General features: G+C 63.4%; 56 protein-coding genes and 1 tRNA gene (1 of these 57 only partly in view). 27 read left to right on the top strand and 30 right to left on the bottom strand.

Annotated features, from left to right (window positions below):
- Window positions 1–58 precede the first annotated feature (58 nt).
- On the bottom strand, window positions 59–1,357 hold the full coding sequence (gene murA / locus ACFWXH_RS21915; RefSeq protein WP_054310236.1) for a UDP-N-acetylglucosamine 1-carboxyvinyltransferase: 1,299 nt from the start codon (window positions 1,355–1,357) through the stop codon (window positions 59–61).
- Between the two features lie 217 nt (window positions 1,358–1,574).
- The gene (locus ACFWXH_RS21910) at window positions 1,575–1,751 is read right to left on the bottom strand and encodes a hypothetical protein (RefSeq protein WP_379123466.1); all 177 of its coding nucleotides are present in this window, start codon (window positions 1,749–1,751) and stop codon (window positions 1,575–1,577) included.
- 131 nt (window positions 1,752–1,882) lie between these two features.
- Between ACFWXH_RS21910 and ACFWXH_RS21905 the strand changes: the two genes are divergently transcribed.
- The 3 genes from ACFWXH_RS21905 to ACFWXH_RS21895 all read left to right on the top strand — a co-directional run bounded on the left by ACFWXH_RS21905 (window position 1,883) and on the right by ACFWXH_RS21895 (window position 3,183).
- Window positions 1,883–1,957 (top strand) — tRNA-Thr (locus tag ACFWXH_RS21905).
- A gap of 387 nt (window positions 1,958–2,344) precedes the next feature.
- Entirely contained in the window at window positions 2,345–2,695 is a 351-nt protein-coding gene (locus ACFWXH_RS21900; protein ID WP_379123465.1) for a hypothetical protein, read from the top strand.
- A 5-nt stretch (window positions 2,696–2,700) separates the two neighbouring features.
- A complete protein-coding gene (locus ACFWXH_RS21895; protein ID WP_379123464.1) occupies window positions 2,701–3,183 on the top strand; it encodes a GNAT family N-acetyltransferase in 483 nt (160 codons plus the stop codon).
- A 20-nt stretch (window positions 3,184–3,203) separates the two neighbouring features.
- Here the strand turns inward: ACFWXH_RS21895 and ACFWXH_RS21890 are convergent, their stop codons facing one another.
- Window positions 3,204–4,124, bottom strand: coding sequence for a LysR substrate-binding domain-containing protein (locus tag ACFWXH_RS21890; RefSeq protein WP_379123463.1), 921 nt, complete (start codon window positions 4,122–4,124; stop codon window positions 3,204–3,206).
- A gap of 102 nt (window positions 4,125–4,226) precedes the next feature.
- On the opposite strand from ACFWXH_RS21890, the gene ACFWXH_RS21885 reads away from it, so the two are divergent.
- The 4 genes from ACFWXH_RS21885 to ACFWXH_RS21870 all read left to right on the top strand — a co-directional run bounded on the left by ACFWXH_RS21885 (window position 4,227) and on the right by ACFWXH_RS21870 (window position 8,344).
- Window positions 4,227–5,015, top strand: a complete 789-nt coding sequence (locus tag ACFWXH_RS21885) for a 2OG-Fe(II) oxygenase (RefSeq protein WP_379123462.1) — start codon at window positions 4,227–4,229, stop codon at window positions 5,013–5,015.
- A gap of 52 nt (window positions 5,016–5,067) precedes the next feature.
- Complete coding sequence (locus tag ACFWXH_RS21880) at window positions 5,068–6,720, top strand: ABC transporter substrate-binding protein (RefSeq protein WP_379123461.1); 1,653 nt, start codon at window positions 5,068–5,070, stop codon at window positions 6,718–6,720.
- Window positions 6,721–6,947: 227 nt separating this feature from the next.
- Window positions 6,948–7,379: a nuclear transport factor 2 family protein gene (locus ACFWXH_RS21875; protein WP_379123819.1), complete on the top strand. Its 432-nt coding sequence runs from the start codon at window positions 6,948–6,950 to the stop codon at window positions 7,377–7,379.
- A gap of 74 nt (window positions 7,380–7,453) precedes the next feature.
- A complete protein-coding gene (locus tag ACFWXH_RS21870) occupies window positions 7,454–8,344 on the top strand; it encodes an alpha/beta fold hydrolase (protein ID WP_379123460.1) in 891 nt (296 codons plus the stop codon).
- Window positions 8,345–8,380: 36 nt separating this feature from the next.
- Here the strand turns inward: ACFWXH_RS21870 and ACFWXH_RS21865 are convergent, their stop codons facing one another.
- The 11 genes from ACFWXH_RS21865 to ACFWXH_RS21815 all read right to left on the bottom strand — a co-directional run bounded on the left by ACFWXH_RS21865 (window position 8,381) and on the right by ACFWXH_RS21815 (window position 19,010).
- Complete coding sequence (locus tag ACFWXH_RS21865) at window positions 8,381–9,241, bottom strand: MipA/OmpV family protein (RefSeq protein WP_379123459.1); 861 nt, start codon at window positions 9,239–9,241, stop codon at window positions 8,381–8,383.
- Window positions 9,238–10,617, bottom strand: a complete 1,380-nt coding sequence (locus ACFWXH_RS21860) for a sigma-54-dependent transcriptional regulator (RefSeq protein WP_379123457.1) — start codon at window positions 10,615–10,617, stop codon at window positions 9,238–9,240. The genes ACFWXH_RS21865 and ACFWXH_RS21860 overlap by 4 nt, the downstream gene beginning before the upstream one ends.
- Before the next feature lie 259 nt (window positions 10,618–10,876).
- Window positions 10,877–12,622 (bottom strand): ATP-binding protein, encoded by a 1,746-nt coding sequence (locus tag ACFWXH_RS21855; RefSeq protein WP_379123456.1) that lies wholly within the window; start codon window positions 12,620–12,622, stop codon window positions 10,877–10,879.
- 25 nt (window positions 12,623–12,647) lie between these two features.
- Window positions 12,648–13,142: a DUF2147 domain-containing protein gene (locus ACFWXH_RS21850; protein WP_379123455.1), complete on the bottom strand. Its 495-nt coding sequence runs from the start codon at window positions 13,140–13,142 to the stop codon at window positions 12,648–12,650.
- The gene (locus tag ACFWXH_RS21845) at window positions 13,139–13,525 is read right to left on the bottom strand and encodes an EamA family transporter (protein ID WP_379123454.1); all 387 of its coding nucleotides are present in this window, start codon (window positions 13,523–13,525) and stop codon (window positions 13,139–13,141) included. Before ACFWXH_RS21845 ends, ACFWXH_RS21850 begins: the two co-directional genes overlap by 4 nt.
- Window positions 13,522–14,715: a GNAT family N-acetyltransferase gene (locus tag ACFWXH_RS21840; RefSeq protein WP_379123453.1), complete on the bottom strand. Its 1,194-nt coding sequence runs from the start codon at window positions 14,713–14,715 to the stop codon at window positions 13,522–13,524. Before ACFWXH_RS21840 ends, ACFWXH_RS21845 begins: the two co-directional genes overlap by 4 nt.
- Window positions 14,684–15,559, bottom strand: a complete 876-nt coding sequence (locus ACFWXH_RS21835) for an alpha/beta hydrolase (RefSeq protein ID WP_379123452.1) — start codon at window positions 15,557–15,559, stop codon at window positions 14,684–14,686. Before ACFWXH_RS21835 ends, ACFWXH_RS21840 begins: the two co-directional genes overlap by 32 nt.
- Entirely contained in the window at window positions 15,559–15,927 is a 369-nt protein-coding gene (locus tag ACFWXH_RS21830; protein ID WP_379123451.1) for a hypothetical protein, read from the bottom strand. The genes ACFWXH_RS21835 and ACFWXH_RS21830 overlap by 1 nt, the downstream gene beginning before the upstream one ends.
- Window positions 15,924–16,847 carry a hypothetical protein gene (locus ACFWXH_RS21825; protein ID WP_379123450.1) on the bottom strand — a complete coding sequence of 308 codons (924 nt, stop codon included), beginning with the start codon at window positions 16,845–16,847 and terminating at the stop codon, window positions 15,924–15,926. The genes ACFWXH_RS21830 and ACFWXH_RS21825 overlap by 4 nt, the downstream gene beginning before the upstream one ends.
- 4 nt (window positions 16,848–16,851) lie before the next feature.
- Complete coding sequence (locus tag ACFWXH_RS21820) at window positions 16,852–18,294, bottom strand: aspartate aminotransferase family protein (RefSeq protein ID WP_379123449.1); 1,443 nt, start codon at window positions 18,292–18,294, stop codon at window positions 16,852–16,854.
- A 14-nt stretch (window positions 18,295–18,308) separates the two neighbouring features.
- Window positions 18,309–19,010: an HAD-IB family phosphatase gene (locus tag ACFWXH_RS21815; protein WP_379123448.1), complete on the bottom strand. Its 702-nt coding sequence runs from the start codon at window positions 19,008–19,010 to the stop codon at window positions 18,309–18,311.
- A gap of 507 nt (window positions 19,011–19,517) precedes the next feature.
- On the opposite strand from ACFWXH_RS21815, the gene ACFWXH_RS21810 reads away from it, so the two are divergent.
- The 10 genes from ACFWXH_RS21810 to ACFWXH_RS21765 all read left to right on the top strand — a co-directional run bounded on the left by ACFWXH_RS21810 (window position 19,518) and on the right by ACFWXH_RS21765 (window position 30,419).
- Window positions 19,518–20,480 carry a sugar-binding transcriptional regulator gene (locus tag ACFWXH_RS21810; protein ID WP_379123447.1) on the top strand — a complete coding sequence of 321 codons (963 nt, stop codon included), beginning with the start codon at window positions 19,518–19,520 and terminating at the stop codon, window positions 20,478–20,480.
- 327 nt (window positions 20,481–20,807) lie between these two features.
- On the top strand, window positions 20,808–22,118 hold the full coding sequence (locus ACFWXH_RS21805; protein ID WP_379123446.1) for an ABC transporter substrate-binding protein: 1,311 nt from the start codon (window positions 20,808–20,810) through the stop codon (window positions 22,116–22,118).
- Between the two features lie 263 nt (window positions 22,119–22,381).
- Window positions 22,382–23,254: a carbohydrate ABC transporter permease gene (locus tag ACFWXH_RS21800; RefSeq protein WP_054310218.1), complete on the top strand. Its 873-nt coding sequence runs from the start codon at window positions 22,382–22,384 to the stop codon at window positions 23,252–23,254.
- A gap of 9 nt (window positions 23,255–23,263) precedes the next feature.
- Complete coding sequence (locus ACFWXH_RS21795; protein ID WP_054310217.1) at window positions 23,264–24,088, top strand: carbohydrate ABC transporter permease; 825 nt, start codon at window positions 23,264–23,266, stop codon at window positions 24,086–24,088.
- A 42-nt stretch (window positions 24,089–24,130) separates the two neighbouring features.
- Entirely contained in the window at window positions 24,131–25,129 is a 999-nt protein-coding gene (locus ACFWXH_RS21790) for an ABC transporter ATP-binding protein (protein WP_379123445.1), read from the top strand.
- 2 nt (window positions 25,130–25,131) lie between these two features.
- Window positions 25,132–25,902, top strand: coding sequence for an L-iditol 2-dehydrogenase (locus ACFWXH_RS21785; RefSeq protein ID WP_379123444.1), 771 nt, complete (start codon window positions 25,132–25,134; stop codon window positions 25,900–25,902).
- 161 nt (window positions 25,903–26,063) lie between these two features.
- Window positions 26,064–27,542, top strand: coding sequence for a mannitol dehydrogenase family protein (locus ACFWXH_RS21780; RefSeq protein ID WP_379123443.1), 1,479 nt, complete (start codon window positions 26,064–26,066; stop codon window positions 27,540–27,542).
- Window positions 27,543–27,714: 172 nt separating this feature from the next.
- On the top strand, window positions 27,715–29,280 hold the full coding sequence (locus tag ACFWXH_RS21775; protein WP_379123442.1) for an FGGY-family carbohydrate kinase: 1,566 nt from the start codon (window positions 27,715–27,717) through the stop codon (window positions 29,278–29,280).
- A 1-nt stretch (window position 29,281) separates the two neighbouring features.
- Window positions 29,282–29,824 carry a GNAT family N-acetyltransferase gene (locus ACFWXH_RS21770; RefSeq protein WP_379123441.1) on the top strand — a complete coding sequence of 181 codons (543 nt, stop codon included), beginning with the start codon at window positions 29,282–29,284 and terminating at the stop codon, window positions 29,822–29,824.
- Between the two features lie 22 nt (window positions 29,825–29,846).
- Window positions 29,847–30,419, top strand: coding sequence for an AAA family ATPase (locus ACFWXH_RS21765; protein ID WP_379123440.1), 573 nt, complete (start codon window positions 29,847–29,849; stop codon window positions 30,417–30,419).
- A 9-nt stretch (window positions 30,420–30,428) separates the two neighbouring features.
- Here the strand turns inward: ACFWXH_RS21765 and ACFWXH_RS21760 are convergent, their stop codons facing one another.
- On the bottom strand, window positions 30,429–30,947 hold the full coding sequence (locus ACFWXH_RS21760) for a DinB family protein (RefSeq protein WP_379123439.1): 519 nt from the start codon (window positions 30,945–30,947) through the stop codon (window positions 30,429–30,431).
- 98 nt (window positions 30,948–31,045) lie between these two features.
- Here ACFWXH_RS21760 and ACFWXH_RS21755 point away from each other — a divergent pair, with 98 nt between their 5' ends.
- Complete coding sequence (locus ACFWXH_RS21755; RefSeq protein ID WP_379123438.1) at window positions 31,046–31,624, top strand: TetR/AcrR family transcriptional regulator; 579 nt, start codon at window positions 31,046–31,048, stop codon at window positions 31,622–31,624.
- A gap of 25 nt (window positions 31,625–31,649) precedes the next feature.
- On the opposite strand, the gene ACFWXH_RS21750 is transcribed toward ACFWXH_RS21755, so the two are convergent.
- Together ACFWXH_RS21750 and ACFWXH_RS21745 are read right to left on the bottom strand one after the other, a co-directional pair.
- Window positions 31,650–32,573, bottom strand: coding sequence for a DMT family transporter (locus tag ACFWXH_RS21750; protein WP_379123437.1), 924 nt, complete (start codon window positions 32,571–32,573; stop codon window positions 31,650–31,652).
- Between the two features lie 40 nt (window positions 32,574–32,613).
- On the bottom strand, window positions 32,614–33,246 hold the full coding sequence (locus ACFWXH_RS21745; RefSeq protein WP_379123436.1) for a glutathione S-transferase family protein: 633 nt from the start codon (window positions 33,244–33,246) through the stop codon (window positions 32,614–32,616).
- 243 nt (window positions 33,247–33,489) lie between these two features.
- Between ACFWXH_RS21745 and ACFWXH_RS21740 the strand changes: the two genes are divergently transcribed.
- The gene (locus tag ACFWXH_RS21740) at window positions 33,490–34,407 is read left to right on the top strand and encodes a LysR family transcriptional regulator (RefSeq protein WP_379123435.1); all 918 of its coding nucleotides are present in this window, start codon (window positions 33,490–33,492) and stop codon (window positions 34,405–34,407) included.
- Window positions 34,408–34,559: 152 nt separating this feature from the next.
- On the opposite strand, the gene ACFWXH_RS21735 is transcribed toward ACFWXH_RS21740, so the two are convergent.
- The 5 genes from ACFWXH_RS21735 to ACFWXH_RS21715 form a co-directional block, all read right to left on the bottom strand.
- Complete coding sequence (locus tag ACFWXH_RS21735) at window positions 34,560–34,916, bottom strand: cupin domain-containing protein (RefSeq protein WP_379123434.1); 357 nt, start codon at window positions 34,914–34,916, stop codon at window positions 34,560–34,562.
- A gap of 369 nt (window positions 34,917–35,285) precedes the next feature.
- Window positions 35,286–36,212, bottom strand: coding sequence for a 4-hydroxy-tetrahydrodipicolinate synthase (gene dapA, locus ACFWXH_RS21730; RefSeq protein ID WP_379123433.1), 927 nt, complete (start codon window positions 36,210–36,212; stop codon window positions 35,286–35,288).
- An 83-nt stretch (window positions 36,213–36,295) separates the two neighbouring features.
- On the bottom strand, window positions 36,296–36,517 hold the full coding sequence (locus ACFWXH_RS21725) for a hypothetical protein (protein WP_379123432.1): 222 nt from the start codon (window positions 36,515–36,517) through the stop codon (window positions 36,296–36,298).
- 6 nt (window positions 36,518–36,523) lie between these two features.
- Window positions 36,524–36,685 (bottom strand): hypothetical protein, encoded by a 162-nt coding sequence (locus ACFWXH_RS21720; RefSeq protein WP_379123431.1) that lies wholly within the window; start codon window positions 36,683–36,685, stop codon window positions 36,524–36,526.
- A 157-nt stretch (window positions 36,686–36,842) separates the two neighbouring features.
- Window positions 36,843–37,562, bottom strand: a complete 720-nt coding sequence (locus tag ACFWXH_RS21715) for a type 1 glutamine amidotransferase (RefSeq protein ID WP_379123430.1) — start codon at window positions 37,560–37,562, stop codon at window positions 36,843–36,845.
- A gap of 279 nt (window positions 37,563–37,841) precedes the next feature.
- On the opposite strand from ACFWXH_RS21715, the gene ACFWXH_RS21710 reads away from it, so the two are divergent.
- Complete coding sequence (locus tag ACFWXH_RS21710) at window positions 37,842–39,152, top strand: NAD(P)H-dependent oxidoreductase (protein WP_379123429.1); 1,311 nt, start codon at window positions 37,842–37,844, stop codon at window positions 39,150–39,152.
- 7 nt (window positions 39,153–39,159) lie between these two features.
- Here ACFWXH_RS21710 and ACFWXH_RS21705 read toward each other — a convergent pair whose 3' ends face one another.
- Together ACFWXH_RS21705 and proC are read right to left on the bottom strand one after the other, a co-directional pair.
- Complete coding sequence (locus ACFWXH_RS21705; protein ID WP_379123428.1) at window positions 39,160–39,492, bottom strand: hypothetical protein; 333 nt, start codon at window positions 39,490–39,492, stop codon at window positions 39,160–39,162.
- Between the two features lie 13 nt (window positions 39,493–39,505).
- Window positions 39,506–40,321, bottom strand: a complete 816-nt coding sequence (gene proC, locus ACFWXH_RS21700) for a pyrroline-5-carboxylate reductase (protein WP_379123427.1) — start codon at window positions 40,319–40,321, stop codon at window positions 39,506–39,508.
- A gap of 251 nt (window positions 40,322–40,572) precedes the next feature.
- On the opposite strand from proC, the gene ACFWXH_RS21695 reads away from it, so the two are divergent.
- Window positions 40,573–41,382: a WecB/TagA/CpsF family glycosyltransferase gene (locus tag ACFWXH_RS21695; RefSeq protein WP_379123818.1), complete on the top strand. Its 810-nt coding sequence runs from the start codon at window positions 40,573–40,575 to the stop codon at window positions 41,380–41,382.
- Window positions 41,383–41,442: 60 nt separating this feature from the next.
- Here the strand turns inward: ACFWXH_RS21695 and ACFWXH_RS21690 are convergent, their stop codons facing one another.
- Window positions 41,443–41,709 carry a hypothetical protein gene (locus ACFWXH_RS21690; protein ID WP_379123426.1) on the bottom strand — a complete coding sequence of 89 codons (267 nt, stop codon included), beginning with the start codon at window positions 41,707–41,709 and terminating at the stop codon, window positions 41,443–41,445.
- A 397-nt stretch (window positions 41,710–42,106) separates the two neighbouring features.
- Between ACFWXH_RS21690 and folD the strand changes: the two genes are divergently transcribed.
- Window positions 42,107–42,997 (top strand): bifunctional methylenetetrahydrofolate dehydrogenase/methenyltetrahydrofolate cyclohydrolase FolD, encoded by an 891-nt coding sequence (gene folD / locus ACFWXH_RS21685; protein ID WP_379123425.1) that lies wholly within the window; start codon window positions 42,107–42,109, stop codon window positions 42,995–42,997.
- 61 nt (window positions 42,998–43,058) lie between these two features.
- Entirely contained in the window at window positions 43,059–44,021 is a 963-nt protein-coding gene (locus ACFWXH_RS21680) for a GlxA family transcriptional regulator (protein WP_152979812.1), read from the top strand.
- 12 nt (window positions 44,022–44,033) lie between these two features.
- Here the strand turns inward: ACFWXH_RS21680 and ACFWXH_RS21675 are convergent, their stop codons facing one another.
- The gene (locus tag ACFWXH_RS21675) at window positions 44,034–44,834 is read right to left on the bottom strand and encodes an SDR family NAD(P)-dependent oxidoreductase (protein ID WP_379123424.1); all 801 of its coding nucleotides are present in this window, start codon (window positions 44,832–44,834) and stop codon (window positions 44,034–44,036) included.
- Between the two features lie 78 nt (window positions 44,835–44,912).
- Here ACFWXH_RS21675 and ACFWXH_RS21670 point away from each other — a divergent pair, with 78 nt between their 5' ends.
- On the top strand, window positions 44,913–45,365 hold the full coding sequence (locus tag ACFWXH_RS21670; RefSeq protein WP_379123423.1) for a MarR family winged helix-turn-helix transcriptional regulator: 453 nt from the start codon (window positions 44,913–44,915) through the stop codon (window positions 45,363–45,365).
- A 110-nt stretch (window positions 45,366–45,475) separates the two neighbouring features.
- A complete protein-coding gene (locus ACFWXH_RS21665; protein WP_379123422.1) occupies window positions 45,476–47,128 on the top strand; it encodes a VWA domain-containing protein in 1,653 nt (550 codons plus the stop codon).
- Window positions 47,129–47,320: 192 nt separating this feature from the next.
- On the opposite strand, the gene edd is transcribed toward ACFWXH_RS21665, so the two are convergent.
- From edd to zwf, 3 genes are read right to left on the bottom strand one after another with little or no spacing between them, the layout of a single operon-like run.
- Complete coding sequence (gene edd / locus ACFWXH_RS21660; RefSeq protein ID WP_379123421.1) at window positions 47,321–49,138, bottom strand: phosphogluconate dehydratase; 1,818 nt, start codon at window positions 49,136–49,138, stop codon at window positions 47,321–47,323.
- Between the two features lie 53 nt (window positions 49,139–49,191).
- Window positions 49,192–49,887 carry a 6-phosphogluconolactonase gene (gene pgl, locus ACFWXH_RS21655; RefSeq protein WP_379123419.1) on the bottom strand — a complete coding sequence of 232 codons (696 nt, stop codon included), beginning with the start codon at window positions 49,885–49,887 and terminating at the stop codon, window positions 49,192–49,194.
- Between the two features lie 2 nt (window positions 49,888–49,889).
- Window positions 49,890–51,362 carry a glucose-6-phosphate dehydrogenase gene (zwf, locus tag ACFWXH_RS21650; RefSeq protein WP_054310197.1) on the bottom strand — a complete coding sequence of 491 codons (1,473 nt, stop codon included), beginning with the start codon at window positions 51,360–51,362 and terminating at the stop codon, window positions 49,890–49,892.
- Between the two features lie 351 nt (window positions 51,363–51,713).
- On the opposite strand from zwf, the gene ACFWXH_RS21645 reads away from it, so the two are divergent.
- Window positions 51,714–53,189, top strand: a complete 1,476-nt coding sequence (locus ACFWXH_RS21645) for an aldehyde dehydrogenase family protein (protein ID WP_379123417.1) — start codon at window positions 51,714–51,716, stop codon at window positions 53,187–53,189.
- A gap of 183 nt (window positions 53,190–53,372) precedes the next feature.
- Window positions 53,373–54,119 carry an SDR family oxidoreductase gene (locus ACFWXH_RS21640; protein WP_379123416.1) on the top strand — a complete coding sequence of 249 codons (747 nt, stop codon included), beginning with the start codon at window positions 53,373–53,375 and terminating at the stop codon, window positions 54,117–54,119.
- Window positions 54,120–54,160: 41 nt separating this feature from the next.
- Here ACFWXH_RS21640 and ACFWXH_RS21635 read toward each other — a convergent pair whose 3' ends face one another.
- On the bottom strand, window positions 54,161–54,770 hold the 3' portion of the coding sequence (locus ACFWXH_RS21635) for an SH3 domain-containing protein (RefSeq protein ID WP_379123415.1). Its footprint extends 227 nt past the window's final position; the window shows 610 of its 837 coding nt (coding positions 228–837); the start codon falls outside the window, past its right edge; it ends in the stop codon at window positions 54,161–54,163.

Below are 54,770 nucleotides of genomic sequence, written 5' to 3'. Positions count from 1 at the left end.
GCTGGCTTTCTTTTGCCTTACTGCCCTATTCCCCTACTGACGACTGCCTACTGCCTACTTAGCCGCTGATCCGCTCAATCACCGCGCCGCAGCCCGACAGCTTGTCTTCCAGCCGCTCGAAGCCGCGGTCGAGATGGTAGATGCGGTTGACGGTGGTCTCGCCTTCGGCGGCGAGGCCGGCGATGACCAGCGAGACCGAGGCGCGCAGGTCGGTCGCCATCACGGGCGCGCCCTTCAGCTTCGAGACGCCCTCGACGATCGCCGTCTGACCGGAAAGCGTGATGTGCGCGCCGAGACGGGCCAGTTCCTGCACATGCATGAAGCGGTTTTCGAAGATCGTCTCGGTGATGCGCGACTTGCCCTTGGCCTTGGTCATCAGGCCCATGAACTGCGCCTGCAGGTCGGTCGGGAAGCCAGGGAACGGCTCGGTGGTGACGTCGACCGGCGAGATGCCGGCGCCGTTGCGCTTGACGCGGATGCCTTCGTTGGTCGGTGTGATCTCGGCGCCCGTCTGGGCGATCACGTCGAGCGCGTTCTGCAGCAGATCAGGCTGGGCGTCCTTCAGGAGCACATCGCCGCCGGCCATGGCGACAGCCATCGCATAGGTGCCGGTTTCGATGCGGTCGGGTATGACCCGCACGCTGGCACCGGAAAGCTGGTCTACGCCATCGATGGTGATGGTCGAGGTGCCGGCGCCGTGGATCTTGGCGCCCATGGCGTTCAGGCATTCGGCGAGGTTGACGACTTCCGGCTCGCGGGCGGCGTTTTCCAGTACGGTCTCGCCGCGCGCCAGAGACGCCGCCATCATCAGCACATGGGTGGCGCCGACGGAGACTTTCGGGAAGACGTAGCGGTTGCCCTTCAGCCGGTTCTTGGCCTTGGCGATGACATAGCCATTGTCGACGTCGATATCGGCGCCCAGCGCCTGCAGCCCGTCGATGAAGAGATCGACCGGGCGGGTACCGATGGCGCAGCCACCGGGCAGCGACACACGCGCTTCGCCCATGCGGGCCAGCAGCGGGCCGATCACCCAGAACGAGGCGCGCATCTTGGAGACCAGCTCATAAGGGGCGGTGGTATCGACGATGTCGCGCGCCGTGAAGTTGATGGTGCGCGAATAGCCGCCGCCATTGCCGTTCTGATGATCGCGCTTGCCGTTCACCGAATAGTCGACGCCGTGATTGCCGAGGATGCGGATGAGCTGCTCGACGTCGGCCAGATGCGGCACGTTCTCCAGCGTCAGCGTGTCGCCGGTCATCAGCGCAGCAATCATCAAGGGCAGGGCAGCGTTCTTGGCGCCGGAGATGGGGATGGTGCCGGCGAGCTCGCGGCCGCCGACGATCCTGATGCGATCCATGAAAGAGTGTCCCTCGGCCGGGAAGCCGGCTTAAATCGGTTGTGTTTGGGCCGCCCTCTAAACCATTGGTCGGTCCGGTTCAAGAAATAGAGCATGCCGCGCAAAAGTGTGCAGCGGTTTTGCGATAACGACATGCTCAAAATCAAAGGCCCTAATGCGCTCCGAGCGCATTAGGATTTCGTGAAGTCGGCGCAACAATGGCCGGCACTTGATTCCCTTACTTTTCTTTTTTCGGTTCCTTCGATGCGGCCAACCCTTCAGGTCTGGTGTCGGCTTCGCCGGTGCGGCGCGACCTGAGCTGCGCCTTGCGCTTCTGCAGGTTCGCACGCAGGGCATCCGCCAGCCTGGCCTTGCGGCGGTCACCCTGCGATTCCGGCTTGGTCTTGTCGTTCATGGTCTCGCGTAGTCCTTAACAAGGCATAACCGACATTGTGGCGCGGCCATGTCTGAACGTCTCTTGGAAATAGCTATTATAGCAACTTGCGCTTGGCGATTCATTGTGGCAGAAGGCGCCGCATTCACGATGCTGCCGTAGCTCAGTGGTAGAGCACTCCCTTGGTAAGGGAGAGGTCGAGAGTTCAATCCTCTCTGGCAGCACCATTCTCCTATCTCACGCCAGTTCGCTTTGCTTACGGCTCCGATGGGGCGGCCTGAACGGCCGACGGACAGTCGCTCCTTGCGAATCCTGCGGGTTCGAACATGCGGCATCGAACTGCACGATTTCTCCCAATAGAATCAACAAACCGCCTTGTCACTGTGCGCAGCCTGCACGGTCTGCCTCCCTACGGGAAGGCTCCCGGATTGCACGGTTCGCCCTGAGAAACGAGGCAGACTCGCGACGCCGGTCGTTCGATGGCGTTGTGACGATTCGAGCATCTCGGTGTCGAGTCAGGAGCTGTTCGCATGAGAACAAAATAGGAACAAAATCCTTGACGGGCTCTCCATCGCGATGGCAATCTGTTGCCATCAAACCGATGGAGAACGACTATGACCGAACCTGCGAAGGTCGCGGAGAGCGAAGCTTTTTCCCTGCGTCTGAATTGGCGGCAGGCGGATCGTGAAGCCGACTATGTTGCCGACGCCGACGGTTATGACGGCAGCGTCGGCCGCATCTATCTGCACGATGCCGGACCGCAGCAAGGCCTATGGTTCTGGGCGATGAACGCGCATGGTTCCGAGATCAGCCGCGACATCGGCAGTCTCAACGGTGTCGAGAAGTCGGCGCGTTCGGCAGCCCGCATGGTCGAGGGCGCCTGGTTCGCCGCCATCAAAGGATCGTCCCTTGACCGGCCGCTTCCGAAGCCGAATGCCTATGCTATGGCGAGAGCAGGAGAGTGAGGGTGATGCCCGGTACACTGACAGAGATAGGTGTCAGGGACGCGGTTCCATCGGACCTCGATTTCCTGCGCGAAAACTTGAGCACGCTCAACGATGAAATGACAACGCTTATCCGTAGCAATGGCCACTACCGCGAGGGCTCATCGGGTCTTAACATCGAAGCATGCCTGCAGAGCGAGGCGTTTCTTATCGCTGCGAAAGGCGATGAACGGCGAGGCTTTCTGTCGATCTACCATCCCGGCTCGACGAAGGGTGCGCTGCTCCCGTTGCGGCAGCAGGCCACAATAGACACCCTCTTCGTGTTGCCGCAGTTTCGCAGGAAAGGTCTGGCTTCGATGCTGCTCGAGGCGGCCGAAACGAAATGCCGTGGATGGGGCGCGGCCGGAATCGGCCTCAGCTTTCTCGAAGGAAATCACGCAGCGGCGGCTGCCTACCAAAAGGCAGGATATATGACGATCCGTCACGCAATGTGGCGATCGCTCGATTGAAGGCGCAAGCGGCGGCATCCTTACGTCATGTCTGCCGGTTGGCTGAATCCATCTGCTTTTAGAAGATCAATGAGTCGTTTGACGTCGGCGCGGCTGGTTTTTGCGGGCGGCACGAACGCGCAATAGGGATGACCGAGCCTGACCGTCGTCGACGATAGCGCGACGAGGCGGCCAGCTTCGAGATCGGCGCGTGCAAGGGCGTGTTGTCCAAGTGCTATGCCCAGTCCAAGCCGGGCTGAGGAAATGGCCAGGCTGGACAGGCCTACGCGTCTGCCGCGCGATGGATCAGGTCGGCGCGCGCTACCCTGTGCCGCGAACCACTCCGACCATGTCGGGTGCGAGGCATAGTTCGGCCCCCAATTGGTGTGGATGAACGCGCTTTCGTGGACATCGATGAGGCTGGCATCGTTGCCGAGACCGCGCGACAGTTCCGGTGAGCAGACGGGCAGAACCTCGTCATGCAGAAGCCGCACCTTCACGAGTTCGGGATAGTGGTAGTCGCCGTAGCTGATGCGGATGTCGACGCCCTGCCGCATGACGTCGATCGGATCTTCCTCGACGCGAATATCGATCGCGATGCGCGGATAGCTGTCCAAAAGCGCAGACAGCCGAGGCGCAAGCCAGTTTTCCGCGAGAGAAGACGGGGCGCTGACGACCAGGCGCATCCGCACTTCGTCCGACAGGATGCGGGCGGTGACCGCTGCGATGTCGCCCAGCGCGCGCGCCGTCTGCGGGTAAACCGCGTGGCCTGCGTCGGTCAATGCGATGCGGTTGCCCGTGCGCAGAAACAGCTTCTTGCCGAAATAATCTTCCAGGTTGCGCACCTGCTGGCTGACGGCAGCCGACGAGACGCCCAGTTCTCGGGCTGCAAGCGTGAAGTTGCCGGTCCGTGCGGCAACCTCGAAGGCCTTCAGCGCATTCAGGGGCGGAAGCCGCTCCATAACTCCCTCCATAAGGTTTTCTTTCGCAACCCTAATAATTTCGCCCGCTGAAGCGAAGATTTAATTGCGGCCACATGTGGATCACAGCCTTTGGAGGAAGCCATGAAGCACATCATCGATCTCGACCGTTTCCCTCTCGACCGTCCCGGCAGCGACGAATGGAACGCCCTCGTGGCTAAGTCGCGAGAGGCGCTTGTCGCGAATGGCATGTTCGATCTCGAGGGGTTTCTGCTGCCCGGTGTTGCCGAGCGGGCGGCAGCGGAGATCAAGCCCGCCATGGACAGCCGCTCCCACGAGCATCGTCGGGTGCACAACATCTATTTCAAGCCGCAGATTCCTGAACTGCCGGCCGACCACCCGGCGCTGCGCAAGGTTGAAACCGTCAGTCACACGCTGTGCGCCGACCAGATGCCCGAAAGCATCGTGCTCGCAATCTACGAATATGCGCCACTCGCGACTTTCCTGGCGGCAACGATGGATAAGCAGGCGCTCTATGTGATGGACGATCCGCTGGCGCGCGCCAATGTGATGGCCTACCGCGCGGGCGAGGCTCTGAACTGGCACTTCGACCGATCGGAATTCACCACCACACTGCTGTTGCAGGCGCCCGACGAAGGCGGCGCCTTCGAATACCGAACCGACCTGCGCTCCGACACCGACCCGAACTATCCCGGCGTCGCCCAATTGCTCGAAGGTCGCGATTCTCTCGTCAAGACTACGCGCCTCAAGCCGGGAACACTGAACATCTTCAGGGGCAAGAACACGGCGCACCGGGTTACGCCGGTAGCGGGTGACCGCGAGCGCATTATCGCGGTCTTCTCCTACTACGAACGGCAGGGTGTGATGTTCAGTCCGGAGGAGAGGTTCGGCTTCTACGGCCGAGCAGCGTGAGCGGGCACTCCCGCCCAGGCGTTGCCATCGCGGTTCACTCAAGGAGGCAAGCATGACGTTTCTCAGGCGCAACGGGTCGCCGGTTCCCGCTTCTGTGGAGCGGCTGGCACAGGCTGCACGCGAGGGGCGATACGACCGCCGTGAGTTTCTGGCGATCGCGAGCGCGATCGGTGCGTCGACTGCCGTGGCCTATGCCATGCTCGGTATCTCGGTTCCGGCCATGGCGCAGGAGGCACCGACTCCGAAGAAAGGCGGAACGCTGAAAATCGCGATGTTCGTCAAACCACTCAAGGATCCCCGCTTGTTCGATTGGTCGGAAATGTCGAATGTCGCCCGGCAGGTCGTCGAACCGCTGGTCAGGTATACGCGGCAGGCGACCTTCGAGCCGATATTGCTGGAAAGCTGGGAAACCAACGACGACGCCACCGAATATGTCCTGCACGTCCGCAAGGGCGTGACCTGGAACAATGGTGACGCTTTCAATGCCGACGACGTGATCTTCAATATTCGTCGATGGTGCGACAGCAAGGTCGAAGGTAATTCCATGACCACGCATATGGCGTCCCTGATCGATGCGGACACCGGCAAGGCGAGGGAAGGTGCTGTCGAAAAGGTGGATGATCACACGATCAAGCTGCGGCTCGGCGCGCCTGACATCTCCATCATACCGGGTATGGCCGAATATCCGGCGCTTCTGGTGCATCCGACATTCGACGAAACGGGCGCGGACCTGGTCAAGAACCCGATCGGCACCGGCGCATTCGAACTGGTCAGCTACGATGTCGGGCAGCGCGCGGTGCTGAAGCGTCGGGTGAACGGGGCGTGGTGGGGTGGCGAAGCATTTCTGGACGGGGTCGAATTCATCGACTACGGCACCGATCCATCAGCGATGGCAAGTGCATTCGAGTCCGGCGAGGTGCAGGCCAACTACGAGACGACAGGTGATTTTGTCTCGGTTCTCGACGACATGCGCCTGGTAAGGTCCGAGGCGATCACCGCCGGAACCATCGTGGCGCGGATCAATCTTGCCAACAAGCCGTATGACGACCCGCGCGTGCGCAACGCACTGCAACTGGCGGTCGACAACGATGCTGTGTTGAAGCTCGGCTATGGCGGTCGTGGAACGCCTGCCGAAAACCATCATGTCTGCCCCATCCACCCCGAATACGCCAAACTGCCTCCGATCGGCCGTGATCTCGACCGGGCCAAGACACTGATGGCTGAGGCCGGCCAACTCGACTTCGGGCACGAGATCGTCACGGTCGACGAGGAATGGGAAAAGAACACGGGCGACGCGATCGCGGCTCAGCTGCGCGAGGCCGGCTTCAAGGTGAAGCGAACTGTTCTGCCGGGCTCGACCTACTGGAACGACTGGACGAAATTCCCCTATTCGCTCACCAACTGGGCGATGCGGCCCTTGGGTGTCCAGGTTCTGAGCCTCGCCTACAAGTCTGGGGGCGCCTGGAATGAGACTGCTTTCGCCGACAAGGTGTTCGATGCCAGGCTGACAGAAGCGCTGGCAATACCGGATCCGGACAAACGCAGGGTGGTGATGGCCGACATCGAGGCCATCCTGCAGTCGTCCGGTATCATGATCCAGCCATTCTGGCGCAGCCTGTTCAACCACACCGCGCCTCAGGTCAAGGGCATGGAGATGCACCCGACCTTCTGCATGTTCCTGGAGACGGTCTGGCTTGACGACTAACATGCGACGATGGTCCCCGAGGGCGATCGTCACGATTTGCGCCAAGCGGATAGCGATGAGGCGCGCTACCACAACCGTTGAGCGTGCGTGCTCCAAGTCTCGGGAAAATTGCTCTAATGTCCCTGTGGAAAAGGCGATCCGCCAGCAGGCACGCCAGGCGCCATCGATAAATGGAACCTCGATGTCCTGCAGAGCTTTCGCGTCCAGCGGAACCAGGGAGACTGATGATGGAACCGAGCATCAAGAAGTTCTTCGAACGCTACGCAGGCTTTTTCAACCAGTCACTCGCCGGCAACATCGATGAGGATGAACTGGCGGCGCTCTACGCTCCTCAATTCATCGCGGCATCGCCGCGCGGGGTGATGACCGGCAGGAACGACGACCAGCTCAAGCGGACTCTGGCGCACGGCTACGCGCACTATCGGGAGATCGGCACGAAGGCGATGCGGATACGCGATATCCGTGTCACCCCCATCGATGAGCACCATTCAATCGCCCATGTCGCCTGGGCGGCAACCTATACCCGCAAGGATCAGCCGGACCTGTCGATCGATTTCGAAGTGCACTACCTCATGCAGACGCTGGACGGCCAGCCGAAGGTCTTCGGCTGGGTCGCGGGCGACGAGCAGGAACTTCTGAAGAAGCACGGCATCGGCTGAAGCCAGCATTTGCCATCGGCAATTCGATGAACGAAATCCGCGCGCCGTGCGTTCTGTCTTCCATGGAACGGACGATGATCGGGTTCGAGAGCTGCAGGGTCGAGACGGCGCAGGGCGGCGTGTTCGTGCATCAGGGCGGATCGGGGCCGGCACTGCTCCTGCTGCATGGTTTCCCTGAGACGAGCCTGATGTGGCGCGACATCGGTCCGACGCTCGCACGGGATTTCACCGTCATTGCCGCCGATCTGCCGGGTTATGGCGCCAGCGATTGCCCGTCTGCTGCCCAAGGACATGCAACCATGTCGAAACGCGCCATGGCGGCGACGCTCATCGAGGCGATGGCGGCACTCGGGCATCACCGCTTTGCGATGGCGGGTCATGACCGTGGCGGCCGGGTTGCCTATCGTGCCGCGCTCGACCATCCCGATGCGGTGGCCAAGGTGGCGGTGCTCGACATCATCCCCACTTTCGAAGTCTGGGACCGCGCGGATGCGCGCCTTGCCCTGGCGTTCTGGCCGTTCTCGCTGCTGGCGCAGCAGGCGCCGCTGCCCGAGCGGCTGATCGCCGCCGCACCGGAGGCGGTCGTCGACAATGCGCTGGACGAATGGGGATCGCCGCCCGGTGTTTTCCCGCGTGCCGTGCGGGACGCCTATATCGCCGCGCTGCGCGATCCGGCGCATATCCACGCGATCTGCGAGGAATATCGCGCCGCCGCCACCGTCGACCGGGAGCACGACCGGGCCGATCTGGATGCGGGACGGCGGATCGCTTGTCCGCTGCTGGCGCTGTGGAACGCGCATGGCGGCCTAGCGAGCTGGTATGAAGAGGCCGGGGGACCGCTGGGCATATGGAACCGCTGGGCGAAAGACGCGCGCGGCGAGCCTGTCGATGGCGGCCACTTCTTTCCGGAGGAGAAGCCGGAAGCGATCGCCCGCCTGCTGCGAGGCTTTTTCGAGCAGGCTTGATTCGAGGGATCAGCCGAGGTCGAAAGGGCTGACGGCTTACTCCGCCGTGAACGAATACGTCGCCCCGACGCCGAAGGTGAACTGGTTGCGCGAGCCGAGATCCTTGACGATCGGGCTGTCGGCGGCGTCGCCGACCATATAGTCGAAGCGCTGGTAGAGGGTGGTCGTCCATTCCTTCGACCATACATAGCTCTGCGCCGCCGAAAGGCCGACACTGACGAGACCGCCCTTGGGATCGAAAGCAGCCACGGTGCCGTTGCGCAGCGCCGCTTCCGGCGAGACGCCATATTTGAGATTCATGACATTGTCGTCGGCCAGCACCAGGCGTGGGCCGCCAGACAGCGTCAGCTGGCCGTAGTTCTGCACATAATCGGCCATCAGGTCGGCGCTGAAGCCGTCATTGGAACGCAGCCCGTGGCGCAGTTCTCCACGCAGCCGCAACTGATCCTCGATCGGCCAGAATTCGGCGAAGACACCGGCTTCCACCGTCCAGGGGTAGGTATCGAGCCCTTCCAGGCGGCCGCCTTCGCTGGAGCGGCCGGGGCGCAGGCTGGCGACCGGGCCGATGGCGAAACGCTTGCCGGTGAAGAAGGTGATGTCGAAATTGTCGTCGGGTGCGGAGAAGGTCTGCGGCTCCGAGGCGCGGCGGAACGAGATCGAAGGCATGCCGCCGAGGCCATAGCGCGATGAGCCATCCCATTTCGGGCTCACCGTCATCATGCCGCCGACGCTGATGATCCAGGGGTCGTTGGAGGCAACCGGCTGTTCGCTGACGTTATCGGCAGCCTGTGCGGAAACCGGCGAGGCAACGCCAATGGCGGCTGCCAGCAAAGCCGAATTGAACAGACCGCTGCCTTCGCGGCCGGGTCGGGAGAACCAACGCAAAACGAACCTCACTTCGCTGTCTTGGCGATCTTGATACCAAGTTTTTTGACCCGATGCCAAAGACTTCGTTCCGCAATACCCAGCCGCTCGGCTGCCTTCACCTGCACGCCGTCGCTCTCCTGCAGGGCGGCGAGGATGAAATCGCGCTCGATGCGTTCCATCTCGCTATCGAGATCGGATGGCACGGCAGGGGTCGTCGCTGCCTGCCGTTTCGCACGCGTGACATAACCCGGCAGATCCTGCGGGGTGATCACGTTGCGGGATGCCACGATGGTTGCCCGCTCAATGGCGTTCTGCAGTTCACGGATGTTGCCGGGCCATTGATAGGCAGAAAGAGCCGCCTCGGCTTCGGGCGCAAAGCCCGGGATCTTCTTGGTCATTTCGGTAGCGAAATGATTGAGGAAATGGCAGGCGATCGGCAGAATGTCTTCCTTGCGTTCGCGCAGCGCCGGCACGCGGATCGGATAGACGGCCAGCCGGTAATAAAGGTCCTCGCGAAAATCGCCTTCGTCCATCGCCGCTTCGAGGTCGCGATGCGTGGCGGCGATGATGCGGACATCCACCTTGACGCTGCGGTCGGAGCCGACCGGCTCGAAGGTCTGGTCCTGCAGCGCCCTCAGCAGCTTGGGCTGCAGCGAGGCGGGCAGGTCGCCGATTTCATCCAGGAACAACGTGCCGCCATTGGCGGTCACGAAACGGCCGTCGCGCGCGGCAACGGCGCCGGTGAAGGCGCCCTTGGCGTGACCGAACAATTCGCTTTCCAGGAGGTGTTCGGGGATCGCCGAGCAATTGATGGCGATGAAGGGGCTGTCCCGCCTCGGGCTGTTGAAATGGATTGCACGGGCGACCAGTTCCTTGCCGGTTCCGCTCTCGCCCTGGATCAGCACGGTGGCGCGGCTTGCGCAGACTTCCGCGATCTGCCGCAGCACCTCCGCGAAGGCCGGACTGGAACCGATCAGATTGCCGAAACTGTATCGGTCTTCCAGTTCCGCGCGCAGGCGGCGGTTTTCGTTGACCATCTGCGTCAGCCGCAGCGCCCGCCTGGCGGTCGCGATGACGTCATCGATCTCGAAGGGTTTCGAGATGTAGTCGAAGGCGCCTTCCTTCACCAGGGCGACCGCGTCGCGCAGCGATGCGTAGGCCGTCATCACCACCACGGGCAGGTCGGGGCGTTTGCTGCGCAATTCCTGCAGAAGGTCGCGGCCGTTGCGGCCGGGCATCCTGAGGTCGGTGATCACCAGCCCGAAATCGCCATTTTCGATCCGCTCCAGCGCGCTGTCGGCGCTGGTCACGAAATCGCTGGAAAGGCCGCCGCCTTCCAGCGCCAACGCCAGCGTCTCGGCAAGGCGAGGCTCGTCGTCAACGACCAGGATCGAACCAGCCTGCACTTCTCATACTCCATGTGGCCTGCGTTGCGCTTTGGGCGAGGCGGATACGGCGTCGAGGGGCGAAGAGCGTATAGGGACATACGGTCGAGCCACCCGACGCCGTAGGCGCCCGCCGAAAGGCAACCCGGAGGGCCGGTTGAAGAAGTCGACAGTGTGCGTCACCGCGCTTGCGCGATGCCCCGCATCGCGCCTGCGCACGGCTCCTACCCTGTCGGCTTCTTGAACCGGCGCAGGCCGCATCGAGTATGAGAAGTGCAGGCTAGCCATCTGCGCCCTTTTTCTGGTTCAACGGCAAACGTATAACGATGCTGGTGCCGCTCTCCAATGCACTGGTGCAGGTGATCGCCCCGCCATGATGTTCGATCACGGACAGCACCTTGGCCAGCCCGAGGCCGGTGCCCTTGGTCTTGGTGGTGAAGAACGGGTCGAACATGCGGTTGACCACGTCGGGTTCCATGCCGATACCGTTGTCGGCGATGGTCAGCACGGCTTCCGACGCCTCGTCATCGGCATGCGCGTTGACTGTCAGCTTGCCGCCATCGGCCAGCGCTTCCATGGCGTTGAGCACGAGGTTGATGATCACCTGGTGTATCTGGTCGCCATCGGCTTCCACCATCAAGCCGCTCGCCACCGTGAGCTCACGGGTGATGCCGCGCTTGTCGAGTTCCGGCGTCATGAAATCGATCGCCCTGTGCACGATCTCATCCAGCGCGAGGATACGCATGGTCGGCCGGTTCGGCCGCACATAGTCGAGCACCTCGGTGACCAGCCGGTCGATGCGGTTGACCTCGTCGAGGATGAACCCCAGCAGCCGTTCGTCTGGCTGGGTGAGATAGCTGCGCTGGGCCACCACCTGGCTCGACGTCTTGATGATGCCGAGGGGATTGCGGATCTCATGCGCGATGACGGCCGCCGCCTCGCCGAGTGCCGCCAGTTGCTCGCGCCGCCGCATCTCGCCTTCCATCTGCCGCAGCCGCTCCAGCTGGCGCGTCATGACGTTGAAGCCGCTCGCCACTTCGGCGAATTCCGGACCGTCGCCTTCGGACAGTTGCAGGCGGTAGTTGCCGGAAGCGACCTCGCGCAGGCCGCGCTTCAGGCTCTGCAGCGGTCCGGTCAGACGACGGGCCAGAACGATGCCGACGGTGATGGAAAGGCTGGAGGCAATCAGCGCCAGGATGGTGAACAGCCGCCAGTCGATCAGTTGCTCGAACACCGGCCGACGCGCGGCAAGGCCGAAGGTGACGATGCCGACCAGGCGGCCGGCATCGTCGCGAATGGCGCCGTAGCCGGTGGCCAGGCCGCCGCTGCCCTTGTCCGGCACCACGGTGTAGCTGTCACCCCTGTTCAGGATGGCCAGAACGTCGTCGGATACCGTCAGCGGATCGCCACGTCCTTCGCGCACGAGCGGGATCAGCGTGTTTCCCTGCAGGCGATAGGCATGGATGATGATCGCCGTCTTGGCGCGGGGTGCGGCGAAGAAGGAATCGTCGAGCTGGTTGGCGACCAGAACGTGCAGCACCTGCCCGTCGCGTTCGAACAGCCGTGCCGCGCCGACAACCAGCGCCGGCCGGTCGTCCTTGCTTGCGGTGAAGACCGAACGCGTCGAACTGCGCGGCAGCGGCATATCAAGCGTGGCGCTGCCATAACGGTAGAGCGTGTTTCCATTGTCGTCGTAGATCAGCACCAGATCATAGCCGACGGTGGAAAGCAGGTCCGAATAGACGCGCAGCGAGGTGGAGTTTTCGTTGACCTCGCCGGTCAGCGGGCCGCCATGCGCCGGCAGCGAGGCAGCAAGGATCGATGCGGCGCGGTCGGCCTCGTCCTCGCTGCTCATCGTTTCGCTGACCAGGAAGTCGGCGGCACGGCCCAGCCAGCGTTCGACATTATGCTTGAAGCTGGATGAGATCAGCACCGCCGCGACATAGGACGCGATCAGCACGGGCGGCACGGACACCGCCAGGAAGGCAAGCACCAGGCGCCAGCGCAGGGTCAGCCCGTTGAACACGACGCCTCCTGTTGTGGTCGCGGTTTCATTGCTGTGCCGCCGGGGAGCAGCGCTGCGCGGCCGGCAGGGCGTATCGTTTCCAGGTGAAGGTCTGGCCGAATGCCTTGACGCCGAGATAGCCGGTAACGGTCAGCTTGTCGGAGCCAGCCAGCTTCAGCGCCGCGTCATAGGTGTCGCCCTCCTCGGGATCGTAGATCTTACCGCCGTCCCAGCCGCCCGACTTGTCTGGGCTGAGCCCGCTCAGCACCGCAAGGCCGCAGATCGGCCGCTTGCGCAGCTTGCTGTTGGGGTTGTTCTGGTCGGTCAGCGCAGCACCCTTGTCGTCTGTCGGCGTCTTCAGCCAGACGATGTGACCGCACAGCTTGCCGTCGCAAGGGGCGATCTCGACTACGCCCTGGCCGTCATGGGTGAGCCAGGTTGTCGTGATGTCACCCTGTGCTGCATGCACGCTTGCCGTGAGCAGCAGCCCAGCCAGGCAGGCGAGCGTCCGCACCAGTTGGTGGGGAACAGGGTTCGTCATTCCGGTTTTCCTCGGCCGATCAGCAGGACGCCGGAGATGATAAGCGCAATGCCCGCTGTCTGCGGCCAGGAGAGATGTTCGCCGAACAAAAGCATGCCCGCCGCCGGCACGGTGACATAGGTGAGCGCTGAAAGCGGAAAGGCGCGGCCGAGGTCCATGCGCGCCAATATCAGCATCCACAGGACGAAAGTAAGGGCATAGAAGAATACCGCCAGCCAGAGCGCCGGCGTCGTCAGCGCCGCCAGCACCCAGACGATGTCGAGCGCGCCGGCGCCGATGCGTTCGCTCGCCCATTTGAAGGCGATCTGCGTTGCCGTGTCGACGACGACGAAGCCCGCGATAATGCCGCGCAGGCCGGAAGTGCTTGTGGCCGACATGGTCATTGTTCACCCGCCTTGGTCCTAGCGCGTGCCTCGCGCAGGTCTGGATCCCAGCGGTCGAGCGCCAGCCAGGGCGCGATTGCCGCGAGGCCGCGGTTGAGCAACCCGTTCGTGTGCTTGGCGAAGATGGCCGAAGGCACCAGCCGGCTGCCCATGCGCAGCTTGGAGGCATAGGCGGTCTGGCCGGTCTGCAAAAGCGGCCTTCCGATCTCCCTGCAGAACCGCAGATTCTCCATCCAGCTCACCACATAGAGATTGTGCTCGCGCGCCAGCGGGTAGGCCATGCCGAGGAACTTGTCGATCACGCGGTCGGCACCGACGAGCAGCAGGTTGAACGCGGCCAGCCTGTCGCCGATCCAATAGAGCTGGAACACTGCGTCCTTGCCGAGACGCTGCGCGATTTCCGCGAAGTAGGAACGCGGCAATTCCTCGAAATCGCCATAGCGCAACTTGCTGTTCTCCTGCGTCGAGCGATAGAGCGCGGCGATTTCGTCCTCCAGCCCGGCGATGTCGTTGCGCCGTTCGATGCGGACGGCGTTCCGGCTTTTCAGCTTGCGCCTGATGTCCTTGCGCGTGGCATTCGAAAGCCGCGCCAGATAGGCGTCTTCACTGTCGCCGGCATCGGCTACGGCCACCGGCAGGCTGGCCAGCCGCGTGAAGCCCTTGGCGGCAAGCAGATTGCCGACCAGCATCTCGTCCTCGGGCGCGACATCCTTGAACACGATGACAGCCGCTTTACACCTACGCGCTTCCCTCTCCACTGCATCGATCAGCGTGGCATGCGCCGTGGTGCTTTCGCTGGTCGAAAGCCAGTCGCGGCGCACGAAATGGCAATGGTCGGCCGTCGGCGAACCGACGCCGAGCAGGTCGAGTGCCAGCAACCCCGGAAACTGGTCGACCAGGCGCCCAGTCCAGGCACCGAGCGTCCCCTGGAATGGGGTGTCGAGCCGGTAGGTCAGCGAAAACAGGGGGGCTGCCATCGCCAGCCCACGGGCATCGTTCACGGTTACGGCCAGCGGCGCGCTACCGTCCGCCGCGGCTGAGACCTCGCAGGCGGCGTGATAGTGGATGCCTTCGGCATCGCTGCAACTCGTCTGAGGCCACGAGGCCGGATCGAGCGAGGACAATCCCGCCACGATCGCGCCTGATATCGGCATCGCGTCAGGCGACGACCTGAAGGCTTCCATGGTCATGCGAACCCGCGCGTTGATGGGACTGTGCCACGCTTTCGACGAAGGCGGCGGCTCTTGCGATGACCAGGCGGCGCTGCCGGTCGAGCGTGACCAGGTGATAGCTGTCGTCGAGCACCAGGGATTCGACCGTGCCGCCGAGATGGCGCTGGAAATACTCCATGTTCGACAGGCTGGCGATGTCGTCCTCGCGGGCATGCACCACCATCGTCGGCTGGCGCAGCTCCGGCAGTTCCGGCTTCAGCGCGTCGACCAACCGCCACAGTTCGCGCAGCGCCAGCGCGGGCGTCGCTTCGAGCCCGGCCGCGGTGGAATCGCCGGAGAACATCGACTGCGCCAGAACCATGCGCAGCCGCTCGTCCTTCAGCCCATAGGGCTCCTGTTCGACAAAACGGTATTTGCGGCCGCTCGGCGTGTTGATGAACAGCTTGAGCAGGAAACGGTACCAGGGGATAGACCAGCCGTCGTACCAGAGCGTCGGCGCGAACATGATGAGGCCGTGCACGCGCTGCGGCTGGCGCGCTGCCAGCATGGCGGCGAGCACGGCGCCCATCGAGAGCCCGCCGACCAGCACCACCCGGCAGCGCTGCTCCAGCGTGGTCAAAGCGTCTTCCGCGCTGGCGTACCAGTCCTTCCAGTTGGTGGCGATCAGGTCAGCTTCCGTGCCGCAATGCCCGGCCAGCATCGGGCACATTACCGTATGGCCGCGCTCGGCGAAATTGCGTGCCACGTTGTTCATCTCGATCGGCGTGCCGCCGAGGCCGTGCAGAAGCAACACGCCGACGTCGCCGCGCGGGAAGAAGATGGTGCGGTCTTTGGATTTCAGTTTCGTGGATGTTTCAACCATCAGATCGTACCTGCGACGAGAATGACGCCTGCCGTGATGAGCAGCGCGCCGAGCCATTGAGAAGGGCCGGTCTCTTCCCCCAGCCAGAGCCGCCCGGCAAGCGTGATGGCGAGGATGTTGAGACTGGCGAGGGGAAAGGCGATGCCGAGCGGCGCAAGCGTCAGTATGCGCACCCAGATGATGAACTCGGCGACATAGATGATGAGCCCGAGGCCGACCCAGCGGTCGGCGAAGAGGGCACGGGCGAAAGGTTGCCAGCGCTGGGCGGAAAATTCCGGCAGCGCGTCGGCTCCGAACTTGAAAGCGATCTGGCCGAACACATCGCAGGCGATCGAGAGCACGAACAGGATGATCAGCTCGGTGCTCATGCCAGCACCTGTTCGAGCCTTGCCACGATGCGGGCGTTGGTCGTGTCGTTGACGGCGGCCATCCCGGCGTCGAATTTCGGCTGGCGCGGATGGTCGAGCCTGGCCAGCGTGTAGCGGAACGGATCGCGGAACTCTGGCCGCGAATAGTCACCGCAGACGTCGACGCCGAGGACGCGCCGGTGCGCGGCCAGCCGTTCGATGGCGTGCAGCACCTGGTCGAGCCGCATGGCGCCCTGGTCCCAGTTGGTCACCGCTTCGCTGGTGGCCAGAACGTCCTTGTCGAAGGTGATCCACAGCGCTTCCGGCCCGAGCCGGGAAATCAGCTCGCCGACGAAGGCCTCCCAGTCTTCGTCTGCGAGGTTGCGCCAGATAAGCCGCTTGGCGAAGCCATCGCCAAAAGTGCTGGCGCCGCCTTTTTCGACTGCCTTGCCGACAAGCTGCGTCGTCGGCACGCGCCAGGCATACATTTCGAGGCGGCCGTCGCGGATCGCCTGGAGGTTGGCCGACTTGATTTGCGGCAGCGTGAGGTCGGTGCTGGTCGGGCCGATGGTGATGACGCGGGTCACATTGCGCCGCTCCAGCGTGCGGTTGACCCAGCCGCCGCAGTTGGACGTTGCGGGGAACGTCACCCAGTCGGGATGATTGTCGAACTGGATCACCGTCACCGGTTCCTCGGTCCGGCCAAGGAACAGGTCAGTGAGGTGATGGAAGTCGCCGGAGCCGTAGAAGATCACCTCGGTCCTGCCATCCCTGCGCGGACCGACCCGCTTGCCGAGTTCGCCGAGCGCATGCCTACTCGCAACGATGCGCAGCCGGGGCGCGAGGTCCCCGGCTGGCACGATGTCGGCTGGTTCGGTCCGGGTGCTGTGGAATCCCTGTCCCGTCACGGCGCCGTCGAGATCGACGATGCGTAGGCGCATACATTCATCCCTCGGCTAGGTGGGTTTTGGTCACGCGGGTGAAGAGCTGGTCGAGCAGCGCGATTGCGAGGTCGATCTCGGCATGGCTGATGGTCAGCGACGGCGCCAGCGTGATGACGTTCTTGAAGTAGCCGCCGATGTCGAGCACCAGGCCATAGGTCTGGCCGTTGTGCACGAGATCGCCCTTCAGCGCCTCGTCCACCATGCGGTCGACCAGCGCCTTGGACGGCGTGTAGCTGTCATGCGGCTCGCAGATCTCGATGCGCAGCGCCAGGCCGAGGCCATCGACTTCGCCGACGATCTTGTGACGGCGCTTCAGCTCTTCAAGGCCGCGCAGGAAATAGGCGCCCTTTTCCGGCACCGTCGTTTCATAGTCGTCCTCGGCCATCATCTTCATGGCTTCGAGCGCGACGGCGGTGCCGAGCGGATTGGCGTTGAAGGTCGAGTGGGTCGAGCCGGGCGGGAAGGCGCCCGGATTGATCAGCTCTTCGCGCGCCCATACGCCGGACAGGGGGTTGAGGCCGTTGGTCAACGCCTTGCCGAAGACGACGACATCGGGATTGACGCCGAAGTGCTCGATCGACCACAGCTTGCCGGTGCGGTAGAAGCCCATCTGGATCTCGTCCACCACCATCAGGATGTTGTGGCGGTCGAGCACCTTCTTCAGTTCGGTGAAGAAGTTCATCGGCGGGACGATATAGCCGCCGGTGCCCTGCAGCGGCTCGACATAGAAGGCCGCATATTCGGCCTCGCCGGCCTTCGGGTCCCACACGCCCTGATATTCGCTTTCGAACAGGCGCTCGAACTGGCGCACGCAATGCAGGCCATATTCTTCCTTGTTCATGCCCTTGGGGGCACGGAAGTGGTAGGGGAATGGCACGAACTGCGCGCGTTCGCCGAAATGGCCGTAGCGGCGGCGATAGCGGTAGGACGAGGTGATGGCCGAGGCGCCCAGCGTGCGGCCATGATAGCCGCCCTCGAAGGCGAACATCAGGCTCTTGCCTTTCGAGGCGTTGCGCACCAGCTTCAGCGAGTCCTCGATCGCCTGGGCGCCGCCGACGTTGAAATGCACGCGGCCCTTGTGGCCGAATTTCTGCTCGGCATCGCGCGCGATCAACGCGGCGAGTTCGATCTTCTCGCGATGCAGATATTGGCTGGCGACCTGGGGCAGCTTGTCGATCTGGCGCTTCAGCGCGTTGTTGAGACGCTGGTTGGCGTAGCCGAAATTGACCGCCGAATACCACATCTGCAGATCGAGGAACGGCGTGCCGGCCGCATCGAACATGTAGGAGCCTTCGCAGCGGTCGAAGATCTTGGGGAAGTCCGTGTAGTGCACGGTGTCGCCATGCGAGCAATATTCTGCTTCGAGCGCGAGCAGATCTGCCTCGCTGAGCTCGAACCCGGAATCGTTGCCGGCATCGAGCCGAAGGGCGGCGTTGGTGGGCATGGATCAGATCCTTGTTACAGAAGAGGGGTGGACTGGACGGCCATGGCGTTGGCCAGCCAGTCGGAGAAGAGCGGCGGCAGGTCGGTGAAGTTGCCGAAGCTGCGGTAGGTGATGCCGTTGGCGCGGCAATGGTCGGCGAGCTTGCCTTTCGCGAACACCATGTCGGCGATGGACGCGGCGCAGAAATCGGAGCGGCCGTCGCCGATCAGCACGCGCAGCGCGCTGTCTGGCGCTCGGTCGAAACTGGCGCATTTGCAGTGCGCGGAGCTGGCGCGGCAGTTTTCGGACGCGTGCGGGCAGCCGAGCTGCCAGTGGTCACCGCCGGCATGGATGAGTTCGTTGGCTAGGACCGGCAGGGCGAGGCCGTAATCCCTGAGCGCGTGGGCAATGACGCGGTCCAGCCCATCGGAGACGATGGTGATGCTGACGCCGCTGGCTTGCAGCGCCTCGGCGAAGGGGGCGAAGCCGGGGTCGATGCGCAGGCAGTTGGCGAAAAGGTCGAGCATGACCGGCTCGACACGCAATAGCTCGACCTGCCGGGACATGCATTCGCGCGAACCGATCGCGCCACGTTCCCAGGCAGCCTCAATGGTGCGCCATGCCGGCTGCGCAAACTGCGAGAGCAAAAGGTCTGTCGTGTCTTCCAGCGAGATCGTGCCATCGAAATCGATGAAGCACTCCACGGGGGGCAGGGGGAGGAGGTCGATCTTGTTCATGCTGCACTGCACCTGCATGCTGCGTGCCAAGTCGAAAAACCGAAGGAAATCAGGAGATGGTGGTTTTCGCTCCGGGATTTCTAGCTACAAAAATTGTAGGAACCTGCCGGGAAGGGGGCAGGCAGTCTGCATTTTTGGAGGGTTGCTGCATCCATTGCTCTGGACCGCTTTGGTATCATCAACGTTCCGGAATGGATCCCCGACACCCTCCGGTCGCCTCGCTCCCTGCGGGGCCGAGGATGACGAGGTGATGGGCGTCCCGCGCCAATCCCCGGCGTTGGCGACGACACCAGCTTTTGCAATGGCGCCAGCGTTTGGGATTGCGCCGGGGCATTGGAAGTTCGTCATTCTCGACCTCGGAAGCGGCTGCAGGGCGCGGCGAGTGTCGGGGATCCATTCCGGAACCGCACAGAATAGGCCTGAACAATTGTCTATCCCGTGAGCGATTGCGCATTCTTCAAAACCCTGCGACAGTAGCAGGGAGACAGTCTCCGTGAAGTGCCCGCAATGAGTGCCCGGTCCGAAACCAGCAATCCCAGGCTTGACGATGCCGCGCGTGCCGGCTGGCTGTATTATGTCGCCGGCAACACGCAGGATCAGATCGCAACGAAGCTCGGCATCTCTCGCCAGACCGCTCAGCGGCTGGTGTCGCTGGCGATGTCCGAAGGGTTGATCAAGGTCCGGGTCGATCATCCCATCGCCAATTGCCTCGATCTTGCTGCCCGGCTGAAATCCCGCTTCGCGCTCGATCTGGTCGAGGTGACGCCGAGCGATCCCGATTCCACCTCCTCGACCATCGGTGTCGCCCAGGCCGCGGCGGTGGAGATCGAGAAGTGGCTGCGCCGGCCTGAGCCGGTCATCATGGCAATCGGCACCGGCCGCACGCTGAAGGCGGCGATCGAACAACTGCCGCCGATGGAGTGCCCGCAGCACAAGGTGGTCTCGCTCACCGGCAACATCTCGCCGGACGGTTCGGCCGCCTTCTACAACGTCATCTTCACCATGGCCGACACCATCAAGGCGCGCAGCTTCCCGATGCCGCTACCGGCGATCGCCTCTTCGCCGGAGGAGCGGAAAATGCTGCACAGCCAGCAGCTTATCCAGCCAACGCTGGCGCTGGCAGCACAGGCCGACATCACCTTTGTCGGCGTCGGCGACCTTGGCCCGCAGGCGCCGCTGCTGGAAGACGGCTTCATCACCGAGGCCGATCTCAAGGCGTTGCAGAAGGCCGGCGCCGTCGGCGAGATCGTCGGCTGGGCCTTCGACCGCGATGGCCGCCTGATCGAGGGCATCACCAATGACCGCGTCGCTTCCGCGCCGCTGCCATCGCGGGAACGCTCGCTGGTGGTGGCGCTGGCCATGGGTGAACGCAAGCTGCCCGGCATCCTCGCCGCAGTGACGCGGCGTCTCGTCAATGGCCTGATCACCGACGAGCGCACCGCCGAGAGCCTGCTGGCGGCGGCAGTCTAGGCGCCAATTCCTTCTTCCCCTTGTGGGAGAAGGTGGCTCGGCAACGGCGGCTTTGCCGCCGGAGCAGCGCCGAGTCGGATGAGGGGTGCTGGAAGAAACGCGACGTTTCAGCCCCTTCATCAAGGTCACATCGGTCGCGTTCCGTCCAACACCCCTCATCCGACCTCGCCAGCGGCGGCTGGGCCGCCGGGCTCGGCCACCTTCGTTCGCAAGGGAGAAGGAGAGTTCGCGAACCCTCGCCGGATTCCGGCTTGACATAAATCTCGAAGAATGAATAATTGCTCACAGCTAAGGCAAATGCTCACTTTGGCTTTTTGGGAGGAATCGATGAACCTGCGCACCCTCGTCCTGGGGCTGTGTTCGGCCAGCGCTTTTGCGTTCGCCGCGCATGCCGAGACGATCACCATCGCCACCGTCAACAATGGCGACATGATCCGCATGCAGAAACTGACGGAGGACTTCACCAAGAAGAACCCCGACATCCAGCTCAACTGGGTCACGCTGGAAGAGAATGTGCTGCGCGAACGCGTCACCACCGACATCGCCACCAAGGGTGGCCAGTATGACGTGATGACCATCGGCACCTATGAGGTGCCGATCTGGGCGAAACAGAACTGGCTGCTGCCGCTGGACAATCTCGGCGACGACTACGACCAGAAGGACATCATCCCCGCGATCGCCGGTGGTCTTTCCGTCGACGGCAAGCTTTACGCCGCGCCCTTCTACGGCGAGAGCTCCTTCGTCATGTACCGCAAGGACCTGATGGAGAAGGCCGGCCTCAAGATGCCCGATGCGCCGACCTGGACCTTCATCAAGGAGGCCGCCGACAAGATGACCGACAAGGCCAACGGCGTGAACGGCGTGTGCCTGCGCGGCAAGGCCGGCTGGGGTGAGAACATGGCATTTCTCACCGCCATGTCGAACTCCTTCGGCGCGCGCTGGTTCGACGAGCAGTGGAACCCGCAGTTCGATCAGCCGGAATGGAAGAACACGCTGCAGTTCTATGTCGACCTGATGAAGGCCGACGGACCGGACGGCGCCTCCTCCAACGGCTTCAACGAGAACCTCGCGCTGTTCCAGCAGGGCAAGTGCGGCATGTGGATCGACGCCACCGTGGCTGCCTCCTTCGTGTCCGATCCGAAGAACTCGAAGGTCGCCGACAAGGTCGGCTATGCGCTGGCGCCGGACAACGGCCTCGGCAGGCGCGGCAACTGGCTATGGGCCTGGTCGCTCGGCATTCCGGCTGGCACGCAGAAGGCGGCGTCGGCCGAGAAGTTTGTCGCCTGGGCAACCGGCAAGGGTTATCTCGACCTCGTGGCTTCGAAGGAAGGCTGGGCCAACGTGCCGCCCGGCACCCGCAGCTCGCTCTACGCCAATCCGGAATATGAGAAGGCGGCACCCTTCGCCAAGATGACGCTGGACTCCATCAATTCCGCCGACCCGACCAAGCCGACGGTCAAGCCGGTGCCTTATGTCGGCGTGCAGTTCGTGGCGATTCCCGAATTCCAGGGCCTCGGCACGACAGTCGGCCAGCTCTTCTCGGCGGCTCTTGCCGGCCAGATGTCGGTGGACGATGCGCTGAAGCAGGCACAGGACGCTGCAAAGGCCGCGATGACCGAAGGCGGTTATATTCAATAAGGGCAGCCTCTGGGCGCCCAACTCACAAGGGCATCCACCGATGCCCAAGGGCTCCTCCCGGTGTCCAAGGCATCTTCTGATGCCAAGGACATCCTGGTGCCTTGGCCGTCCGGGTCTTCCCGGTCCGGGCGGCCACTTTGGAAAAGATGCGGTAATCTGTTCCCTCTCACCCGGCCGTTGCGCGGCCGGGATATCGAAAGGCTACCCGCCGTCACGGCGGCGATAGCCACGTGACGGCTCTTGGGAACTGGTTGGAGGAGACCATGGCAACCAAACAGACCCGTACGCTTGCGCGTTTCATGGCCGCACCCTCGGTGCTGCTCCTGCTGGTATGGATGGCGGTGCCGCTGGCGATCACGCTGTGGTTCTCCTTCCAGCAGTACAACCCGCTGAACCCGATCCGCGACGGCTTCATCGGCTTCTCGAACTACGCGCTGTTCTTCAACAACCCGGCCTTCATCACCGCCATCCTCAACACGTTGATCCTCGTCGTCGCGGTGCTGGCCATCACCATCGTCGGTGGCATATTGCTCGCATTGCTGCTCGATCAGCCGATGTGGGGGCAGGGTTTCGTACGCATCCTGGTCATCTCGCCGTTCTTCGTCATGCCGCCGGTGGCAGCATTGGTGTGGAAGAACATGATCATGCACCCGGGCTATGGTGTGTTCGCCGACATAGCCCGGTTCTTCGGCGCGCAACCGATCGACTGGTTCGCGCAATATCCGCTGTTCTCGATCATCATCATTGTCGCCTGGCAGTGGCTGCCTTTCGCCACGCTGATCCTGCTCACCTCGCTGCAATCGCTGGATGGCGAACAGAAGGAGGCGGCTGAAATGGATGGCGCCGGCATTCTTTCGCGTTTCTGGTACCTGACGCTGCCGCACCTCTCGCGCGCCATGACCGTGGTGGTGCTGATCCAGACGATCTTCCTGCTTTCGGTCTATGCCGAGATCCTCGTCACCACCAATGGCGGGCCGGGCTATGCATCCACCAACCTGCCGTTCCTTGTCTACCAGAAGGCCCTGCTCGAATACAAAATCGGCCAGGCGTCCGCCGGCGGCATCATCGCCGTCATCCTTGCCAACATCGTTGCCTTCTTCGCCATGCGCGCCGTCGGCAAGAACCTGGACAAGTAGGAGGCTGCAATGGCACGCGCCGTCACCAACCGGCACAAGACGATCGCAACCATTGCGGCCTGGGCGGTCGCGCTGGTGATCTTCTTCCCGATCCTCTACACCATCATCACCTCCTTCAAGTCGGAGCAGGAGGCGATCCAGGGCTTCAGCCTGATCCCGTCGGGCACGCTGGAGAGCTATTCGGAAGTCCAGTCGCAGTACAATTACTTCAAGCCGTTCATGAATTCGGTGATCCTGTCGCTGGGCTCGACGGTGCTGGCCCTGCTGGTCGCCATCCCGGCCGCCTGGTCGATGGCGTTTTCGCCCACCAAGCGCACCAAGGATGTGCTGATGTGGATGCTGTCCACCAAGATGATGCCGGCAGTTGCGGTGCTGTTTCCGATCTATCTCATCTTCCGCAATCTCGGCCTGCTCGACAGCCGCATCGGCATGACCGTGATGCTGATGCTGATCAACCTGCCGATCGTCATCTGGATGCTCTACACCTACTTCCGCGAGATTCCGGGCGAGATCCTGGAGGCCGCGCGCATGGACGGCGCCTCCTTGTGGGGTGAGATCTTTTACGTGCTGACGCCGATGGCGGTGCCGGGCATCGCCTCCACCATGCTGCTCAACATCATCCTGGCCTGGAACGAGGCGTTCTGGACCATCCGGCTCACCACCACCAACGCTGCCCCGCTCACCGCCTTCATCTCGTCCTTCTCCAGTCCGCAGGGTCTGTTCTGGGCGAAGCTTTCGGCGGCATCGACGCTGGCCATCGCGCCCATCCTGATCATGGGCTGGTTCAGCCAGAAACAGCTGGTGCGCGGCCTGACTTTCGGTGCCGTGAAATGATGAAGCGCCGGATCGTCAGGAAGCAGCAAAAGGGAGGACAAAATGGGTAAGATCGCTCTCAGGAATGTCTCCAAGTCCTTCGGGACGACGTCGATCATTCCCAACATCGACCTCGACATCGAGGACGGCGAGTTCGTCGTGTTCGTCGGGCCATCCGGCTGCGGCAAGTCCACGCTGCTTCGTCTCATCGCCGGGCTGGAGGACACCAGCGGCGGCACCATCTCCATCGACGGCCGCGACGTCACCGATGAAGCGCCGGCCAAGCGCAAGCTGGCCATGGTGTTCCAATCCTATGCCCTCTATCCGCACATGACGGTGGCGAAGAACATCGCCTTCCCGCTCAAGATGGCCGGCGAAAGCCAGGCGGTGATCGACAAGAAGGTCGGCGATGCCGCCCGCGTACTGAACCTGACCAACTATCTCGACCGCCGCCCCGGCCAGCTTTCCGGCGGCCAGCGCCAGCGTGTCGCCATCGGCCGCGCCATCGTGCGCCAGCCCTCGGCGTTCTTGTTCGACGAACCGTTGTCGAACCTCGATGCGGCACTGCGCGGCACCATGCGCCTCGAGATATCGGAGCTGCACAACCAGCTCAAGACGACGATGATCTACGTGACCCACGACCAGGTCGAGGCCATGACCATGGCCGACAAGATCGTGGTGTTGAATGCCGGCAACATCGAGCAGGTCGGTTCGCCGCTGGACCTCTACCGCAGCCCGAAGAACCTGTTCGTCGCCGGTTTCATCGGCTCGCCGAAGATGAATCTCGTCACCGGCGCGGCCGCCGCCAAGCACAATGCAGCCACCATCGGCATCCGGCCCGAACATCTCAAGATCGCCTCCAACAGCGGCGAATGGCGCGGCAAGGTCGGCGTTGCCGAACATCTCGGCGCCGACACCTTCCTGCATGTGCACACCGATGATGTCGGCACCATCAATGTGCGCGCCGACGGCGAGATCGGGGTTCGCCATGGCGACATCGTCCATCTGACGCCGGACCCGGCCAAGCTGCACCGCTTCGACGCCGACGGAAAGGCGTTGTAATCATGCGCCTGAAAGACAAGTCCGCGCTGATTACCGGTTCGGCGCGCGGCATCGGCCGCGCCTTCGCCGAAGCCTATGTGCGCGAAGGGGCGACGGTGGCGATCGCCGACATCAACCTGAAGGCCGCCGAAAAGACCGCGGCCGAGATCGGGCCGGCTGCCTATGCGGTGCGGCTCGACGTCACCGACCAGGCCTCGATCGATGCCGCGATTGCCGCGGTGGAGAAAAGGGCAGGCGGGCTCGATATCCTCATCAACAACGCCGCTTTGTTCGATGCCGCACCCATCGTCGAGATCAGCCGCGCCAGCTACGACCGGCTGTTTACGGTCAATGTCGCCGGCACGCTGTTCATGCTGCAGGCGGCGGCGAAATCGATGATCGCCAGGGGCAAGGGCGGCAGGATCATCAACATGGCAAGCCAGGCCGGCCGTCGCGGCGAAGCGCTGGTCGCGGTCTACTGCGCCACCAAGGCAGCGGTCATTTCGCTGACCCAATCGGCCGGGCTCGATCTCATCAAGCACGGCATCAACGTCAATGCGATCGCGCCGGGCGTGGTCGACGGCGAGCACTGGGACCATGTCGATTCCCTCTTCGCCAGATATGAGAACCGGCCGCTCGGCGAAAAGAAGAAGCTGGTCGGCGAGAGTGTGCCTTACGGGCGCATGGGCCGCGCGGAAGACCTGACCGGCATGGCGGTGTTCCTGGCCAGCAGCGAGGCCGAATACATCGTCGCCCAGACCTACAACGTCGATGGCGGTCAGTGGATGAGTTGAATACAGCATCTTCTCCCCGTTCACGGGGGGAGGATGCCGGCAGGCAGGTGAGGGGCTGCGCCGTCCTGGCAAAAGTTGGCACCGCCCCTCATCCGACCCTTCGGGCCACCTTCTCCCCGTGAACGGGGAGAAGGAAAGGTCTCTACGAAAGGCGTTTTGACATGACGACAAAACTCTCGCTCGCCAATCTGGACAAGCTGCCCGCGAAGGTGGCCACCCCCGCTTACAGGCGCGAAAGCCTCAAGGCCGGCATCGTGCATTTCGGCGTGGGCAACTTCCACCGCGCGCACCAGGCCGTCTATCTCGATGATCTCTTCAATACGGGTGAAGGCCATGACTGGGCGCTGATCGGCGCCGGGGTGTTCGAGGGCGAGAAGGCCGGTCGCGCCAGGCTGGCCGAGCAGGACTGGCTGACCACCGTGGTCGAGCAGGACGAAGGCCATATGGTCGCCCATGTGACGGGCGCGATGATCGACTTCCTGGTGCCCGGCGAGACGGCCGCGATCATCGACAGGCTGGCCGATCCTGCGATCCGCATCGTCTCGCTGACCATCACCGAAGGCGGCTATTTCATCGACCCGGCCTCGGGTTATTTCAACCCCGAACACCCCGACATCATCGCCGATGCCAATGACCCGGAACGCCCGAAGACGGTGTTCGGCCTGATCCTTGCCGGGCTGGTCCGCCGGCGCGACGCACGCGTCCGGCCGTTCACGGTGATGTCCTGCGACAACATCCCCCACAATGGCCGCGTCACCTCCGATGGCGTGATCGGCCTTGCCCGCCTGTTTGACCGCGACCTCGCCGAATGGGTCGCCGGCAACGTCGCCTTTCCGAACGGCATGGTCGACCGCATCACGCCGGCCACCACCGATCGCGAACGCGGCATATTGGCGACGGATTTCGGCGTCGACGACAACTGGCCGGTGTTCTGCGAGCCGTTCCGGCAATGGGTGCTGGAGGACAATTTTCCGGCCGGCCGCCCGGCGCTGGAAAAGGTCGGCGTGCAGTTCGTGCCCGACGTGTCGCCCTATGAGCTGATGAAGATCCGCATCCTCAATGGCGGCCATGCCGCCATCGCCTATCCGGCCGGGCTGATGGACATCCATTTCGTGCATGAGGCGATGCAGGAACCGCTGGTGCGTGGTTTCCTCGCCAGGCTCGAGCATGACGAGATCATCCCGACCGTGCCGCCGGTGCCGGACACCGACCTCGAGGACTATTACCAGCTGATCGAGCGCCGCTTCTCCAACCCCAAGATCGGCGACACGGTGCGCCGGCTTTGTCTCGACGGTTCCAACCGTCAGCCGAAATTCATCATCCCCACCATCGCCGCCCGCCTGAAAACCGGCGCCGGCGTCGCGGGCCTGGCGCTCGAATCCGCCTTCTGGTGCCGATACTGCTTCGGCACCACCGATTCCGGCGCGGTCATCGAGCCCAACGATCCCAGCTGGGAGCGCATGCAGGCGACAGCGCGCGCCGCCAAGGCCGACCCGTCGTCCTGGCTGGCGATGGAAGACATCTATGGCGAAGTCGGCCATTCACCGGCCTTTGCGGCTGCCTTCTCGCACGCCCTGAAAACGATCTGGGAGGTGGGGGCGCGCGAGACGCTGACGCGTTATCTGGCTGGGAAACTCTGAACCTGTCGTCCACGTGATCGAGGCGGTAGCGCGGGGCAAAACGCGCATATAGAGTGCGCGTCATGCTGCGCGCCGATGCTTCCTTTCTGACCTCTTTGCCACAGCCGGAACGGGCCTGTGGGTCCTTGGAAACATTGGCCCCGACGGCCACGCGACGGGTCCAGTCGCGCTGATGGCGCCGGTGCTCGCCGCCATCGATGTCGGCACCGGCAGCGCGCGCGCCGGCCTGTTCGATCGCGACGGCCAATTGCTCGCCCGCGCCGAGCGGCCGATCGCCATGAACCAGGCCAGTGCCGGCCACTACGAGCAGGACTCGGAAAACATCTGGGCCGCCGCCTGCGAGGCGATGCGTGCCGCCCGGCAGGCTGCCGGCGTGGCGGCGGAAGATGTCATCGGCATCTCCTTCGACGCCACCTGTTCCAACGTGTTCCGTGGCCGCAACGGCGAACAGGTCGGCGTCTCGAAGAAAGGCGGCGAACGCTGGGACACCATCGTCTGGATGGACCATCGCGCCTTGGCCGAGGCCGACGAATGCACGGCCACCGGTCACCGCGTGCTCGACCACGTCGGCGGCGTCATGTCGCCGGAGATGGCGACGCCCAAGCTGATGTGGGTGAAGCGGCATCTGCCGGATGCCTGGGCGCGCACCGGCCAGCTTTTCGACCTTGCGGATTTCCTCACCTTCAAGGCCTGCGGCTCGCTTGCCCGCTCGCAGTGCACGCTCACCGCCAAATGGACCTTTCTTGCCCATGAAGAAGCCGGCTGGCGTCCGGATTTCTTCGAGGCTGTGGGCCTGGCCGACATTTTCGAACACGGTTCCCTGCCGGACCGGGCCAGCGCGGTCGGCAGCGATCTCGGCCCCTTGACGGAGGAGGCTGCCGCCGCGCTCGGCCTCACGGTGAATTGCCGTGTCGGCGCGGGTCTTATCGATGCCTTCGCCGGCGCGCTCGGCGTCATTGGCGGCCTCAACGATATCGACCGGCATCTCGCGCTGATTGCCGGCACCTCGAGCTGTGTCATGGCGATGTCGGCCGAGCCGTGCGGTTTCGCCGGTGTCTGGGGGCCTTATTTCGGCGCTGCCCTGCCGGGCCTCTGGCTGAGCGAGGGCGGCCAGTCGGCGACGGGGGCACTGCTCGACCACGTCATCCGCTGGCATGGCGGCGAACCCGATGCGGCCACGCACAAGCGCATCGTCGAACGCGTCATGGCCCTGCGTGCCGAGGAGGGGCTGGACCTCGCCTCCCGGCTGCACGTGCTGCCGGATTTTCACGGCAACCGTTCGCCGCTGGCCGACCCGCATGCGCTGGGCGTCATCAGCGGGCTGACGCTGGACTCCTCCTTTGACAGCCTGGCCCGGCTTTACTGGCGCAGCGCCGTGGCGATCGCGCTCGGCGTGCGGCACGTGCTCGAAGCCCTCAACGCCAACGGTTATGTCATCGACACGCTGCACGTTACCGGTGGCCACACCCGCAATCCGCTGCTGATGGAACTCTACGCCGATGCCACCGGCTGCATGGTGCTGGAATCGGAAAGCGGTGATGCCGTGCTGCTCGGCACGGCGATGTCGGCTGCGGCAGCAGCCGGACTTCATCCGAGCCTGGCCGAAGCCTGCGCCGCCATGCGCCAGCCCGGCCGTGAGCGGCGGCCGAACCCGGCTTCACGCAACCGTTTCGACCGCGACTATCGCGTGTTCCTGGAGATGCATCGGCAGCGCCAGGCACTCGACGCGCTGGGTTGAAATGTCAGAACTGTACGTTCCAGAGCTGAGAAGCACCCGGATCGTTCTTCGCAGACCGGTGCCTCAGGACGTGGAAACGCGTCTCGACCTGGGAAGGCACAAGCAGATCGTCGAGGCCTATGGCGGCACATTCGATCCGGTTGCACCCTTCACGCGCAGCCACGCCGAGGCTGCCATCCGTTTCATAACGCAGCAAGACTATGCCTGGGTGATCGACGCGGGACAGTTCATCGGACATGTCCGTCTGCATGGCATCAACATGCAGGACAAGAGAGCTGCCCTGGCCATCGGCATCGACGACCCTTCCTGTCTCGGTAAGGGATACGGTACCGAAGCGATCCGGCTCGTTTTGTCCTATGCCTTTGGCCGCATCTTCCACCGCATCGGCCTCAGGGTGCTGTCGAACAATGCGCGCGCCATCGCCTGTTATCGCAAATGCGGGTTCGTCGAAGAAGGCAGGGAGCGCGAGGCTGCGTTTGTCAACGGCGCATGGCAAGACGACATCATCATGGGACTACTGGATCGGGAGTTCAGCTCATCCTGAACCGAGTGGAGAGACGGAGGCCATGCAGCTTTTGCTGATTACCGGGCCGGCGGGGGTCGGCAAGTCCACGCTCTGCTGGGAGCTGAGTGCACAGCTCGCTGCCGCGCAGGCAACGCACGCGGTTGTCGAAACCGACGAACTCGACAGGGTGTTCCCGCGTCCAACGGTCGAAGAACTTGATCGGGTATGGCCAGGCACAATCGACGTCAGCAGCATCAATCTGGCGGCGATCTGGTCGACATACCGGGCGTTGGGACATACGCGCCTGATCATGTCGGGCGTCATGCAACATCTTGCCTTCGATCGGCGATGGATCCTGGCCGCCATACCCGATGCCGAGATCACCGTCGTGCGCCTCGCTGTCAGCGAACCCGCTTTGCTTGCACGCCTGGCGCAGCGCGAAATCGGCACGGGCGCCCAGGCACAAGCCGAGCGCTCGCTTCGCCAGGCAAGGCGCATGGCCGGTGAAAGCGCTGAAGGCCTGATCGTGGTGCCGACGGACGGCCGGACGCCGGCGGAACTGGCGAGGACCGTTCTTGAGGAAACCGGCTGGCTGAACGGGGAGCCAGACAGCCTTGCCAAAGGAAGCGCCTGAGTGCGGGTGTCACCCGGTCGGCAGCAACTCCCGCTGGCGGCGCGACGGCTGTGTCTGATGCAGATAGACCGCGAACGTGTCCCAGGGTGGCGTGATCGAAAGCTGCCACAGGATGCGGCTGACCTCGCCGCGGTGGATCGCTGAATGCAGGGCGACATGCAGAAGCATTTCGTGCCTGGTCATGCGACCCTTGTCGCCATCGGTGAAGGTGAAGGCGACTGGTTCGTCGAGTTGATCGGCAGCGACCTCAAGCACGAATTGCTGATACCATTTGTCGGTCGCCGTCACCGATGTGCGAAGCGCGTCCAGCGTCGGCGTCTCCGTCGTGTTGTCCGATGTGTGGCGATGTTTCGTACCGCTGAGATGCGCTTCGAAGATCTCGGCCACGACGTGATGGTGGCTGATCAGCCGAAGTGCCGTGTGAAGTTCCACCGTTTGCGCTTGCGGGTCGAGCAGCATGAGCTTTTCGAACAAGTCGTTGTTTGCCCAGGCCTGGTAGCCGTAAAGGGTGCGAAGCATCTCACGCATGACCGAAACCTATCCCTGCCGCAAAAATGTGAGTAACGTCTCTATATTTTGGCGAGGGTGCGAAATTGTCTACTCGCATTGCAAGAAGGCAGCCGTCGATGCGCAAGGAACCGCGACAGGCGCGGTCCCGAGCAACGGTGGACGCGATCGTCGAGGCCGGGGCTCGCATTCTGAGCGATCGGGGATGGGCCGGGTTCACCACCAACAAGGTTGCCGAGGCGGCAGGCGTTAGTGTCGGCTCGCTCTACCAGTATTTCCCCGACAAGGTCTCGCTGGTGGGGGCGATCCGTCGCCATCATCTGGACGACAGCCTCGCCGCAGTGAGAACCGCCTTGGCGAAACGGCAGCCTCTAGCCGATTTCGCTAAGACGCTGGTGGCCAACATCATCGAGGCCCACAGCATCCATCCTGGCCTGCATCGGGTGCTCCTGGACGAGGCGCCGGGCCTTGAAGCCTACCGCGATCAGAACAGCCAGATCGAACGGCAGTATATTGCTTTCTACGCGGAAGCGGCGGCGGCCTACCGGCCGCATGACAGGGATCCTGCGATGGTCGGCCTTGTCTTGTCGGATGCCATCGATGGCGTAATCCACAACGCGGCTCGTCGCGGCACGCTGCGTGAAGCGCAGGTCCGCGACGAGCTGATCAGGATGATCCGTCTATATCTGGCCGGGTAGACGATCGACGGATCGCCGTTCCGGTTCAGACCAGCTTGATGATGGCAACGCCGGCGAGAAGCAGCACCACACCAACGAGGCGCAGGCCAGACACTGGCCTTTGCGGCAGGCGGAACCAGCCATACCGGTCGACGAAGACACTGGCGACCTGCTGGCCGGCAACGGTGAAGCCTACTGCCGCCGCCGCGCCGATCACTGGGATCGCGGTGAACACGGTGGTGACGTAGATTGCTCCGGCGAAGCCGCCGAGCCAGCCCCACCAGGGCATGGTCTGCACGCCGCCAAGGGTTGGGTTCGGCGTCTTGCGGAAGGCCAGTACCAGCAACATCACCGCGGCCATTGCCAGCGTGGCGACGAAGAACGAGATGGCGCCGACCGCGAAAGGCGCTCCGCCGAGATCGTGCCGCAGCAATGCGTTGACCGCGCCCTGGACCGGCAGCACCGCACCGGCAACGAGCGCCAGCGCGATCCAGCCCAATTTGTCGGCTTTCAGGTTGTCCTTGCCGCCCTGGCCGAAGACGATCATGGCGACGCCGGCAAGCACGACGAGGGTACCGACGGCGGCTCCCGCCTGCAGGCCGGTCTGCGTCACGCCGAGCAGGCCGAAGCTGTCGAGGGCGAGCGAGGCGAGCATCTGGCCGGCGATGAACAGGCCGACCGAGACGACGGCGCCGAGGCGGGGAAAGAGCACGATGGTCGAGACGACATAGATCGCCGAAGCGGTGCCGCCAACCAGGTGCCACCACTCGGCCTGGGGCAGGGCGCCGAGTGCGGCGAGCGTGCCGGTGAACAGGGCAATCAAGAGCAGCAGCCCGGTGCCGACGGTGAGCTGCAGTGTGGTTGCTGCAAATGGCGAGCCGATGGCCTTCGAGAGCTGCGCATTGGCGCCGGCCTGGACGGCGAGCAGACCGCCGGCGAACAGGGACAGGGGTACGAACAAGGTCTCCATGGGAGCCTCCTTTTGAACAGAATGACGAGGGATGTTGGGGTCAGGCGCGGCTGGGCAGCCGAGGTACGACGAGGCCGCGCAGGACAGCGGGCCGTGCGCCGATCGCCATGTACCAGCGGGCCAGGCTGGGCGTCGCGTCGAGCGAAAGTCCGAGCTTGGTGAGCCCGGCATGGATCCAGGGCCAGGTCATCACATCGGCGATCGAATAGGATTCGCCGACGATGTGGGCGTGGCGTGACAGCTGGCTTTCCAGCACACGGAGGACCCGGTTTGCTTCCGCCTCGAAGCGGCCGATGACATAGGGGATCTTCTCCGGCGCGAAAATCTTGTAGTTCCAGAGTTGCCCCAGTGTCGGGCCGACATGCGCGGCCTGGAACAGGGTCCAGCTCTGCACCTGGAAACGTTCGGCGTCCGAGGCCGGCACCAGCACACCGGAGCGTTCGGCGAGATAGTGCAGGATCGCACCGGATTCGAAGATGGTGCGGCCCTTGTCCGGATCGACGATGACCGGGATCTTGTTGTTGGGATTGAGTGCCAGGAACTCCGGCGTCTTCTGTTCGCCGGCTTCGATGTCGACGATCTGGACGTCATAGGGCAGGCCGGTTTCTTCGAGCATGATCGAGGCCTTGTGGCCGTTCGGCGTCTGGTAGGTGTAGAGCTGGATGGGGGTCATCTGGTGGTCTCCTTCGACCGGCCTGTCCGATCGTTGCATCCTAGGTAGACTGTGCTGTGTTGCAGTTCGATCTGTCAGTTCGCTGTCTCGTTCTGCAAAAATGCACATGCCTTGAAATGGCGGATTGCGCAGCGAGGGATGCCCTGGCTACGAGCTCGAGCTGACGACCGCATTCGAGGTCATCGAAAAGGCATTGCGGAAACGCTCGCCTGATGCGCGATCCTGCGTTAGGTTTGTGCAATCATGCACAGCAACTATCGTATCGACTGGGAAGATCTGCGCTTCGTGCTGGCGGTGGCGGAGACGAGTTCGCTCGCCGCTGCGGCGCGTTCGCTCGGCGTCAATCACACCACCGTGTTGCGGCGGGTCGGCGCGTTTGAGCAGAAGCTCGGCGTGCGCCTGTTCGACCGCCTGCCAACCGGCTACACGCTGACGGCCGGCGGCGAGGAACTGCTTGCAGTGTCAAGGCAGATGGCGGAAACCGTCACCGAACTTGAGCGCCGCCTGACCGGACAGGACCTGCGTCTCGAAGGCAGTCTGCGCATCACCACCACCGACACGCTGATGGCTTCCGTGCTGCCGTCGATCCTGGCGGCCTTCCGTGAGCGTCACCCCGGTGTGCTGCTTGAGGTGGCCACGGCGAATGCATTTGCCAATCTCACCCACCGCGACGCCGATGTCGCCGTGCGCCCTGCAATGGATCCGCCCGAGACATTGGTCGGCCGCCGTATCTCAGGCATCGCCTTCGCCATCTATGCCGCTCCTTCCTATCTTCAGGAACGCGGTCTCGAACCGACCGACGATATGGTGGTGACGGACGAACACTGGATCGGCCTCAGCGATGCGCTGGCCGGTTCGAGCGTCGCCAGATGGATGCGCGCCACACTGCCTGGGGCGGCTTCGGTGCTGCGTTGCGACTCGCTGGTCGCGGCTCGCGAGGCAGCGGTTGCCGGCCTCGGCCTTGTCGGTCTGCCATGTTATCTCGGCGAACGGACGCCCGGCCTCGTGCGCATCGGTTCCCCGGTCGCCGAGATGGCAACCGCGCTGTGGATCCTCACCCATGAGGACCTGCGCCGCACAGCCCGCGTCAGCGCCTTCACCGAGTTCGCCGGCCAGGCGCTAGCGAAACACCGCCCGTTGTTCGAGGCAAGCCAGGAGTAGGGCGCGGCGCCCCCATTTCCCTTGCGGGGGACAACCGCGCCGGCACTCGTCATCCCACGCAAAAAGGCCCGCCCAGCCGAAGCTGAGCGGACCTTGATGCCTGATTGCGCTCGCCGACAGCCAAGCGCGGATGGCGCAAGCCTGTCGTGTCGTTATGATCCGACAGTGACGACGAAGTGCTTCGTCACCGGCTCGATGATCTTCCAGGTGCCCTTGAAGTCGGCTTCCACGACAAACGCATCGCCCGGACCGACTTCAACTGGCTCGCCACCGTCCGGAGTGATGATGATGCGGCCGGCGATCATGTGGACGAATTCGTAGTCGGTATAGGTTGCGTGATAGGTGCCTGGGGTCGCCTGCCACGTGCCTGACAGAACCTTGCCGTCCTCAGTGGTGTGCTGGACGGCGGTCTTCATCGTCGGCTTTCCTTCGACCACCACCCAGCCCGGCAAGTCGCTGGCATCGGCGTTTTCCACCTTCCCGAACTTGATAACCGTCTTGCGTGTCATGGCGAGCCTCTCCCAATTGGATTTTGCGGGCAAAGTGCCCAACGTTCGAATATCCGATACATCAATATCAGGCAACTTCGTTTCCTGTCGGTAAGCGAAACTCGGTGCGCTCAGAGGCCCTCGCGAACCATCTGTCCCGGCTCCGGACCAGGGTTTTCATTTCCGGTCATAAACGCGAAAAAGCCCGCCCAGCGTCAGCTGAGCGGGGGACCGTTGGGGCCGGAATGTGACATCGGTCCGCCGAAGCAGTCGCAACGGCAGGCCTCACGTTTCATCGGGCGGATGGCCTGACGAGGCAAGGTCCGGATTCTGATATTTTTCTGAAATTTGCGGTCTTGAGTTGTGGGTAACACCCTGCTGTCTCGCCCTTTATCGTCGCGCGACGACACGGCGGGGCTGGTCGAAATCGAACGGGAACAAAGCGGTGATCGCCTGTTCGATGGCGGCTTCGGTTTCCGGCTGTGCTGCCGTCAGCGGCAGGCGCACTTCCGGGCTCAGCCCAAGCAGGCGGTGCAGCGCGTATTTCACCGGCACCGGGTTGGTTTCATGCTCCAGCGCGGCAATCAGTGGCTCCAGCCGGTGCCGGATCGTACGGGCCGACAGCAGGTCGCCATCGCGGCAGGCACGGTGCATCTCGGCGCAGAGGCCGGGCGCCACATTGGCGGCGACCGAAATCGTGCCGGCGCCGCAGATCGTGTTGAAGGCAAGTGCGGTGGCATCGTGCCCGGAAAACTGCAGGAAGTCCGCTCCGGCAAGCCTGGCGGTGCGCTCGGGCCGGTCGAGGTCGCCGGTGGCATCCTTGATGCCGATGATCGTCGGAAAGGCCGCCAGTCTGCGCACCGTGTCCGGCAGCAGGTCGACGCCGGTGCGCGACGGCACGTTGTAGAGGATGAGCGGGATGGTCGCCGCCTGCGCGATCGCCGCGAAATGGCGGTAGAGACCCTCCTGGCCGGGCTTGTTGTAATAAGGCGTCACGACAAGGGCGGCATCGGCGCCGCAGGCAGCGGCGGCGAGCGTCGCGGCAATCGTCTCATCTGTGTTGTTCGAGCCGGTGCCGGCGATCACCGGGATCTGGCCGGCGACGGTTTCGACGCAGCGGCGCGTTACGGACAGGCGTTCGTCATGCGTCAGCGTCGGCGCTTCGCCGGTGGTGCCGCAGACGACGACGCCGTTTATGCCCTGGTCGATCTGCCAGCGGATCAGGAAATCGAAGGCGGCCATGTCGACCGCGCCTTTGCGGAACGGGGTCGGCAGCGCCGCGATGGCGCCTTTGAAGCGGGTTCTGTCGATGTGCATGGGGTTCTCTTTTGCTGGCCCGGTTTCGGGCCGGCCGGCGGCGAGCCTTGGGGGCGTGGCGCAGCGCCGCCGGCCGGTCCCGTTCAGTTGAAGAGCGAAAGCCGGGCGCCGTCCGGGGCGAGGCTGACGCAGCCGGCCTTGTGATCGCTTTCGGTCTCGGCGAAATGGATCGCCGATGCCCTGTCGGCGAAGACGCCGCCGGTCAGGCCGAGTTCATCGCGGGCGATCCAGCGCCCGTCGCCGTCGCGTCCGACCAGGAAACGGTGGGTCGCGGAAGGAGGCTCCGAAATCAGGGAATCGCGCATCGCCGATCACCCGATGAACTGATGGAAACAGGTAATCACGGCGAAGAAGATCGCGACCACCAGGAAAAGCCGCACGAACATCAGCGGCTCGTCCTGCCTGTTCTGCATGCTACGGGCGACGGCATGGGGCATGCGGTCGTCGTCATCGGGGAGATAATAGCTGTACATGTCTCGTTCCTTTCGCACCGCGCCTTGGAGCGTGTGCAGCCGGGAAGTTAGGAGCCCCGGCATAAGGGTTCGAGAGAGAAGGCGATGGCAAAAAATAAGGATTTCATAAGGGCCGCCGGCAGCGGTCAAGGGGTCGTCCCTCTACGGCGATGACGCCTTACAATGCGGCGACAACCGCCATCAGATTGTCGTTCAGCCTTTTCGCCGCCTTGCGGAAATCGCCAAGCCGTGGCGCCATCTCTGCCCCCAGCCTCACGGCGGCGCCGGCGCCCATGACCTTTTCCAGGCTCTGTTTGTATTCGGGGATCGCAGCCCAGTCGGCCACCGTCGTTTCCATGGCTTCCAGATGATACTGGAAACCATAGGCGTGCTCACCCCAGCGGATCGCCTGTGTCGCGCAGGCGGCATTGCTTGCCAGGATCTCGGCGCCTTCGGGCAGGCGTGCGATTTCGGCACCGTGCCATTGCAGGCAGTCGACCGTCGGCCCGAGCCCTGCAAAGATCGGATCCTTGCGCCCGGCTGCGGTCAGCGCGACCGACGCAAGCCCGACTTCCGGCTTGCCCATCAGGCCGACCGTGCCGCCAAGTGCTGCACCCAGCAGCTGGTGGCCGAGGCAGATGCCGAGATAGGGTCGTCCGAGCTCGGTCACCCAGCGCCGGATCGCCGCCTTCTCGGGCACCAGCCAGGGATGCGCCTCTTCCTGCCAGACATCCATCGGTCCGCCGAACACGGCGAGCAGGTCGAAACCATCGAAGGAAGGGATCGGCTCGCCGATATCGAGCTCGACCGGCACCCATTCATGCCCCTGCTCGGCCCAGAAGTCGCGGAAGATGCCGGGGTGTTCGACATCGACATGCTGGAAGACGAGAATGCGCATGGGTCGCTCCGTCGGTTCGCTCGAGGCGGGATTATTCCATAGGCGGGCAGCGTTGGTTTCCCAATGATCCAGACGTAAGGTTCAGTCATCACAACGCCGTGGCGCGTTCGGTTGTCCGGCGGTTTGTTGACAAGGTCCGGCCGTTTCCGGCAAGAGCTGGAGCAATTCCAGGAAAAGCGTGCAACGGTTTTCCGGTCGGAATTGCGTAGAAACAAAGAGTTAGAGCGTTTCCACGTTTCCGTGAAAATGGAAACGCTCCAGATTCATCGGAACCAGTTCATGACCAATGTCGCCCTGACCGGACTTGCCCGCGATCTCGCCAGGCGCGCCGACGAGGGCAGGCCCGTGCGCATCGGCGTCATCGGCTCCGGCGAAATGGGCACCGACCTGGTCACGCAAGGCATGCTGATGCCGGGCATCGAGGTCTGTGCCATTTCCACCCGACGCCCCCACACGGCGCGCGAAGCGATCCGCATCGCCTATGGCGACGAGGCGATGGCGCGCGAAGCCGAAAACCAGGCGCAGGTCACCGCGGCGATCGAGGCTGGCAGGATCGCCATCACCTCCAACGACATGCTGGTCACCAACCCGCTGGTCGACGTCGTCATCGACGCCACCGGCAAGCCTGGCGTCGCCGCCGATTTCTGCCTGTCGGCGATGGAACACGGCAAACACCTGGTGATGATGAATGTCGAGGCCGACGTCACCATCGGCTGCCTGCTGAAGAAAGAGGCCGACCGGCTCGGCGTCGTCTATTCGCTCGGCGCCGGCGATGAGCCGTCTTCCTGCATGGAACTGATCGAATTCGTATCCGCGCTCGGCTGCACGGTCGTCGCTGCCGGCAAAGGCAAGAACAATCCGCTCAACCATGATGCGGTGCCGGACGACTATCGCGCCGAGGCCGAACGCCGCAACATGAACCCGCGCATGCTGGTCGAGTTCGTCGACGGCTCCAAGACCATGGTCGAGATGTGCGCCATCGCCAACGCCACCGGCCTTGTCCCGGACAGGCCCGGCATGCACGGTCCCGCCGCTAACCGCGACGAACTGGCCAAGGTGCTGATCCCGCGCGCCGATGGCGGCGTGCTGTCGAGGAAAGGCGTGGTCGATTACACCATCGGCAAGGGCGTGGCGCCCGGCGTCTTCGTCATCGTCGAAGCCACGCATCCGCGCGTCATCGAGCGGCTGGACGACCTGCATGTCGGCAAGGGACCGTATTACGGCCTGTTCCGGCCCTATCACCTGACCTCGCTCGAAGTGCCGCTGACGGCAGCCCGCATCATGCTTTACGGCAAGCCCGATATGGTGCCGCTGCCGCGTCCCGTCGCCGAGGTCTGCGCGGTCGCCAAGCGCGACCTCGCCGCCGGTGAGACGTTCGATGCCATCGGCGAGACCTGCTATCGCTCCTGGACGATGGCGGTCGAGGAAGCGCGCGCTGAGCGCGCCGTGCCGGTCGGCCTGCTCGAGGGCGGCAAGGTGTTGAAGCCTGTGAAGAAGGGTGAGCTGCTCACCGCCGACAACGCAGCTCCGGACAGTTCGACGCGGCTTTATGCCTTGCGCAGGCAACAGGACGAGATGCTCTACGGCTGAGTTCCGTTCAGAGCCTCGTCAGTCGTTCGCTCGGCCTGCCAAGCCGCTCGGCGCCCGGGACATCCACGACATCCACGCGGCGCGGGTGCCATGCCACCGCACGCGCGATTTCTGAGATGGCATGCGGGTCTTCCGCGTTCGTGCTGGAATCCAGCAGCACGAGCTGTGACCAATAGGCAGCGGAAACATTCATCACCACGTCCAGCCAGAGGCGGCCGTCATCTGTCTGCACGAGAATCCACTGCCAATCGGCAAGCGCCAGCACCTGTCCCGAGATTTCCGTTTCGTCGACCAGGATCCTGACCGGATCGCCGACCTTCAGTGGTTCGGGTCTTGTCATTCTGCTCCGGAGGTCACTTCCCCAGTTCCACCGAGCGTACCCGCGCCGCCTCGACGGCTTCGGTGACGAGGTCCTTCAGCCGGTCGCCGCCCATCAAGACGCCAAGGGCCGCCGCCGTGGTGCCGTTAGGACTGGTTACCTGCTGGCGCAGCAGGCCAGGCTCTTCGCCGCTTTCGGCCGCGAGCGTGGCGGCGCCATAAACGGTCTGCATGGCAAGCAGCTTCGCTGTCTCTGTGGGCAGGCCAGCCTGTTCGCCCGCGGCGGTCAGGCATTCGATGAAATGGAAGATATAGGCGGGGCCGGAACCGGATACCGCCGTTACCGCATCCATCAGCGCTTCGTCGTCGATCGTTGCGACAGCGCCGCTGGCGGAGAGCAGGTCTGCCACGAAGCTTTTGGCTGCTTCGGAAACCAGGCTGTTGGAGAACAGCACCATCATGCCCTTGCCGATGGCGGCTGGCGTGTTCGGCATGCAGCGCACGATCGGCGTGCGGGCGCCAAGAATGCTCGTGAAGGTGGCGACCGGCGTGCCGGCGGCGACGCTGACGAAGGTCGTCTCTCCATTGCCGAATATAGTGTAGGCCGCCGTCACTTCGCGGATCACCTGCGGCTTGACGGCCAGCACGACAAGCACAGGATTTGTACCTGCAGGAATGTTCGCGGCATCGGCCACCGCTGGGCAGCCCAGGGCTTCCGCACGGGTTCGCAGCGCATCGGCAGGTTCCACCACCAGCACCTCCGCCGCTTTCAGCTTGGCGGATTTCAGCCAGCCGGCCAGCATGGCGTAACCCATATTGCCGCAACCGGCGAGAATAAGCTTGATGGTCATGGAAAGCCTCCCGAAAGCCATTCCATAGACGGTCAAGCGGGGTGGTGGAAGAGCTTGTTGCCTGCCTTCTCCTCCCAAAAGCAGAGATGGAATCGAGCCTCGATCCTCTTAATCATCGCTTCACTGACCCTTGTTAATGCTGGATGCGGAAAGATAATGGGGCTTCTCCTGTCTGCGTCATCGCTAGGTCAGCGATGCCCGTGCCGAAGGCGGGAACGCTTCAGATGTTCGCACTGGCGGCGGTGCGGGCCATGATCAAGCGGCAGGCAGCCGAGAGGCCTGCTATCAGGGACTCCGGCATGGGGTACACAAAATCGATCCTGGGAATTCCGGTGGCGAGTCTCAGCTGGGATGAGGCGTTGTTGTCGCTCACCCAACTGGTGCGCGACAGGCAGTTCACCAAAATCACCTTCCTCAACGCCCACAATGCCAACATCGCCTGCGCGGACGACGGTTTTGCCGCGGCGCTGGGTGATTTCCTGGTTTTACCGGACGGCATCGGTGTCGATATCGCCGCCAAACTGCTCTATGGCGAGAAATTCCCGGCCAATCTCAACGGCACTGATCTCGTGCCGGGGCTACTCAAGGCGATCAAGGAGCCGCTCACCGTCGGCCTGCTCGGCGCTACGCGCGAAAACGCTGAAGGCGCCGGCAAAAGGCTCCGGGAACTGGCACCGCAGCACAAGATCGTCGTCGTTCACGACGGCTTCTTTTCCACTGCGGAAGAGCCCCAGATCATCGAACGACTGGCGGAGCTTCGGCCGGATATCCTGCTGGTTGCCATGGGCGTGCCGCGCCAGGAGTTGTGGATTGCCGGAAATCTCGACCAACGCCACTGCACGCTGCCATTCGCCGTCGGCGCGCTGCTCGATTTCCTGAGCGGTTCGGTGCCGCGCGCGCCGCTGTGGGTACGCAAATCCAGGCTCGAATGGGTGTTTCGGTTTGTGATCGAGCCAGGCCGGCTGTGGCGCCGCTATGTCGTCGGCAACCCGCTTTTCTTATGGCGTGTCATGCGTCAGAAGCTGACGGGCAAGGAAATCCTTGCCGGGGCCAGCCGCTAGCAAGGCCTCGGCCGCGAAAGCGAGGTGCTTGCGCGGCCGCTTGGAAAACGAAGTGGCAGCTTATTTGCCGCAATACTGATCGTTGACGTTGATGCCGGCATTCGCGTCAGGACCCATGCCGGTGTCTGCGCAGGGGCCGTTCGCGCCAGTGGTTACCGGAGCGCCAGGCGCAGTCGGCGACACGCTGTTGATGCTGCCCGTTGTCGTGGTGTCGGTGTTGCCGTGCCACCACGACCAGTCGCCCCATTGGCTATCACTGCCTTGGGCCATTGCGGAGGTCGCCAGTCCTGCAGTGAGAACCGTGGCGACGAGGATCGTCTTGAACATGGGAGGTCTCCGTGCTTGGGGCAATTCCAGCAAAAGTGCGCAGCGGTTTTGCGTCCGGAATTGCGTAAAAAGAACCAGAGCGTTCCCGGTTTCCGCGAAAAGCGGAAACGCTCTAGCGATGCAACTGCGTGGAAACCGCGCACGTGCCGGAAAGTTCGATCACAAGTCTGTGAGGCTGGCCTAATGGGTCGAAAACATGTTCTTTATCAGTGGCTTGGAAAGTGCATGGTGCGACTGTGCCTCCGCTCGCAGGGAGGATCGATAAAAACGGTCCACGGCGTGCGGGTTTCGAGTTTACGGCATGCGACGGCGTTTTGACGGGATTGCAGCGGCCGATTTTCGTGAGAATGTCGCGCCGTCTGTTTTGGCGCGAATGTGATTTGGCTACGGGTGAAGCATGGCTGACGTGATCGACGGAAAGAAGGTGGCCGAGGATGTGGTCGGCAAGGTCAAGGCGCTGACGGCAGCCCTTGCCGGCACCAAGCCGGGCCTCGCAGTGGTCATCGTCGGCGAGGATCCGGCAAGCCAGGTCTATGTCGCCTCGAAGTCCCGCACCGCCAAGGAATGCGGTTTCCATTCCGTGCAGCACACGCTGAAGGCTCAGACAAGTGAGGCCGAACTGCTCGGCATCATTGCCGACCTCAATGCGGATCCGGCCATTCACGGCATCCTGGTGCAATTGCCGCTGCCGGACCACATCGACGCCGGCAAGGTCATCCAGGCCATCGCGCCGGAAAAGGATGTCGACGGCTTCCACTTCATCAATGTCGGCAAGCTCGGCGCCGGCGAGCTTGAAACCGCCTTCGTGCCCTGCACGCCAGCCGGTTCGATGCTGCTGATCGAGCGTGTGCGCGGCAAGGACCTGTCGGGACTGAACGCAGTGGTCGTCGGCCGCTCCAACATCGTCGGCAAGCCGATGGCGAACCTGCTGCTTGCCGCCAATTGCACAGTCACCATCGCGCACAGCCGCACGAAGGATCTGCCAGCACTTGCCCGCACGGCCGACATTCTGGTGGCCGCCGTCGGCCGGCCGGAAATGATCAAGGGCGATTGGGTCAAGCCGGGTGCCACCGTCATCGACGTCGGCATCAACCGCATTCCCGCACCTGAAAAGGGTGAAGGCAAGACGCGCCTCGTCGGCGATGTCGCCTATGCGGAAGCTGCGGCCGTTGCGAGTGCCATCACGCCGGTGCCGGGCGGCGTCGGCCCGATGACGATCGCCATGCTGATGGCCAACACCGTCATTTCCGCCTATCTTGCCGCCGGTCTCGACCGACCATCCTTTTGATCGCTGCCATTAAAAGAGCCGAGCTTTGCCGACGCCTCCTGTTCCTATAGAACGGCCCATCATGACGGACGCCGTTCAAGGCGGCAGGCGCTTCGCCTTCCTGCTGGTCGACAAGTTTCCGATGTTTTCCGTGGCGGCGGCGATCGATGTCGTGCGCTCAGCCAACCGCTTGCTTGGTCATGATTTCTACGGCTGGACCACCGTCTCGCCGGACGGCGATGCCGTTACCGCTTCCAACGACCTGCCGCTGAAGGTCGATTATGCCGTGGCCGACGTGCCGCCGGTCGATATCCTGTTCGTCTGTGCCGCGCTCAACCTGGAATTCCCCGGCAAGTCGAAGGTGCTCGGTGCCCTGCGCGCCTGGGGTCGGCGCGGCGGAGTGCTGGGTGCACTGTCGGTCGGCTCCTATGTTCTGGCCGAAGCCGGTCAGCTCGAGGGTCACCGCTGCACCATCCACTGGGAGAACCGCGCCGGCTTCATGGAGCGTTTCCCGGACATCGAATGCACCGGCAATGTCTTCGAGATCGACCGCAAGCGCTATACCAGCGCCGGCGGCACCACCTCGATCGACCTGATGTTGGAGATCGTGCGCACCGATTTCGGCGCCAACCTTGCCAACGCCGTGGCCAACCAGTTCCAGCACGAGCGCATCCGCTCGGCCGGCGACCGCCAGCGTGTCGGACCGGAGCGCGACCTGACCGGCAAGTCGGAGAAGCTGCGCAAGATCGTCGAGCTGATGGCCGACCATCTCGACGAGCCTTTGTCGGCGGTACAGCTCGCCAAGTCGGCCGGGCTTTCTGTGCGCCAGGTGGAGCGGCTGTTCCTCAGGCATCTCACCGTGACGCCGGGGCGCTACTACATGCGGCTGAGACTCGAGCGCGCCCGCGAATTGCTGCGCCAGACCAATATGCCGATCCTCGACGTGGCGATCGCCACCGGCTTCACCTCGCATTCCTATTTCGCGCAGAGCTACCGACTGCAGTTCGGCCGCCCGCCAAGCGAGGAGCGACGCACGACGTATTGATGCGAGCGTCTCTCAAGTCGCCAGGAAACCGCCATCGGCGGCCAGGACATGCCCGACAATGTAAGCGGATTGGTCGGAGGCGAGCCAGACAACCGCTTCGGCCACGTCCTCGGGCTGGCCCATGCGGCGCAGCGGCAGGCCGGCAGCCACAGCTTCCATGCTTCCGACACCGGCCGCAGCCTTCATCATCATGTCGGTCACCACGCGGCCCGGCGCGACGGCATTGATGCGCACGCCGTGGGGAGCATAGGTCATGGCCGCGGAGCGCATCAGGGAAATCGCGGCCGCTTTGGATGCCGAGTAGAGCGCAAAGCCGGGATTGGGATTGCGGATGCCGCTGACCGAGGTGTTGATGACGATCCTTCCGCTTTGTTGTGCCAGCATGACGGCAAGTTGATGTTTGAGAGACAGGAAGACCGAGCGTACATTGGTGTCGAAGACAGCGTCGAAGACATCGGTGTCCTGCTCTTCCAAGGGTGCGGGCCGTTCCTGGTAGCCCGCATTGTTGAAGGCCGTGTCCAGCTTGCCGAACCGCTCGACAATGGTCTGTATGAGATGCCTGACGTCTTCTTCCCGTGTTACATCCGTGCGAAGAAAAAGGCCTTCGGCACCAGCCGCACGGCAGGCCTGTGCGACAGCTTCTCCTTCTTCATCGCGACGGCCCGCGATAATGACGGCTGCTGCTCCGGATTCCGCCATTCGAAGCGCTGTCGCTCTCCCGATGCCGCTACCGCCTCCGGTGACCAGGCAGATCTGTCCTTCCATCCGGCCCGCTTCTCTCCTGGCGCTGAAATTCGGGGCGTTGGGTGACATGATGATTCCGCTTTGCCGGTTTGGATCCAGAGAATAAAGTTGTATCATACAACTAATAAGACGCAAGGAATCATCGTGGTGAGCGAAAGCGAAACGTCGGAGATCCGGAAGGTACGCGATTCCTCGCGCCGGATCGTGCGGGAACTTGGCTTCATGAAGCCAACCGTGGCGGGTACAGACCTGCCTCCGTCAGCAGTCCATTCGATCATCGAGATCGGCGCCGATGACGGTTTGACGGCAGGTGCGCTGGGGGAAATCCTCAACCTTGAGAAATCGAGTGTCAGCCGGATGCTGCGCAAATTGATCGATGCCGGAGAGATCGAAGAACGGACGAACCCGGGCGATGCCCGTTCGAAGCTCCTGAGGTTGACCGAGCGCGGCAAGGCGACGCTGGCCGCGATCAACCGTTTCGGGCATGGCCAGGTAGCGGCGGCTTTTCTGCATCTGTCCGACGATCAGCGTCAGGTCGTCGTGGCTGGCCTCTCCGCCTATGCGGAGGCACTGCATCGCGCCCGTGCCGGAGAGCGCTAGCGCCTGCGCACTTACCGATTATTTCATCGCCTATTGCAGATTCCCTTCCTCTCGACGAACCGCTATCTTCGCCGCTTCGTCGGATCGAGCCAGGCTCACGAGGGGATACCATGTCAATTTTTGCCAGATGGATCGCGGCTGTCGTGACGGCGCTTTTGTTTGCGGCGCCTGCGCTGGCGGCCGATCGCACCATCATCGTTCTCGATGCGTCCGGCTCGATGTGGGGCCAGATCGATGGCAAGCCGAAGCTGGAGATCGCGCGCCAGTCGCTGCGCACGGTGCTACAGTCGCTTCCCGCAGACAGGGAACTCGGCCTGATGGCTTATGGCCACCGCGAGAAAGGCAGTTGCGAGGACATCGAGCTCGTCGTTCCGCCGGCGGCCGGCACGGCAGGTGCCATCACCGCTGCCGCCGATTCCATGAAATTCCTCGGCAAGACGCCGCTGACTGCGGCCGTTCGCAAGGCGGCCGAGGCGCTGAAATACACCGAAGAGAAGGCAACCGTCGTGCTGATCACCGACGGCCTCGAGACCTGCAATGCCGACCCATGTGCGCTCGGCAAGGAATTGAAGGCGGCGGGTGTCGATTTCACCGCGCATGTCGTCGGGTTCGGCCTGACGGCGGACGAGGGAAGGGGGGTGGCGTGCCTCGCCGAAAACACCGGCGGCAAATATATCCAGGCGACCGACGCGGCCGGCCTTGAGGAAGCGCTCAAGCAGACCGTCGCCGAGAAACCGGCGGCCGAGCCCAAGCCGGCGCCCGCGCCCGAGCCGGAAAAGGTGGAATTCAATCTGGTGCCGGCGCTGACCCTGGCCGAAGGCAGCCCCGACATCACCACGGATATCGGCCAGTCCTGGGTGCTCTACAAGGCGAATGCCGACGGCAGCCGCGGCGATTATGCCTCGACCGACTATGGTGTGTGGAAAGGCAATGCCGAACCTGGCAAATACGTGCTTGTCGCCAAGGTCGGCCATGTCGAACGCGAACAGGCGGTCACGATCGAAGCCGACAAGGTCGCCGCGCCGCGCTATGTGATGGATGCCGGAACGCTGATCGTGCGTGCCCACGCCAGCGAAGGCTCGGAGATCGCCGATGGCGCTGCCATCCAGGTCAAGTATCCCGGTGATGGCACGACCACTTATTACGGGCAGATGAAGGCCGTCTTTCCGGCCGGCGAACAGGAAATCACCGTCAAGGTCGGCGAGGGCACGACGACCGAAAAGGTCACTCTCAAGGCCGGTGAGACGATTGAGAAGGACATTGCCGTCGGCGTCGGCAAGGTGGTGACCAACGCCTTCTACGTGGAAGGCAAGAAGGTGGATTCCGGTGGCCTCGTCGTACGCGTCTTCAAGGCCGAGAAGAACCTCGACGGGCAGCGCGACGATGTCTCGACTTCGTACGGACCGGACCAGAAGTTCGAGCTGCCGCCCGGCAACTACGTCGTCATGGCCAAGATGGACGAGGCGGCCGCCGAAATCCCCTTCACCGTGAAGGTCGGTGAAAAGACCGACGTCAATGTCGTGCTCGATGCGGGTGTGCTGGCGGCCGATGCGAAGGGTGCCAAGGAAATCGAGGTCTACGGCGCCAAGAAGGATATCGAAGGCAAACGGCAGCCCTTCGGCAACTCATATGGCGAGACACATCAGTCGACGCTGCCGGCCGGCGACTATGTCGTGGTGGCGATCCGCGGCGACGATGATGTCAAGACTGAGGTTCCGGTCACGGTGAAAGCCGGCGAACGAGCCGAGGTGACGGTGCCGTAAGTGTCAGGGTCTAACCTTCTCCCCTTGTGGGAGAAGGTGCCTGAGCGGAGCGAAGGCGGATGAGGGGTGCTGGACGGAGTGCTGCTTAGCTGTGGCTAGACACAACGTTTGCCGTTTCTTCCAACACCCCTCATTCGTCTCGGCGCTGGCGCGCCGATCCACCTTCTCCCACAAGGGGAGAAGGAAATGCGTTCACCCAAACGCGCTCGCGCCGTGGTCTGCGCGACCGGCCATCTGGCGGAAGCCGGCGAACAGCTCGCGGCCAAGTCCGAATTCGTGCTCGGACAGGTCGGCGGAGGCTGCGGGCCGCACGGCGAATTCGCCGGCCGGAACCAGCACTTCCAGCGTACCGGCCTCGCCGTCGAGCCTGACGATGTCGCCGTCATGCACGCGAGCGATCGGGCCGTCTTCGAGAGCCTCCGGGGTGACGTGGATGGCAGCCGGCACCTTGCCGGAAGCGCCCGACATGCGACCGTCGGTGACGAGCGCCACGCGCTGGCCGCGGTCCTGCAGGATGCCGAGCACCGTGGTCAGCTTGTGCAGTTCCGGCATGCCATTGGCCTTCGGGCCCTGGAAGCGGATGACGGCGACGAAATCGCCGGTCAGCTCGCCGGCCTTGAAGGCGTCGTTCAGCCCCTGCTGGCTATGGAACACCCTGGCCGGCGCTTCGATGATGCGCCGCTCCGGCTTCACGGCCGAGGTCTTGATGATGGCGTGGCCGAGATTGCCGGCAAGCACCTTGAGGCCGCCGGTCGACTGGAAAGCCTGTTTCACCGGCACCAGCACCTTCTCATCGCCGCTTGCTGCCGGCGCGGCTTCACGCATGACGGAACCATCGGCACCGAGCTTCGCCTCGACCGTGTAAGGACGCAGGCCTTCGCCCCACACCGTCTGCACGTCCTCATGCAGCAGGCCTTCGTCTAGCAGTTCGCGGATCATGAAGCCGAGGCCGCCGGCGGCGTGGAAATGGTTCACATCGGAAAGCCCGTTCGGATAGACACGGGCGAGCAGCGGTACGGCTTCGGAAAGGTCCGAAATGTCCTGCCAGGTCAGCTTGATGCCGGCTGCGGCTGCCATCGCGATCAGGTGGATGGTGTGGTTGGTCGAGCCGCCGGTGGCGTGCAGGCCGACGATGCCGTTGACGAAGGAACGCTCGTCGATCATGCGGCCGACCGGGGTATAGGCATTGCCCATCGCCGTCAGGCTCAGCGCCCGCTTGGTGGCTTCCCGGGTCAGCGCGTCGCGCAGCGGCGTGCCTGGATTGACGAAGGAGGCGCCCGGCGTGTGCAGGCCCATGATCTCCATCAGCATCTGGTTGGAATTGGCCGTGCCGTAGAAGGTGCAGGTGCCTGGGCCGTGATAGGACTTGGACTCGGCCTCGAGCAGTTCAGCGCGGCCGCATTTGCCTTCGGCGTAGAGCTGGCGCACGCGCGCCTTCTCGTCGTTCGGGATGCCGGAGGTCATCGGGCCCGCCGGAATGAAGACGGCGGGAAGATGGCCGAAGGTGAGGGCTGCGATCACCAGGCCGGGTACGATCTTGTCGCAGACTCCGAGATAGACGGCAGCGTCGAACATGTTGTGCGAAAGTCCGATCGCGGCAGCCATGGCAATCACGTCGCGCGAAAACAGCGACAATTCCATGCCGGGCTGGCCCTGGGTGACGCCATCGCACATGGCCGGCACGCCGCCGGCGACCTGGGCGATGCCGCCGGCCTCCGTCGCTGCCTGCTTGATGAGTTGCGGATAGGTCTCGAACGGCTGATGGGCCGACAGCATGTCGTTATAGGAGGTGATGATGCCGAGGTTCGGCACGCGGTCGGCGCCGAGTGCGACCTTTTCCGAAGGGCTGCAGACGGCGAAGCCGTGCGCGAGGTTGCCGCAGGACAGTACTCCGCGATTGGCGGCGCGGCCCGACGCTTCGCCGATGCGACCGAGATAGGTCTCGCGGCTGGCTCGGGAGCGCTCGCGGATGCGGTTGGTGATGGCTTCGATATCGGATCTGGCTGTCATGGCTATCGTCCTTTCGCGAAGGCCTCAGACGGTCCGGCCCTCGCCATTCACAATCAGGGGGCCCAGAAGATCTCGACCGGGCTTGTCGCTGCGTCGATGACGCGGCGGATCGGCAGCGTCGACCCCGGCGCCAGCGCCTTTTCAAGTGTTGCCAGCTTTTCCGCGCCTTCGATGTGCAGGGCGATGAAGCGCGCCCGGCGGATCAGCGAAAGCGTCAGCGTCAGCCGCAGCTCGCCGGCGCTGTCGGCATGGACGGCGGCGACCTCGTCGCGCGATGCCGGATCGAGCAGGTGCTCGAGTTCCTTCGCATCCGGGAAGAACGAGGCGGTGTGGCCGTCATTGCCCATGCCGAGGATGGCCACATCCGGCGGGTTGAAGAAGGTGGTCAGGAAGTGCTCGGCATCCTTCAAATCCGCATCGAGCTCGCCGCTGCCGTAGAGCGGCAGGAAGCGGGCGTTGGCCGCCTTGTTCTGCTTGAGCCTGGCCTTGACCAGCCCGGCATTGGAACGCGGCGAGGTGTCGGGAACATAACGCTCGTCGATCAGGGTCAGGTTGACGCTGTCCCAGGCGATGTCGGTGTTCGACAGCACTTCGAAGAAGCGCGCGGGCGTCGAGCCGCCGGAGACGGCGAGGCTTGCTGCCTGCGTGGCACGGATTTCAGCCGACAGTCTGCCGGCGACGGCTTCGGCAAGAGCGGCGGCCAGGCTTTCCCGATCTGCGAAGTCGTTGCGGCGATAATTCCCGGCCATCGTCAAATGCTCTCGTGCCAGGTGCGACCGTCACGCTCGATCAGCGCGATCGAGGCGGATGGTCCCCAGGTGCCGGCGGTGTAGCCCTGCGCGTCCTGGCGGGCATTTTCCCAGGCGTTCTGGATCGGATCGATCCATTTCCAGGCCGCCTCGACCTCGTCACGGCGCATGAACAGCGTCTGGTTGCCGCGGATGACGTCCATGATCAGGCGTTCATAGGCATCGGGTGCGCGGCCCCTGAACTGCTGCGCGAAGCTCATGTCGAGCGAGATCTGGCGCAGGCGCATGCCGCCCGGGCCCGGATCCTTGATCATGATGTACTGCTTGACGCCTTCGTTTGGCTGCAGGCGGATGACCAGCTGGTTGGCGAAGATCGGCCCGGCATTGTCGCCGTTGAAGATCGAATGCGGGATCGGCTTGAACTCGATGACGATCTCGGAAACGCGCGATGCCAGCCGCTTGCCGGTGCGCAGGTAGAACGGCACGCCGGCCCAGCGCCAGTTGGCGATCTCGGCCTTGATGGCGACGAAGGTCTCGGTGTTGCTCTCGGCGCCGAGTTCCTCGACATAACCCTTCACCGGGCCGCCGGCGGAAGCGCCGGCGCGGTACTGGCCGCGCACGGTCTGCTTCGGTGCCTCGGTGCCGTTGATGCGCTTCAGCGCGCGCAGCACCTTCAGCTTCTCGTCGCGCACGGCGTCCGCATCCATCGAAGAGGGCACCTCCATGGCGACGAGGCAGAGCAACTGCAGCATGTGGTTCTGCACCATGTCGCGCAGCGCACCGGCCTTGTCGTAGTAGGTGACACGGTCTTCCAGGCCGACGGTCTCGGCCACCGTGATCTGCACGTGGTCGATATGGGCCGAGTTCCACAACGGCTCGTAGAGCGCGTTGGCGAAGCGCAGCGCCATCAGGTTCTGCACCGTCTCCTTGCCGAGATAGTGATCGATGCGGAAGATCTGGCTTTCGTCGAAATCGTCGCCGACCAGGTCGTTGAGCGCCTTGGCCGAAGCGAGGTCGCGTCCGATCGGCTTTTCCACGACGATGCGCGAGGTCGGCGTGATCAGCTTGTGCTGCTTGAGCTGGTCTGAGATCGAGCCGAACAGCGACGGCGAAACCGCCATGTAGAAGGCGCGGATCGCCTTGGAATCGCCGATCGCCTTTTTCAATGCGTCGAAGCCGGTGCCGCTGGTGGCATCAGCCGGTACGTAGGAAAGCCGGGCAAGGAAGATGTCCAGTTCCTTGGCGTCGATATCGGCCGCGGCGACATGGCTCTCGATCGCCTTCTTTGCGAAAGCGCGGAATTCGTCGTCGCTCATCTTGGTTCGCGATGTACCGATGATCCTGGTCGGCTCCGAGAACTGATGGTCTCGCTGGCGATAATAGAGTGCCGGCAGGAGCTTGCGTTCCGACAAATCGCCGGTGCCGCCGAAAATGATGAAGTCGAACGGGTCGACGGGGATGATCTGGCTGGTCATGCTTCGTCCGATCTCGCGCTACCTGCGCTCAGCAACCTTCGGGGGTCGGGGGCGTTGGTCATGATGCGCTAACAACACTGCCGCAATGCGACGGGAGCCGATATAATCTAATCGATTTAATTTTTCCAGTGCTATGGTGTCACAGCATCGTGTTGGGCACTGGTCCAGCAAGATTGCTGTTCCTTGCGCAATAGTGCCGCGGCTATCATGTTTGCCGACTAGAGCGTTTCCGTTTTTCACGGAAACGCCCTAGCTATTTGTTTTAACGCAATTCCGGACGGAAAACCGCTACACACTTTTCCTGGAATTGCTCTGGGGCGCATTGGCCGGAAGACCACGGGAGAATTCAGGATGGACGGACATCTTTCGAGCACGGTTGCGGAAGGCCGCAGCTTTCGCCAGATCATCGGCGGCAAGGCGCTTGATGCCGTTTCGGGCCTGCGCATCGATGTCGCCTCTCCTTCGGACGGCCAGGTTTTCGCATCCATCCCGGCCTCAGGCCAGGCCGATGTCGATCTGGCGGTGGCAAGCGCACGCCACGCGTTCGAGGACGGCCCCTGGGCGAAAATGCCAGCGGTGGAACGCGGCCGCTGTCTGACCCGACTGTCCCATCTGGTGGAGAAACACGGCGCCGAACTCGCCGCACTGGAATCACGCGACACCGGCAAGCCGGCACGCCAGGGCAAGGCGGATGTTACCGCCACCATGCGTTATTATGAATTCTACGGCGGCGCCGCCGATAAGATCCATGGCGACACCATTCCCTTCCTGGATGGTTACACTGCACTGACACTGCGCGAGCCGCATGGTGTGGTCGCCGGCATCATTCCATGGAATTACCCCTTGCAGATCCTGGCACGCGTCGCCGGAGCCGCGCTTGCCATGGGCAACACGCTGGTGGTGAAGCCGGCCGAGGATGCCTCGCTGACCGCCATCCGCATGGCCGAGTTGGCGCTGGAAGCTGGTATTCCGGAAGGTGTCTTCAATGTCATCACCGGCTATGGCCGCGAGGCGGGCGCGCTTTTGTCGGGCCATCCCGATGTCGACTACGTCACCTTCACCGGCTCGCCGGCCACCGGCACAGCGATCCAACAGGCGGCGGCGATGAACAATCGCGGCGTGACCATGGAACTCGGCGGCAAGTCGCCGCAACTGGTATTTGCCGATGCGGACCTGGAAAAGGCATTGCCTGTGCTGGTCAACGCCATCATCCAGAACGGCGGGCAGACCTGCTCGGCCGGCAGCCGCGTGCTGGTGGAACGGCCGGTCTATGACGAGGTCGCCGAGGCTCTCGCCGAACGTTTCTCGAAACTGGTCGCCGGTCCGCACGATGCCGATCTCGATCTCGGTGCGCTGATCAATCCGCGTCAGCAGACGCGCGTCGCCGGCATGGTGGCGGATGCCGAGAAGGCCGGCATTCCTGTGCTGGCGCGGGGTTCGATTGCCAAGGATGCGCCGGCCAGCGGTTATTATTTCGCGCCTGCGCTGTTCGGCTCCGTCGATCCCGCTTCCACCATCGCGCAGGAAGAGGTGTTCGGCCCGGTGCTCACTTTGTTTGCCTTCGACAGTGAGGACGAGGCGGTGAAGCTCGCAAACGGCACGGAATTCGGCCTTGTCGCCGGCATCTGGACCAGGGACGGCGCACGCCAACACCGTCTGGCCAAACGCGTGCGCTCCGGCCAGGTGTTCGTCAACGGTTACGGCGCCGGCGGTGGCATCGAGCTGCCTTTCGGTGGGTTCAAGCGTTCCGGCCACGGCCGCGAGAAGGGCTTCGAGGCGCTCTACGACATGTCGGCGACAAAGACGGTCGTGTTCAATCATGGCTAAAGCGCGTTCTGCGCTTCAGAGCAATTCCAGCAAAAGTGCGTAGCGGTTTTGCGTCCGGAATTGCGTAAAAACAAAAAGTTAGAGCGTTTCCGCGTTTCCGTGAAAAACGGAAACGCTCTAGTATCGGCGGTTGCAGGGGGCGGCCATCTCCCGCTGACGGGAATTTCTGCATAAGGACAAAAGATGCGTTTGAAGGACAAGGTTGCGATCATCACCGGCGCTGCTTCCGGATTCGGCGAAGGCATGGCCAAGCGCTTTGCCGAGGAGGGGGCCAAGGTGGTGGTGGCCGACCTGAACGGCAAGGGGGCCGAGCGTGTCGCCGCCGAGATCGGTTCTTCGGCAATTGCCGTTGCCAGCGATGTTTCCAGCCGCTCGGAAGTCGAGGAGATGGTCTATGCCGCCAAGAACACATTTGGCCGCGTCGACATCATGGTCAACAACGCAGGCTACACGCATCGCAACGGCGACATGCTGGCGGTGGACGAGGCCACTTTCGACCTGATCACCGCCGTCAACATGAAAGCGATCTATCACGCCGCCGTTGCGGTGGTGCCGATCATGGAGCGGCAGGGTGGCGGCGTCATCCTGACCACGGCCTCCACGGCGGGCTTGCGGCCACGTCCGGGGCTGACCTGGTACAACGCCTCGAAGGGCTGGGCGATCACCGCCACCAAATCGATGGCTGTCGAACTTGCGCCGAAGAACATCCGCGTCAATTGTCTCTGCCCTGTCGCCGGAGAAACCGGAATGCTGGCTCAGTTCATGGGCGAGGACACACCTGAACTGCGTGCGAAGTTCCGTGCCTCCATTCCGCTCGGGCGACTGTCGACACCGCTCGACATCGCCAACGCCGCGCTATGGCTGGCCTCCGACGAAGCCGAATTCATCACCGGCGTGGCGCTGGAGGTGGATGGAGGAAGGTGTATTTGAGGCGGTCCTTTCCTTCTCCCTCAAGGGGAGAAGGAACGCCGTCATCCGCGGTTGAGGAAACCTTGGTAGATCCAGCCGCGCTTGTTCTGGTAGACGATCTCGCACCATCTGTGCTTGCCGCAGGAGATCACGTCGACGCTGGACTTGGCTGGCACCGTGGTGATGACGCCGGCGCCTTTCTTGGGACCTGAACGCATCGTCACCGAGCGCAGGATAGTCCCGTTGCCGCTTGCCTTGGCCGGCTCTGCATTCTTTTCCGGTTCTTCCACAACCGGGATGCCCGCGGTCGCGGCCTTGTCCGGCTTTGCCTGCGGCACCGGCGGATCGACTATTGCCGCGTCGGCCGGGGAACTCCCGTTTTCCGGTTCCGCATAGGCTTGTTCGGTCGCATCCGGGTCGTCTTGACCGGGCTTGGCGACCGCCACGGCCTTGGCAGCTTCCTGGATCGCCGCGGTCGTCTGCGGTTTTGGCGTGCCGTCCGGGTTGGTCCAGCGTGGGTCGCTCTTGGAAAGCTCGGCGCTGGCAGCTGCCGTTTGCACGGAGGCCGGCTTGACCTGTGGGCCCTTGGCCGCGGCTGCCGCCGGTGTGGGATCTGCCTCTGGCTTTTGTTCCGCAACCTGCGCCGGTTCAGGGCTCTGTTCGGAGGCAGAA

Source organism: Mesorhizobium sp. NPDC059054 (assembly GCF_042739215.1).
GTDB lineage: Bacteria > Pseudomonadota > Alphaproteobacteria > Rhizobiales > Rhizobiaceae > Mesorhizobium.
The sequence above is the reverse complement of the archived record's forward strand: the minus strand, read 5'-3'. Positions and strand labels throughout refer to the sequence as shown.

Coding starts and splice junctions, on each gene's coding strand:
- ACFWXH_RS21790 (WP_379123445.1), top strand. CDS start 24,131: ATGGGTAAGATCGCTCTCAGGAATGTCTCCAAGTCCTTCGGGACGACG.
- ACFWXH_RS21810 (WP_379123447.1), top strand. CDS start 19,518: ATGAGTGCCCGGTCCGAAACCAGCAATCCCAGGCTTGACGATGCCGCG.
- ACFWXH_RS21890 (WP_379123463.1), bottom strand. CDS start 4,124: ATGGAGCGGCTTCCGCCCCTGAATGCGCTGAAGGCCTTCGAGGTTGCC.
- ACFWXH_RS21725 (WP_379123432.1), bottom strand. CDS start 36,517: ATGCGCGATTCCCTGATTTCGGAGCCTCCTTCCGCGACCCACCGTTTC.
- ACFWXH_RS21835 (WP_379123452.1), bottom strand. CDS start 15,559: ATGGTTGAAACATCCACGAAACTGAAATCCAAAGACCGCACCATCTTC.
- zwf (WP_054310197.1), bottom strand. CDS start 51,362: ATGACCAGCCAGATCATCCCCGTCGACCCGTTCGACTTCATCATTTTC.
- ACFWXH_RS21645 (WP_379123417.1), top strand. CDS start 51,714: ATGGACGGACATCTTTCGAGCACGGTTGCGGAAGGCCGCAGCTTTCGC.
- ACFWXH_RS21815 (WP_379123448.1), bottom strand. CDS start 19,010: ATGAACAAGATCGACCTCCTCCCCCTGCCCCCCGTGGAGTGCTTCATC.
- ACFWXH_RS21900 (WP_379123465.1), top strand. CDS start 2,345: ATGACCGAACCTGCGAAGGTCGCGGAGAGCGAAGCTTTTTCCCTGCGT.
- ACFWXH_RS21780 (WP_379123443.1), top strand. CDS start 26,064: ATGACGACAAAACTCTCGCTCGCCAATCTGGACAAGCTGCCCGCGAAG.
- ACFWXH_RS21715 (WP_379123430.1), bottom strand. CDS start 37,562: ATGCGCATTCTCGTCTTCCAGCATGTCGATGTCGAACACCCCGGCATC.
- ACFWXH_RS21720 (WP_379123431.1), bottom strand. CDS start 36,685: ATGTACAGCTATTATCTCCCCGATGACGACGACCGCATGCCCCATGCC.
- ACFWXH_RS21785 (WP_379123444.1), top strand. CDS start 25,132: ATGCGCCTGAAAGACAAGTCCGCGCTGATTACCGGTTCGGCGCGCGGC.
- ACFWXH_RS21820 (WP_379123449.1), bottom strand. CDS start 18,294: ATGCCCACCAACGCCGCCCTTCGGCTCGATGCCGGCAACGATTCCGGG.
- ACFWXH_RS21870 (WP_379123460.1), top strand. CDS start 7,454: ATGATCGGGTTCGAGAGCTGCAGGGTCGAGACGGCGCAGGGCGGCGTG.
- murA (WP_054310236.1), bottom strand. CDS start 1,357: ATGGATCGCATCAGGATCGTCGGCGGCCGCGAGCTCGCCGGCACCATC.
- ACFWXH_RS21710 (WP_379123429.1), top strand. CDS start 37,842: ATGACCAATGTCGCCCTGACCGGACTTGCCCGCGATCTCGCCAGGCGC.
- ACFWXH_RS21770 (WP_379123441.1), top strand. CDS start 29,282: ATGTCAGAACTGTACGTTCCAGAGCTGAGAAGCACCCGGATCGTTCTT.
- ACFWXH_RS21665 (WP_379123422.1), top strand. CDS start 45,476: ATGTCAATTTTTGCCAGATGGATCGCGGCTGTCGTGACGGCGCTTTTG.
- ACFWXH_RS21735 (WP_379123434.1), bottom strand. CDS start 34,916: ATGACACGCAAGACGGTTATCAAGTTCGGGAAGGTGGAAAACGCCGAT.
- pgl (WP_379123419.1), bottom strand. CDS start 49,887: ATGGCCGGGAATTATCGCCGCAACGACTTCGCAGATCGGGAAAGCCTG.
- ACFWXH_RS21705 (WP_379123428.1), bottom strand. CDS start 39,492: ATGACAAGACCCGAACCACTGAAGGTCGGCGATCCGGTCAGGATCCTG.
- ACFWXH_RS21680 (WP_152979812.1), top strand. CDS start 43,059: ATGACGGACGCCGTTCAAGGCGGCAGGCGCTTCGCCTTCCTGCTGGTC.
- ACFWXH_RS21825 (WP_379123450.1), bottom strand. CDS start 16,847: ATGCGCCTACGCATCGTCGATCTCGACGGCGCCGTGACGGGACAGGGA.
- dapA (WP_379123433.1), bottom strand. CDS start 36,212: ATGCACATCGACAGAACCCGCTTCAAAGGCGCCATCGCGGCGCTGCCG.
- ACFWXH_RS21775 (WP_379123442.1), top strand. CDS start 27,715: ATGGCGCCGGTGCTCGCCGCCATCGATGTCGGCACCGGCAGCGCGCGC.
- ACFWXH_RS21885 (WP_379123462.1), top strand. CDS start 4,227: ATGAAGCACATCATCGATCTCGACCGTTTCCCTCTCGACCGTCCCGGC.
- ACFWXH_RS21805 (WP_379123446.1), top strand. CDS start 20,808: ATGAACCTGCGCACCCTCGTCCTGGGGCTGTGTTCGGCCAGCGCTTTT.
- ACFWXH_RS21750 (WP_379123437.1), bottom strand. CDS start 32,573: ATGGAGACCTTGTTCGTACCCCTGTCCCTGTTCGCCGGCGGTCTGCTC.
- ACFWXH_RS21830 (WP_379123451.1), bottom strand. CDS start 15,927: ATGAGCACCGAGCTGATCATCCTGTTCGTGCTCTCGATCGCCTGCGAT.
- ACFWXH_RS21760 (WP_379123439.1), bottom strand. CDS start 30,947: ATGCGTGAGATGCTTCGCACCCTTTACGGCTACCAGGCCTGGGCAAAC.
- ACFWXH_RS21850 (WP_379123455.1), bottom strand. CDS start 13,142: ATGACGAACCCTGTTCCCCACCAACTGGTGCGGACGCTCGCCTGCCTG.
- ACFWXH_RS21690 (WP_379123426.1), bottom strand. CDS start 41,709: ATGTTCAAGACGATCCTCGTCGCCACGGTTCTCACTGCAGGACTGGCG.
- ACFWXH_RS21675 (WP_379123424.1), bottom strand. CDS start 44,834: ATGTCACCCAACGCCCCGAATTTCAGCGCCAGGAGAGAAGCGGGCCGG.
- ACFWXH_RS21910 (WP_379123466.1), bottom strand. CDS start 1,751: ATGAACGACAAGACCAAGCCGGAATCGCAGGGTGACCGCCGCAAGGCC.
- ACFWXH_RS21880 (WP_379123461.1), top strand. CDS start 5,068: ATGACGTTTCTCAGGCGCAACGGGTCGCCGGTTCCCGCTTCTGTGGAG.
- ACFWXH_RS21695 (WP_379123818.1), top strand. CDS start 40,573: ATGATCAAGCGGCAGGCAGCCGAGAGGCCTGCTATCAGGGACTCCGGC.
- ACFWXH_RS21795 (WP_054310217.1), top strand. CDS start 23,264: ATGGCACGCGCCGTCACCAACCGGCACAAGACGATCGCAACCATTGCG.
- ACFWXH_RS21845 (WP_379123454.1), bottom strand. CDS start 13,525: ATGACCATGTCGGCCACAAGCACTTCCGGCCTGCGCGGCATTATCGCG.
- ACFWXH_RS21740 (WP_379123435.1), top strand. CDS start 33,490: ATGCACAGCAACTATCGTATCGACTGGGAAGATCTGCGCTTCGTGCTG.
- edd (WP_379123421.1), bottom strand. CDS start 49,138: ATGACAGCCAGATCCGATATCGAAGCCATCACCAACCGCATCCGCGAG.
- ACFWXH_RS21800 (WP_054310218.1), top strand. CDS start 22,382: ATGGCAACCAAACAGACCCGTACGCTTGCGCGTTTCATGGCCGCACCC.
- folD (WP_379123425.1), top strand. CDS start 42,107: ATGGCTGACGTGATCGACGGAAAGAAGGTGGCCGAGGATGTGGTCGGC.
- proC (WP_379123427.1), bottom strand. CDS start 40,321: ATGACCATCAAGCTTATTCTCGCCGGTTGCGGCAATATGGGTTACGCC.
- ACFWXH_RS21745 (WP_379123436.1), bottom strand. CDS start 33,246: ATGACCCCCATCCAGCTCTACACCTACCAGACGCCGAACGGCCACAAG.
- ACFWXH_RS21765 (WP_379123440.1), top strand. CDS start 29,847: ATGCAGCTTTTGCTGATTACCGGGCCGGCGGGGGTCGGCAAGTCCACG.
- ACFWXH_RS21640 (WP_379123416.1), top strand. CDS start 53,373: ATGCGTTTGAAGGACAAGGTTGCGATCATCACCGGCGCTGCTTCCGGA.
- ACFWXH_RS21755 (WP_379123438.1), top strand. CDS start 31,046: ATGCGCAAGGAACCGCGACAGGCGCGGTCCCGAGCAACGGTGGACGCG.
- ACFWXH_RS21875 (WP_379123819.1), top strand. CDS start 6,948: ATGGAACCGAGCATCAAGAAGTTCTTCGAACGCTACGCAGGCTTTTTC.
- ACFWXH_RS21895 (WP_379123464.1), top strand. CDS start 2,701: ATGCCCGGTACACTGACAGAGATAGGTGTCAGGGACGCGGTTCCATCG.
- ACFWXH_RS21840 (WP_379123453.1), bottom strand. CDS start 14,715: ATGACCATGGAAGCCTTCAGGTCGTCGCCTGACGCGATGCCGATATCA.